Source organism: Pantoea sp. X-Soil-YNGN-775 (genome assembly GCF_059730575.1).
The window spans coordinates 977,752-1,033,728 of the sequence record NZ_AP035945.1 but is presented as its reverse complement, the minus strand read 5'-3'; the positions used below and the strand labels follow the sequence as shown (position 1 = coordinate 1,033,728).

Genomic DNA, 55,977 nt, shown 5'->3' with positions numbered 1-55,977 from the left:
GGGCCGCCGAACTCGGCGTGCTGGTTCGCGACGCCGATGCGTTGCAGCGTGCCAGCCAGATCGACACGCTGGTGTTCGATAAAACCGGCACCCTGACGGCCGGTACACCGCAGGTCAGCGAGGTGCGGGTCTGGGGCGATGCCAGCCGTGAGTCGGTACTGCAGACCGCTGCCGCGCTGGAATATTCCTCCGGCCATCCGCTGGCTAAAGCGATTGTTGCCGCGGCTGACCTCGCCGGTGCGCCGTCACTGGCACAATTTCGTACAATACGCGGCAAAGGGGTCAGCGGCATACTGGATGGCAGAGCGTTACTGCTGGGTAATGCCGCCCTGCTCGAGGAGAACGGGGTCGATTATCAGCCCGCGATGGCGGATATCGACCGCCTGACGCAACAGGGTGCGACACCGGTGTTACTGGCTGAACAGGGCCAGCTGATCGGCCTGATCGCCCTGCGCGATGCGCTGCGGCCGGAAAGCGCCACTGCTCTGAAACGGCTGCATCAGTCGGGTTACCGTCTGATTATGCTCACCGGTGACCACCAGAATACCGCGCAGGCGATTGCGGCTGAGGTGGGAATTGATGAGGTGATCGCTGGCGTGCTGCCGGAAGGCAAGGCAGCGGCGATTGCGCAGTTACAGCAGCAGGGCCGGCGCGTCGCCATGGTCGGTGACGGTATTAACGACGCGCCCGCACTGGCCCAGGCTGAGGTCGGGATTGCGATGGGCGGCGGCAGCGACGTGGCGGTTGAAACCGCCGGTATTACGCTGATGCGCGCCGACCTCAACAGCGTCGCCGATGCATTAGCTATCTCGTCAGCCACGCTGCGTAATATCCGCCAGAACCTGTTCGGGGCCTTTATTTATAACAGTATTGGTATTCCGGTGGCGGCTGGCGTGCTCTACCCGCTGACCGGCACCCTGCTCAGCCCGATTGTGGCGGGCGCTGCGATGGCGCTCTCCTCAATTACGGTGGTTGCCAACGCCAATCGCCTGCTGCGCTATCAGCCGCCGCGCCAGCAATAGCCGTTTCGGCGCTGTTTTTCGCCGCCTGAAGCCGCTAGCATGGGGTTTTAAATAGCGAAGGACCGGGAATGACAGGCAACGTTTGGCGCTCACTGCGCGGCTTCATCAGCCAACTTTTTCCCGCCAGCTACCGCTGGCCCGCGATGGATGTCCGGCTTGGCGCATGTCATCTGCACCTGGTAGGCAGTATTCACATGGGAACGCGGGATATGCAGCCGCTGCCGTCGCGGCTGCTGCGTCAGCTGCAAAAGGCCGACGCGCTGATTGTCGAAGCGGATATTACCCAGGGCGGTTCGCCGTTTGATGGCAGCGCGGAGCGTCCCCCGCTGGCAACCCGGCTTGAAGATGATGCCCTGCAAACGCTCACCGGGCTGTGTCACGAGCTGAACCTGTCGATCGGTTCATTTGATACCCTGCCCGCCTGGCAGATTGCGCTGATGTTGCAGGCGCAGCAGGCGCAACGGCTGGGATTGCGGCCCGACTACGGCATTGATTATCAGCTTTTGCAGGCGGCAAAGCGCTGGAACAAGCCGGTGATTGAGCTGGAGGGGGCGGAAGCGCAGATTGCGCTGCTGAATACGTTGCCGGATGACGGCATGGCGCTGCTGCAGGATACGCTGACCCACTGGCATACCAATGCGCGGCTGCTGCAAATGATGGTGAGCTGGTGGCTGGACACCCCGCCGCGCCAGCCGCAGATTGCTCTGCCGGCCACGTTTAGTCAGGCGCTCAACGATACGTTGATCGGTCAGCGTAATGCGCAGTGGCGGGATAAACTGCAGGCCTTAGCGGCGGGAGACTACGTGGTGGCGGTCGGTGCGCTGCATCTTTACGGTGAGGATAACTTGCCCGGGATGCTGAAGACGCGCTGAAAAAAAAAGAGAGCCGATAATGCTACCGGCCCGTCAAAGAGAAATTTGTTTATGATTTTGGTTATCGCTCAGCAATCAGATTGCTGGCGCGCGGCCAATTCTCGCGCAAAGCACAAAATTTCGCCACCTTTATTCGACGATCGGGTGCAATAAGATTTTTCTTAGGAAGGGACCGATATGACACCTGCAGTAAAACTACTGGAAAAACAAAAAGTCAGCTTCACTCTGCACCCCTATGAACACGACAGCAGCGAAACCCATTTTGGTGATGAGGCGGTGCGTAAACTGAATCTGGATGCGCGTCAGGTCTATAAAACGCTGCTGGTGGCGCTGAATGGCGAGGCAAAACAGCTGGCGGTGGCGGTCACGCCGGTATCAACCCAGCTCGATCTGAAAAAAGTCGCCAAAGCGCTGGGGGCTAAAAAAGTGGATATGGCCGATCCACAGCAGGCGCAGCGGGTGACCGGCTACCTGATCGGCGGCATCAGTCCGCTCGGCCAGAAGAAACGGCTGCCGACGGTGATTGATATTTCTGCTGCCGACTTTGCCACCATCTTTATTTCCGGCGGCAAGCGCGGGCTGGACATTGAACTGGCACCGCAGGAACTTGCCCGCCTGCTGGCTGCCCCGCTGGCGGATATCGCCCGCCACGATTAAACCCGCGGCTGGGCGCACAGCTGATCGATCATCCAGCGTCCCGCCGGACCCGGCGGATTGCGGCGCGACCAGATTACCTCAACCGCGATATGCTGCGGCCAGCCCGGCAGCGGCAGCTCCTGCAACACGCCATGGCCAAACTGCCTGACCAGCCAGCGTGGCAGAATGGTCCAGCCAAAGCCCTGCTCCGCCATTTCCAGCAGCAATAAATAGGTCGGTGCTGACCAGATGCGCCCCATTGAGGTCGGTTCGCGCTGCTCGACCCAGGTATTCAGTCGCAGATGGCGCACCGCTTCAAGCTGACTCTCACTGAGGGTTTTAAGCGTCGCCAGCGGATGCTGATGGTGCAGATAAACCGCCATCTGAGCCTCCACCTGCAGGCGTGCCACCGCGATATCCGCCGGCAGCGCGGGTTGCGCCCGCACCACCCCGAGATGGACCCGCCCGGCCTGCAACAGATCCAGCACATCGCCATCTTCCGCAATCATGCACTCCAGTTCAATTTCCGGAAAGCGTGCGTCAAACTGCTTAAGCAGATGTTCGTGATGATCGGTTTGCCAGAAATCAGAGACGGCAAAGCTTAACCGCGGCTCCACGCCCTGCGATAAGCGGATCGCCAGCGCATCCAGTCGCTCACTGGCGGCGAGAATTTGCTGCACCTGCGGCAGCGCGCGTCGTCCCTGCTCGGTTAATACCGGCTGGCGTCCGCCCCTATCGAACAGCACAAAACCGAGGTCGTCTTCTAAGTTCGCCACCGCTGCACTAATAGTGGACTGGCTTTTCCCCAGCGCCCGCGCGGCAGCAGAAAACGAGCCGCTGGTCACGGTCTGGACAAAGGCCTCAAGGGATTCCGGGGAGTAACGCATCTTATCCATCGCTTTTTTCGATAGGTGTTCATTTCATTTTAGCATTCCGCAGTGAGAGAATGCCTGGCATAACCCGAGGAGAGTTAAGTCATGCGTACCCGCTCACTAAAAGAACGTATTTTACATGCCGTCTGTTTTGAAACGCTGGCGATTCTGACCGTCTCGCCGCTGGCCGCATGGGCGATGAATAAACCGCTGTTCCAGATGGGATCGCTGGCGATTATGTTGTCTACCGTCGCGATGCTGTGGAACATGATCTACAACAGCGGATTTGATCGGCTGCACCCGCCTGGCCAGAAGCGCAGTGCTGGCGTGCGCGTGATGCACGCGCTGGGTTTTGAAGGGGGATTTATCCTGATTGGCCTGCCGATTGCGGCCTGGATGCTGGATATTTCGCTGTGGCAGGCGTTTCTGGTGGAGGTCGCCTTCTTCCTGTTCTTCCTGCCCTACACCATGGCGTATAACTGGGTGTGGGACAAACTGCGCGAGCGCTGGATCAGCCGCAAATCCTGTCAGGCATAACGACAATCGGGAGGCGCAAGCGCCTCCCGAAACGTTCAATGCGCCCGGGCTGTTTCATTCCCCCACGGCCAGATCCACGCCAGAATCATTTTAGGATAGTTGCGTTTACGCGCTTTCTCCGCCGCCTCATCACGCTGCCTGATCTGCTCGTCGGTGAGATGCACTATCTGTCCCTGCGGCTGGTAGTCACTGGCCTTGATCGGCGCATGCGCCTTGATCCAGTCGCGCAGCACCTGGGCATCCACCGCGCCGCTGTTCACGAAACCGGCATGATTATCCAGCCGCGGATAGCCGTCGCCCCCGGCAGCATTAAAGCTGTTGGTCGCCATCCGATAGTGCTGCGTCTCTTCGAGCGGCTTACCGTTGATGCGGATGTCGCTGACCTGTTTGCCGTCGGCCGTCAGGCTGATGCCAGCAAACTGGGCGTAGCCACCTGAGTCAGGCTGAATATTGGCCACCACCGCCAGATATTTTTTAATCTCGGCACCGGTCAGGCTCACCGACACGACCTGATTGCCGAACGGCTGAACCTGCAGCAGATCGCGCCAGCTCAGTTTGCCGCTTTTCAGGGAAGTGCGGATACCGCCGCCGCTCATCACCGCAAAGTCAGCCTGGGTATGCGCCATCTGCGCCCGTAAAATCAGCTGGCCGAGATTGGTCTGCTCAAAGCGCACCTGCTCTTTTTCGCCATTGAAATCCCCCTCCGCGCTGCCGACGTTAACGGTCAGTTTTGCCTCAGCCCGTTTCTGAAACGGCATCAGCAGCTTCATCATCGCGCTGTTTTTCGGGATCTCCTGCTGCCAGGTGAGCCAGGTTTCGCTGCCGTCAGCGTTCTTCACCAGGTGCTTCAGGTTGACCGGCAGCAGCTGGTACGCCTCCAGCGTGACCTGACCATTACGGAAGGTGAAATCGCCGCGTCCGACATATTTGCCCCATTTATCCGCCTGCATGATCCAGATGCCGTTCTGTTTATCGGGCTGACACGGCTGGCCAGGCTGATAATTTTTTACGCTGACGTTCTCTTTTTCCATGCAGACCGCATCGTGCGAGTGACCGCCGACGATCAGGTCGAGGGTGCCGGCGGGCAGACTGCGCGCCAGCGTAACATCACCGATTCCGTTGCTGCCGTGCTTGCCGTCGTCGTAGTGGCCGAGGTGCGTCAGGGCGACAATCACGTCCGGTTTCTCGCTGGCGCGTAACTCTGCTACCGCTTTGATGGTTTCGGCGATCGGATCGCGGAATTCGACGTCGGTTAAACCCGCCGGGTTGGCCAGCCGGGCAGTGTCAGGCGTAATCAGTCCCAGCACCGCAATTTTAAGGCCGAGACGATTGAACACCGCCCACGGTTTAAACATCCGCTCGCCGCTGCTCTTCTGATAGACATTGGCTGCCAGCAGTGGGAATCGCGCCCACTTTTCCTGCTTACGCAGCACCGCAATTGGCTTGTCGAACTCATGGTTGCCGAGCGCCATGGCATCGTAGCCAATCAGGTTCATGGCGCGAAAATCGGGTTCGGCATCCAGTTCATCCGATTCCGGTACCCCGGTGTTGACGTCGCCCGCCGAGAGGATTAATGCGCCGCCGCCTTTCGCCTGCACGTCGTAGCGCAGCGTATCCATCAGCGTTTTCTGTGCTGCCAGACCATATTCACCCTGCGGATTGAACCAGAAGTGGCCATGTTCATCATTGGTGTGCAGCAGGCTAAAGCGGTACGTGCGGTCAGACTCTGCAGCCTGAGAAAACAGCGGCATTAGCGCCAGTACTAGCGCAACGCTCGATCCTGCCCATCGTGATAACAACACCGTTAATCTCCTTATTTCTGTCTGGCCCGTTTATCTCTGCGGGTTCGCTCACCGGGCTGCCCCACTGTTTCGCACATTATTATGATGAACTCAAGGCTAAAGCACGCGGCAGGCATCACTGATGGCAGATTACGCTCCGGCTGACAGGGCATTAAATAGCCGATAAAGCGGATTCCATTCTCCTGAGGGCTGACAGCCTGACAAATCCGGGCCAGACGAGGGTTTCGCCGGCGAAGATGGCGATTAGCCATTGATACGCGTCACGCTTAGGTCATTTAACCGAAGTAATCTTTATTTATCCGGCCCTTAATAAAGCATCACAGCAGCCGATATTAACGATAAGCAATCAAAACAGACTTTCGGCTACGTTTTTCTCTCATTTAACTGATTTATTCTGCTCTTTCCGCAAAATGGTCAGCGAAAGCGCCTGATTTGCATTAAACTTATTTGTTACAAGCGGATACATTTGCATACAAGGAGACAGGCATGCATCACACCACACCGTTGATCACCACCATTGTCGGGGCACTGGTTCTGGCATTTCTCCTTGGGATGCTGGCGAACCGCCTGCGCATTTCACCGCTGGTCGGTTACCTGCTGGCCGGCGTACTGGCGGGTCCCTTTACGCCAGGTTTTGTCGCCGATACTAACCTCGCACCGGAACTGGCGGAGCTGGGGGTGATTCTGCTGATGTTTGGCGTTGGCCTGCACTTCTCGTTAAAGGACCTGATGTCGGTAAAGTCGATCGCCATTCCCGGTGCGGTCGCACAGATAGCGGTTGCGACGTTACTGGGAATGGGTCTGTCATGGACGCTGGGATGGTCGTGGATGACCGGCCTGGTGTTTGGCCTCTGTCTCTCCACCGCCAGTACCGTGGTGTTACTGCGGGCGTTAGAAGAGCGTCAGTTAATTGATAGCCAGCGCGGCCAGATCGCTATTGGCTGGCTGATTGTTGAAGATCTGGTGATGGTGCTGACGCTGGTATTGCTGCCGGCGATTGCTGGCATGATGGAACAGGGTAACGCCAGCGCCGGACTGCTGGCGTGGGACCTGCTGTGGACCATCGGTAAAGTGGCCGCCTTTATGGTGCTGATGATGGTGGTCGGACGGCGTGCCGTTCCGTGGATCCTCGCCCGCAGCGCCGCCACCGGCTCACGCGAACTGTTTACGCTGGCGGTGTTAGCGCTGGCGCTGGGGATTGCGTTTGGCGCGGTTGAATTCTTCGATGTCTCATTCGCGCTCGGCGCCTTCTTTGCCGGGATGGTGCTGAACGAATCTGAACTGAGCCACCGCGCTGCCCGCGATACCCTGCCGCTGCGCGATGCTTTCGCCGTGCTGTTCTTCGTCTCGGTCGGCATGCTGTTTGACCCGGCGATTCTGGTGACGCAGCCGCTGGCGGTGCTGGGTGCGCTGGTGATTATCGTGGTGGGTAAATCCGTTGCTGCCTGGCTGCTGGTGACGCTGCTGGGCCACTCCCGCCGCACCGCCTTAACCATTTCGGTCAGCCTGGCGCAGATTGGCGAGTTCGCCTTTATTCTGGCCGGACTTGGCATTTCGCTCGGCCTGCTGAGCAATGAAGGCCGCAATCTGGTGCTGGCGGCGGCTATCCTGTCGATCATGATCAACCCGATCCTGTTTACCCTGCTGGAGCGTTTTCTGGCGAAAACCGAAACCATGGAAGAGCAGACGCTGGAAGAGGCGATCGAGGAAGAGAAGCAGATCCCGGTGGAGTTCTGCAATCACGCGGTCATCGTCGGCTATGGCCGGGTCGGCAGCCTGATTGGCCAGAAGCTGATTGAGGCTAACGTGCCGCTGGTGGTGGTGGAGAATTCCCGTCCACGCGTCGAAGCGCTACGTGAACAAGGCATTAAAGCGGTGCTGGGCAATGCAGCCCGGACTGAAACCATGGAGCTGGCGCGGCTGGATTGCGCCCGCTGGCTGTTGCTGACCATCCCGAATGGCTATGAAGCGGGTGAAGTCGTGACCGCCGCGCGTGAGAAGCACCAGAATATTGAGATCATCGCCCGGGCGCATTACGACGATGAAGTGGAATATATCATGGAGCGCGGTGCAACCCGGGTGGTGATGGGCGAGCGTGAAATTGCCAGCAGCATGCTGCAGATTTTGCAGGATGAGATGACTCAGGGCGAAGATTTACAGGCCTGCGACGTGGTGCGTTGATTCAGTCAGGCCCGGAGAGCGGTGAGAGCGTGCCAGCACAGGGAACGCGGTCAGATCGGAAAGACGTAAAAGCCAATTCCTGACTCGCCCGGCCTTTTTATCCGGGCGGCGGGCGGCTTTCCTCTTCTGACCCTGTACCCTGCGCGTTGAGCTAATCCATTGCTGCCAGATTCAGCCTTATTTGAGTTTCAGCTGTCTTCACATCCTGTGGCGGGCTGCTTAACGATCCCAGTAAGACTCTTCCAGACTGTCTTCCCGCTCCGGCAACCCGCGGGTTAAACGCGGCGAATGCTGATTCAGAACCTGATAACTGACGCGGTTGGCATATTTACACACCTGTGCCAGCGATGAATAGGTCAGATAAGGGCGGGCGTGCTTGCTGGAATTGGGCACGTTGAGGCGATGGTAATTGTTGGCGGTAATATCATGCAGCAACGCCGCCAGCGCGCCATCCCCGGCACCGTTGGTGTTCATGATCTTCTCCGGTCCGCCCATGTAAGGCGCAATGTGCGAGAAAATCCGCAGCGGCTGCTGGCAATCCTGCTGGCGCATGACCCGGCTGAACTCATACTGGTTAAACTCGGCGATGGCACCCGGCAGCAGCGGATGGTTGGTTTTACGTTTGAACTCTTCTTCGGTATAGCCAGCCATGTAAAGGCCGGTCGGCCCGGCGGTGCACAACACCAGATCCACCCACTCCAGCGCCATATCCGAGGCCAGCAGCGGATCGGCTTCGCCAGTCAGCGCCAGAGCTTCCTCTTCATTCATTGCCACGATAGTGACGTGTTCGCGCAGGAAGTCGCGCCAGAACTGGGGATTATCGCCAATCACGTGTTTGGTGCCGAGCGTCAGCACCACCGGCACATTATGACGTTTGGCGTATTCGATCGCCCGTAAGGTGGCCTGCGGCATCGGTTCACCCTCAGCGCAGCGCACCAGGTAAGAAGTCAGCACCAGCGCTGAAGCACCGGCAATCACCGACTCCGGCACGTTATCGGGCTGCAGCTGATTCATCTGGCCCGGGCTGATGGCAAACGTCCGCTCGCCATTCTCACCAATCAGCGTAAAGCAGCGGCCAATCGCACCATCAACCCCCTGCAGATAGTTGAGATCCATCCGGCTGGAGGTATTGCACAGATAGCGATAGGCATAGCCGCCGATCTGGATATTGTTGCACATCACGCCCAGCAGCACTGAACGATCATCGGCCAGCACCGAGAAGTTATGCAGCGTGTTGCCAATGGTGCCACCGGCAAACTGGTGGGTGATCAGCGCATCGCGCATCAGTTCGTTGTAGAGCGCTTCCGCGACGGCATCGTCGATCACCAGGGAATGACCGGCACTCAGGCCATAACGGGTCAGGAAAGCCTCATCGACTTTCGCTTCGATATCGACCAGCGTCTGATCGATGCCGACTACCCAGCTTCCCGCGTCAACATCGTGTTGAGCAGGCTGTTGTAACAGGGGATCGCGTGCGCTGACCGGGAAGTAGTGTTTGGATTTGCGTTTGCCGGGAAATTTCATCGGGAGTGCCGTCTGGAAAAACAGGCAGAGAATGATATCACACTCTCTGCCTTCGATTTAACGGCGTGCGTTGACCAGCTGCACCATCATGTCGATGTGGGCTTCGTCGGCGTTGAGCGCCGGAATGTACTCAAACTTTTCGCCACCGGCGTGCATGAAGATTTCACAGTTTTCACCGCTGATCTCCTCCAGCGTCTCCAGACAGTCTGAAGAGAAGCCGGGGCTCATGACCTGCACATGCCTGATGCCTTTGGCCGGCAGGCTTTTCATGGTTTCGTCAGTGTAAGGCATCAGCCAGGGTTCACGGCCGAAACGCGACTGGAAGGTCAGCATAAACTGGTCGTCACGCAGACCCAGCGCTTTGGTCAGTGCCGCAGTGGTATCGGCACAGCGCTGAGGATAGTCATCGCCTTCATTAGCGAAACGCTGCGGGATGCCGTGGAACGACATTACCAGCAGATCGGGCTGACCATGCTGCGCGAAAGAGCGCTCTACTGACGCTTTCAGCGCGGCGATATAGGCCGGATGTTCGGCGTAATCGCGGATGAACTGCACCTCAGGCAACGAACGGTAATCTTTGAATACCGCGGTTAAACCATCCCACACCGCCGCCACGGTCGAGCAGGAGAACTGCGGGTAGAGCGGCAGCACGATCAGGCGCGTTACGCCCTGCGCCATCAGCTTATCTACCGCACTTTTCATGCTGGGATTTCCGTAGCTCATGCCAAGCTCAACCGGCATATCGACGCGCGCCGCCAGCGCATCACGCTGACGCTGGCTGTAAACCAGCAGCGGCGAACCACCTTCCATCCAGACCGAGGCGTAGAGCTTAGAGACGCGCGGCGAGCGAAACGGCAGCACCACGCCATTGAGGATCGGCCACCAGAGCCAGCGCGGCGTATCGACCACGCGAGGATCGCTTAAAAACTGTTTCAGGTAGCGTTTAACAGCAGGTGTGGTTGGGGCGTCTGGCGTACCTAAATTAACCAGTAACACGCCGGGCTTATCTTGCCTCATTGTGATTCCTTGATGACGACGGGGATGCGTGAAAACGAGGAAATTGTAGCGGAATTAGTGGGAGGTAAAAGCAATTACTGCAAAAGGGGCCAGTAATACCGGCCCCAGGGTGCTTAGCCGAGGATCTTCGCCAGCTCGGCACTCACTTCGGTCACTTTACGGGTGCCGTCGATTTTGTGATAGGCGGTGTGACCGGCTTCCGCTTCTTTGCTGTAATAGGCAATTAGCGGTGCGGTCATCTGATGGTATTCCACCAGGCGCTTACGCACGGTCTCTTCCTGATCGTCTTTACGGGTGGTCAGCTCTTCACCGGTAACGTCATCTTTACCTTCCACTTTCGGTGGATTGAAGGTGACATGGTAAACCCGGCCAGATGGGGTATGAACGCGACGGCCGACGATACGCTCAACGATCAGTTCGTCCGGTACGGCGAACTCCAGCACGTGATCAACGGTGATCCCGGCTTCTTTCATCGCATCCGCCTGAGGAATGGTGCGTGGGAAACCGTCCAGCAGGAAACCATTTTTGCAGTCTTCCTGAGTGATACGCTCTTTAACCAGCGCAATCACCAGCTCATCGGTTACCAGTTTGCCGGCATCCATAATGGCTTTCGCCTGGTTGCCCAGCTCGCTGCCTGCTTTTACCGCTGCACGCAACATGTCGCCGGTGGAGATTTGCGGAATGCCATATTTCTCCATGATGAATTGGGCCTGAGTCCCCTTACCTGCGCCCGGAGCTCCGAGCAGAATAATACGCATTGCGTAAATCCCCTTGCGAATCGCATTGATCTATCTGAGAAGGCGAAGAACATACCATTATGACCCGCTCATCACAAGGAAGGGCGCGGATCGCACCCGTCTACTCTACTGCCTTTCCGGCCCGATAGCAGCGCCTGTCGAGCGGCCCGCGCCTTTTTCAGATTTACCGCCGCACCCCAATAAGGTCTGCAATCGCTTGCCCAGCTGGTGGGTCATATTGATGCTCTTTTTGCCGCTGCCGCGCACGTTGGCGTTAAGCTGCAGCCGCGCCTGCTGTGGCCATTTCACCACATCATCCGCGTCACACAGGGTGGTGATGATCGCCGGCGGCAGGTTAAAGCTGGCAAAAGGCAAGCCGGGCTGATGGCTGGAGTGCAGTGACAGCGGGCCGGGAAGCGACAGTGCATCCACGGTCGCGGCGTTATACGGCCGCCACTGTGGATCGTCAAAACGGCGCAGCGCCGCGTCGACAGCCGTCAGACTCAGCCCCTGTTCAAACAGGCGCAGTTCGCTCCGCACCAGCGTACTGAAATCACAGGTTCGCAGCGCCACCAGCACCAGATCGCCACAGATCTCGGCGTGACGATCCAGCCGGGTGACAAACAGATGCGCATCATCGATCAGATTATGGTGCAGCACGCTGGCAAAGCTTTCGCTCGCCTCAGTGACGCCCTGATTCTGGCAATCGCGCAGCGGGCGAACCCGCGCGTTGGGCAAATCGACGTGCGGCACCAGCATGATGTTGCCGGCCATCAGCGGGATCGCCGGCAGAACGTTGAGTTCGGTCACCGGATAGTGTGAGGCGTAGCGTGTCTGATTGCGCGCCTGCTCCTGGCGAAGAAACAGCTGTGACAGCAGCACCCGCGCCACATGCAGCGAAGGGGCGAAGAAGAGATCAAACTGCTCCAGCTTGTAAAAACGGGACAGTGCCAGGCGCAAACGGTCGCGCGTTTCTGACGGCGTGGCAGAGGGAGATGGAGCGTATGCCATGAGCGTCTCGTTTTGGTTGTAGTGCGGCATAAGAGAAGGTGACGTGCGGCGGAATATCAGGGGAACACACAGATAGTATGCTGAGTCAACCCGCCAGAATCTGCCCTGTAGAGTAGGTCAATGCGGCTGGACTTTAAAATGATATAAATGAACAATCCTTGTTAGATTTTTAAACAGGGGATGAGGATGACCGGACTGCCACCGCTGAGGGCGCTGCACTATTTTCACCAGGCGGCATTACACAGCAGCTTTAGCGTGGCGGCGGAGCGCCTGCACGTCACGCACAGTGCGATCAGCCATCAGATACGGCAGCTGGAGAGCTGGATGGGCAAACCGCTGTTTGTCCGCAGCAACGGCCGCGTGAAGTTAACCTCACACGGTGAACGTCTGCTGCTGAGCTGTCAGCAGGCGTTCAGTGAACTGCGCAGCAGCTGTGAAACCATCCGCACCGGCCTGCGCCAGTATATCAGCGTCTCCTGCGCCCCGAGCTTTTTGTCACAGTGGCTGATTCCACGCATCGCCAGCTTTTACCAGCGCTATCCCGAGATTGAGATCCGTTTCCAGCCGCTGACGGATCTGGCGCAGCTGCGCAGTGAACATGTCGATGTGCTGATTCTGAGCCACAGCGCGCGCCCCGAGAGCGACATTGACGCCATGCTGATCAGCCAGGATGAGATTGGTCCGCTGTGCGCGCCGCAGTTTGCCCACCAGTTGCAGAGCGGCAACGATTTGCGCGCCCTGCCGCTGCTGCACGCCGATACGCGGCTGCACGCCTGGTCAGAATGGGCGGAAAAAACCGGTATCAGCGGCAACTTTAGCGGCGGTAAGCATTTCGATAGTCTGACTCTGGGTATCCAGGCGGCGCGCAGTGGGCTGGGCGTGTTAATGGCGCCCCATCTGCTGGTGCGGCAGGAGCTGGAGGATGGCACGCTGATCGCGCCGCTGGGGTTTGTTCGCGTCGAACGTGCGACCTGGATGTTGACCCGACACAGCCGCCATCCTGAGCCGGAAATCTGTCTGTTTCGGGACTGGCTGCGTGAGGCCGCGCAGCCATAAAAAAAGCCGGTGATGATCACCGGCTTTTTCGTTATGCCGTCAGCAGCTGATTCATGCGACGGATAAACTGGTTTGGATCGTCGAGCGTGCCGCGTTCTGCCAGCAGCGCCTGATCGAGTAACAGTTCGATCCACTCGCCGAAGCGCGCTTCATCCTGAGTGTCCGCCACGCGTTTCACCAGCGAATGATCCGGGTTGATCTCAAAGATATACTTCACTTCCGGCACTTCCTGACCGGCCGCGGCAAACAGCTTCGCCATCTGGGTGGTCATTTCGTTGGCATCGGTGGTGACGATCGCTGGCGTGTCGGTCAGACGATGCGTCAGACGCACCTCTTTCACCCGCTCGCCCAGCAGGGTTTTCACCCGCTCAACAAACGGCTCCAGCGCTTTTTCCGCCTCTTTCTGCTCTTCGGTCTCTTCATCGGCCAGTTTGCTCAGCGAATCATCCGCTTTGCTCACCGACTGGAAGGTTTTACCGTCGAACTCAGTCAGGTAGCTCATCATCCACTCATCGATGCGATCGGAGAGCAGCAGCACTTCAATGCCTTTCTTACGGAACAGCTCCAGGTGCGGGCTGCTCTTCGCGGCGGCATAGCTGTCTGCGGTGATGTAGTAAATCTTCTCCTGACCTTCCACCATCCGGCTGACGTAATCCTCCAGCGAAACGGTTTGCGCCGCGCCTTCGCTCTGAGTGGTGGCAAAACGCAGCAGTTTCGCAATCGCTTCCTGGTTAGCGTGATCTTCTGCCGGGCCCTCTTTCAGCACCAGACCGAACTCTTTCCAGAATGTCTGGTATTTTTCGCTGTCGTCCTTCGCCAGTTTTTCCAGCATCTGCAGGGTGCGTTTGGTCAGTGCGCCGCGCAGGCTCTGGGTGACCCGGCTATCCTGCAGGATCTCACGGGAGACGTTAAGCGGCAGGTCATTCGAGTCGATCAAACCGCGGACGAAGCGCAGATAGTTCGGCATAAACTGTTCGGCGTCGTCCATAATGAAGACGCGCTGCACGTAAAGTTTCAGGCCGTGCTTGTGATCGCGGTTCCACATGTCGAACGGTGCGCGCGCCGGGATGTAGAGCAGGCTGGTGTATTCCTGCTTGCCTTCCACCCGGTTGTGGCTCCAGGCGACCGGATCGCTGAAGTCATGGGCAATGTGCTTGTAAAACTCGTTGTACTCTTCGTCGCTGATCTCAGACTTGTTGCGGGTCCACAGCGCCTGGGCTTTGTTAATTTTTTCCCAGTGGGTGCTGTCGCTCTCTTCATCTTTGCTTTCGATTTCAACCGGCAGCGCAATGTGATCGGAATATTTGCTGATGATGTTGCGAACGCGCCACGCGTCGAGGAATTCATCTTCGCCTTCGCGCAGATGCAGGGTGATTTCGGTACCGCGGTCGGCTTTCTCAATCTCCGCTAAGGTATATTCACCCTCGCCCGCTGATTCCCAGAATACGCCTTCGTCAGCCGAGGCACCGGCCGCACGGGTCCGCACCGTGACCTTATCCGCCACGATGAAGGCAGAGTAGAAGCCCACCCCGAACTGTCCAATCAGCTGGCTGTCTTTCGCCTGATCGGAGCCCAGCGATTCAAGAAACGCTTTAGTACCCGATTTTGCGATGGTACCGAGGTTCTCAATCACCTCATCACGGCGCATACCGATACCGTTGTCGCTCAGGGTCAGGGTGCGGTTGTCCTTGTCAACAGAGAGACGGACGCGCAGTTCACCGTCGCCTTCATACAGGCTGGCATCCGACAGCGCGCGGAAACGCAGTTTGTCTGCCGCATCCGAGGCGTTGGAAATCAGCTCACGCAGGAAAATCTCTTTGTTTGAATAGAGAGAATGGATCATCAGGTGCAGAAGTTGTTTTACTTCCGACTGAAAGCCACGGGTCTCTTGTCCTTTCATGGTCATTGCTACCTCAACAAAACAGGTTGAACAAACGTTGAGGTTGATGTGGGGATGACGGCGAGGTTTTCAAGCCGGTGTCTGTCACAACACCGGCAAGTGGTTAAAATTTAATCTTGTGGCGGCCCGCCAGCGAATGGGAGAGCGTGGTGCCATCGACCATTTCCAGCTCACCGCCAACCGGCACTCCGTGCGCGATGCGGCTGGCGTCTACGCCATACTGACCGCACAGCTCGGCGATATAGTTCGCAGTCGCTTCCCCTTCCACCGTCGGGTTGGTGGCGAGGATGACTTCCTGGATGGTTTCGCTTTCCAGTCGCTGCTCAAGGCGATCCAGACCGATATCGGCCGGGCCAATGCCGTCAAGCGGCGACAGGTGCCCCATCAGCACGAAGTAACGGCCGGCAAACTGGCCCGTTTGCTCAATGGCGTGGATATCCGCCGGGCTCTCTACTACGCAGATCAGACCATTCTGCTGACGCCGTGGATTGGCGCAGATGGTGCAAATCTCCTGCTCGGTAAAGGTACGGCAATCGGCACAGTGGCCGATTTCCGACATCGCCCGGGTCAGTGCCTGCGCCAGGCGCATCCCGCCGCTGCGATCGCGTTGCAGCAGCTGAAAAGCCATGCGCTGCGCCGATTTCGGCCCAACGCCGGGCAGACAGCGCAGCGACTCCATCAATGATTCAAGCAGTGGGCTGGTTTGCATCAGAACGGCATCTTGAAGCCTGGTGGCAGCTGCATGCCGGAGGAGACAGACGCCATCTTCTCTTTCTGGGTTTCATCGATGCGGCGTGCGGCATCGTTGAACGCCGCAGCGATCAGATCTTCCAGCATATCCTTGTCATCCGCAAGCAGGCTGGGATCGACCTCGATGCGGCGGCAGTTGTGGGCACCGTTAATGGTGACCTTCACCAGACCTGCACCTGATTCACCGGTCACTTCCAGCGCGGCGATCTCTTCCTGAACCTTGGCCATTTTGTCCTGCATCTGCTGGGCCTGTTTCATCAGGTTGCCCAATCCGCCTTTACCAAACATAGTTTTCTCTCTCAGCTGAGGCCACAACGCTATCGTTGAGATAGCGGCAGCGTGTTCAAACAGGTCGGATACTCTCTTCATCCAGATCGGCATCGAAAAACCGCTGTAACGTCTGAATGTGGGTATCGCCAGTGATCGACTGACGCGCCTGCGCCAGTTTCTCTTCGTAAATGGCCTGACGCCACTCAAGTGGGGTCAACACCGATGAATTATCGTCTTCAACCACCGAGAGTTCAACTGCCTGCCCGGCAGCCTCACTCAGGGCGGCGCTTAACACCTGCTGAGCAGATGCCGAATTAAGGTGGCGCTGGCTGGAACGCAGATGCAGACAGACACCGGTTTCGGTGGTCTCTTTCCAGGCGTTCAGTGCCAGCTGCTGCACCAGTTTAGGCAGCGGCAGCGAAGCAATTTCAGCCGCCCACGGATCGCGCTGCTGCGCTTCTTCCGCCAGACGCGCCGCCAGCTCAGGGGTTTTCTCATGCTCCAGCGCAGAACGCAAGGCCTTTGGCGTGGCAACCGGTTCCGCCACCACCACCGGCTGGGTTTGCGCCTTCCAGCGATACGCCTCTTCTTTTACCGGCGCAGCAGGCTCACGCTCGCGGATACGCTGCTGGCTGCGCTCGGTAACCGAGGCCAGCCGCTCCAGCGCGGAGTTGGCCGGCCGCGCACCTGGCGCCGCCGGCTCACTCTTTTTTGGCTTGTTCGCTCCCTGACGCAACAGCTGGGTGCGCGCCTGCAGGAGCTGACTGGTGGAACTGGAAAGGGCATTATCCGCGGCAGGCTGTGGCGTCGCAGCCTGCGGCGCAGCATCGGGCGCGGCCATCTGCGGCTGCGCAGCAACCTGCTGCTGGCTGGGCGACGCGGCGACCGGCGACGGCGCGGAGGCGGCTGGCCGGGCTGGCGGCTGAGCCTGCGCGGAAGACGACGGCGCGGTTACTGGCCGGCCAGCCGGCGGAGCCGAGGGTGCCATTCCCTGCGACGACGCGTGTTCCACCGGCGCGGCCGGGGCCGACTGTTGCGTTAACGTCGGCCGGGCAATCGGTTCCGCCACTGCGGCTTTAGGGTGGAAGGCCAGCGCCCGCAGCAGCGTCATCTCAACGCCCATCCGGCGATCTGGCGCAATCGGCAGATCTTTACGGCCCATCAGCAAGGTCTGATAGTAGAGCTGCAGATCGGCTGGCGGCACCACGCGTGCCAGTTCACGCAGCCTGAGCGCGTTACTTTCGTCGTCGTCATTCAGCGAGGCTGGCAACAGCTGCACCATGGCAATCTGGTGCAGTAAGCGCAGCATTTCAACCAGCAGCGCTTCCCACTCCACACCGCGCGATGCGGCCTGACTCAGCAGCGACATCACCTGCTGACCATCGCCGTCAACCAGCGCTTCCAGCAGGCCGAGCGGCTGTTCGTCATCCAGCGTGCCGAGCATGGCGCTGACCGTGGTGCTGGTCACTGCGCCCTGCCCCATCGCAATCGCCTGGTCGGTCAGACTCAGCGCATCACGCATGCTGCCGTCAGCCGCGCGCGCCAGCAATTGCAGCGCCCGCGTTTCGCTGTCGATCTGCTCCTGCTGCAGAACATGCTCAAGCTGCTGGCGGATCTGATCGACATCCAGCGCTTTGAGATGAAACTGCAGGCAGCGAGACAGGATAGTCACCGGCAGCTTCTGCGGATCGGTGGTCGCCAGCAGGAATTTAACGTGTGATGGTGGTTCTTCCAGCGTCTTCAACAGCGCATTGAAGCTGTGACGCGACAGCATGTGCACTTCATCAATCAGATAGACTTTGAAGCGGCCGCGCGCCGGTGCGTACTGCACGTTATCGAGCAGATCGCGGGTGTCTTCGACTTTTGTACGCGACGCGGCATCGATCTCAATCAGATCGACAAAACGGCCCTGCTCAATCTCCCGGCAATTATCACACTGACCACATGGCGTGGCGGTGATACCGGTTTCGCAGTTAAGGCCTTTGGCCAGCAGACGCGCAATGGTGGTTTTCCCTACGCCGCGTGTGCCGGAGAAGAGATAAGCATGGTGGATACGTCCCAGAGACAATCCATTCGCCAGCGCCGTCAGAACGTGTTCCTGACCGACAACATCAGCAAAAGCCTGGGGACGCCATTTTCGCGCAAGTACCTGATAGCTCATGTGGATTCGACGAAGTTGGATGGAAAAGATGAGCGCAGACGCTCTGCAACCCCTGTACAGGATTGCAGTAGTCTACCAGCTACGCTTTTGCCTGGCACTCGTTATCTTGAACGAGCAGGCGTGACGACCCTGCCGCCTGGCAAGGCCGAAAAAAGGGCTTAATGGCCGGGGAAATTGACCAGGCAGTAGCTCTCAACGCCAAGGGCTTTCAGGCGCGTTTCACCGGTCAGATCGAACAGGTTGATAATGAAAGCGGCATCCCGGACCTCACCGCCTGCGCGACGAATCAGCTTAACGGTCGCTTCAATGGTGCCGCCGGTTGCCAGCAGATCGTCCACCACCAGCACCACGTCACCAGGCTGAATCGCATCTTTATGCAGTTCCAGCCGATCGGTGCCGTACTCCAGCTCGTAAGACTCGCTGTAGGTTTCACGCGGCAGCTTGCCTGGCTTACGCACCGGAACAAAGCCCACGCCCAGACCTAACGCCACCGGCGCGCCGAACAGGAAACCGCGTGCTTCGGTGCCCACCACTTTGGTGATGCCTTTGTCACGGTAGCGCTCCACCAGCAGCGCGATAGAGGCGGCATAGGCTTTAGGATCTTCCAGCAGGCTGGTGACATCACGGAACAGGATGCCCGGCTTGGGATAATCAGGAATGCTTTTGATGCTGTTTTTAATCAATTCAAGCTGCTGCGCAGTGTCGGTCATAATGATACGCCTGGTAAAAAATTCTGTTTCGCGCAGCTTCAATAGCGCCAATACCTGGTAAAAGGCTCAGCGGAAGTCAATTCACAAAGGGAAGCCACGCACGAAGACGCCCAAATCTAAGCAAATGACCGGATAAATGCAACTTTATCGCGGCGGCGGCGGCGCGTCCGCTGTTTCTGCCACCACCGGTATTCGCCACATAAACAGCAGCAGTGCCGCCAGCATCATCAACAGCATAATCCGCACCCACCAGAGTGAGACCAGCGCGATAGAAATCGCAAAGGTCACCACAATCATGCAGATAGCCCGCCCTTTGGCCCCCGGCGGCATGGCGCGATGCTGCTGCCAGTGGCGCAGATAACGGCCAAACGGCGAGCGCCACAGCAGCCAGTGATGAAAGCGCGGCGAGGAGCGGGCAAAGCACCACGCGGCCAATAGCATAAATGGCGTGGTAGGTAATAATGGTAATACAATGCCCAGGGTTCCCAGCACAATCGCCAGCCAGCCGAGGGTTAATAACACAATGCGTTGCATGAATGCCGCCCAACTCTTTCCTGATCCCCTTACGTTAGCACAACTGAGCCTGACGCCATGAGCCCGATCTCCGCCCAGCAGCGTCTGCAGCACCTCCTTATTACGCTGCGTCAGGATATTGCGGCACACCCCGACGGACAGTGCCGGCTGCCCCGCTTCGACAGCCAGCTGTTTCGCAGCAAAGGCACCCGCCTCGCCGATTATCTGGCGGAGGTGGAACAGAACTTCACCCGGCTGTGCGACAGCAACAGCGATCCGGACCGCAGCGCCTGGCTGGCTGAGCGGCTGGTCGATCAAATTGCCGCGCTGCAACGTGAAGCGAGCACGCAACAGCTGCGCACCCGCCGGGAAAAGCCGCTGAGCAACCCACGCGCCGCGAAATATCAGGAGTATCGTGAATATGAGCGACGCCTGCTGGCGATGATCGATCAGCGTGAACAGCGGCTGGCGCTGGCAGAAACCCTGGCGGTGCAGCGCCAGCTGAAACACGATCTGGAGACGTTAGAAGGCCGTCTGGCACGCTGCCGACAGGCGATTCGTTCGGTAGAGTGGGGATTATCGCTGCGCGGCGGCCAGCAAGAGGAATAAAGCGCAGCGGTAAAAAAGCGCTTCTATACTCGATAGGGTTCGGTACGGAGGAGAATAATGGGTTTATTCATCTGGCTACTCAGTGGATTGCTGTTAGGGTTGCTTAAGCGCATCGTGATGCCGGGCCGACCCGGCGGTCTGTTCGCGACCCTGACGCTGTCGATGATTGGCGCACTGATTGGCGGCTATATTGCCAGCTATTTTGAACTGGGTAGCCTGGCGACGCTGCATATCGGCGCGTTAGGCATGGCGATTGCCGGTTCTCTGTTAATGCTGCTGGTGGCAGCAAAACTGCGTATATAGGAGGCGAGATGTCGCTGGAGAATGCCCCGGATGACGTTAAACTGGCGGTCGATTTAATTCAGTTGCTGGAAGAGCATCAGCTGCCGGTGGAGACAGTATTATCTGCGCTGGCGATGGTGCAGCGCGATTTCGAAAATAAACGCGATCGCCTGCCGCCAGCTTAGCTGCGGGCAGTCAGGGTCGGGCTGAGACGCAGCATATCGATAAAAGCGTCGACCAGCGCCGGCGCATCGCTGGCTAAATCAAAGCTTTCCGGCGTAAATAACCAGCTTTCCATCATGCCGTTAACGTAACCGCGCATAATCAGCGCGGCCTGACGGGTGTTAAGGCTGCCTGGAAGCTGTTCCGCTTCGATACACTGACGGAGAACATCTTCTATTTTGTCGTAGCATTCGAGCAGTAAACTTTGCTGGATATTCTTTAGCGCCGCCATTTCGCCAACAAATTCGCATTTATGGAAAATGATCTCCATTAAAGCGCGGCGTTGTGGATCGTTTGCTGTTGCGTCAAAGATATAGACCAACATGGCGCGTAAAACAGATAGTGGATCGCCCGGGTATTTTGTCTGATACTCAAGTTCCACGTCATCCAGCCCGGCATCACAACGAAGCCAGATTTCATGCAGAACATCGGCTTTATTTTTGAAATGCCAGTAGATGGCCCCCCGCGTGACGCTGGCCGCCGCAGCAATATCCGCCAGTGAAGTGGCAGAAACGCCCTGTTGCGAGAACAGGACGATGGCGGCATCAAGAATTTGGTGCCGCGTTTCAAGTGCTTGTGCTTTGGTTTTTCGTGCCATAAGGGACTTTTTTTACAGACGGGTAAGTTTACATACATTTATGAATGTATGTACCATAGCATGACCCGCGATTTGACGCAGCAATGGGTTCTTCGGATTGTGATCCATTGATCAATTGATATCGGACACTAGAGGTTTATTTATGAATAAAATCAGAGGATTATCGCCTCTGGCGGCCGTCCTGATGCTATCAGGCAGCTTTTTGTTAACAGGATGTGATAACAATAAATCCGAACAAGCCGCCCAACAACAGGCGCCAGAAGTGGGCGTAGTCACGTTAAAAACCGAGCCATTGAAAATTTCCACCGAATTACCTGGCCGTACCTCTGCATTTCGTGTGGCCGAAGTGCGCCCTCAGGTTTCCGGTATCATTCTGAAGCGTAATTTTATTGAAGGCAGTGATGTCAAAGCGGGTCAGTCGCTTTATCAGATCGATCCAGCCACCTATCAGGCCGCCTATGACAGTGCAAAAGGCGATCTGGTGCAGGCAGAAGCTAATGCCCGCATTGCGCAGCTGACCGTAAAACGTTACAAGCCGCTGCTTGGCACCAAATATATCAGTCAGCAGGACTATGACACCGCCGTCGCTACGGCCGCGCAGAACGCAGCCGCAGTTCAGGTAGCTAAGGCTAATGTCGAAACCGCACGTATCAATCTGGCTTATACCAAAGTCACCTCGCCGATCAGCGGCCGCATCGGCAAATCATCGGTCACCGAAGGTGCGCTGGTGCAGAGCGCGCAAACCACCGCGCTGGCCACCGTGCAGCAACTTGACCCGATGTACGTTGACGTTACCCAGTCGAGCGAAGATTTCATGCGCTTACGTTCCGAACTGGAATCCGGTCAGCTGAAGCAGAACGACGGTAAAGCCAACGTGACGCTGCTGATGCAGAACGGCAGCACTTACTCTCAGCCAGGTACGCTGGAATTCTCTGACGTCACCGTCGATGAAACCACCGGCTCTATCACCCTGCGCGCGATCTTCCCGAACCCGAACCATGCGCTGTTACCGGGCATGTTCGTGCGTGCGCGTCTGGATGAAGGCACCAACCCTAATGCGCTGCTGGTTCCGCAACAGGCGGTAACCCGTACCCCAACCGGTCAGGCAACCGTGATGGTGGTCGGTGCAGACAATAAAGTGGAAGCGCGTACCGTTACGGCCGCACAAGCGATTGGCGATAAGTGGTTAGTGACCGACGGCGTGAAAGCGGGTGAACGTGTGATCAGTACTGGTCTGCAACGTGCTAAACCTGGCGCGCAGGTCACCCCACAAGAAGTCTCAGACGATGCTAAAGCTGCACCCGATTCAAAGTCGCCATCTGATAAGTCATCGTCATAACAGGAGCCGTTGATTCATGGCTAAGTTCTTTATCGATCGCCCCATCTTTGCGTGGGTGCTCGCCATCATCATCATGTTGGCTGGTGCGCTATCGATTCTCAAACTTCCGATCGAGCAATATCCTAATGTTGCGCCGCCGGCGATTGAGATTCAGGCCACCTACCCAGGTGCGGATGCGAAAACACTGCAGGATTCGGTGACCCAGGTCATCGAACAAAACATGAACGGTATCGATGGACTGATGTATATGTCCTCGAGCAGTGACTCATCCGGTACGCTGACGCTGACCATTTCGTTTGAGTCAGGTACCGATGCGGATATCGCGCAGGTTCAGGTGCAGAACAAACTGCAACTGGCGATGCCGCTGCTGCCGCAGGAAGTGCAACAGCAGGGGATTCAGGTTAAAAAATCCTCCAGCAGCTTCCTGATGGTCGCTGGCTTCATCAGTGACGATGACAACATGACTCAGAATGATATTTCTGACTTTGTTTCATCTAACATCAAAGACCCGCTGAGCCGTACGCCTGGCGTCGGTGACACTCAGGTGTTTGGTGCGCAGTATGCGATGCGTATCTGGATGGATCCGCACAAGCTGAATAACTACAACCTGACGCCGGTTGACGTCATCAGCGCGCTGAATACTCAGAACGCCCAGGTTGCTGCCGGTCAGTTAGGCGGTACGCCGCCGGTGCCGGGACAGCAGCTGAACGCCTCTATCATTGCGCAGACCCGTCTGACCTCTACCGATGAGTTCGGCAAAATCCTGCTCAAAGTGAATGAGGATGGCTCGCAGGTGCGTCTGCGTGACGTGGCGAAAATTGAACTCGGCGCTGAAAACTACGAGATCATCGCCCGTTATAACGGCAAACCGGCCTCCGGTATCGGTATTAAACTGGCGACCGGCGCCAATGCGCTGGATACCGCAAATGCGGTGAAAGCGGAGCTGGGAAAACTGCAGTCCTCTTTCCCTGCCGGTCTGAAAGTGGTTTATCCGTACGACACCACGCCATTCGTTAAGATCTCTATCTTCGAAGTGGTGAAAACGCTGTTAGAAGCGATCGTGCTGGTGTTCCTGGTGATGTATCTGTTCCTGCAGAACTTCCGCGCCACGCTGATCCCAACGATTGCCGTGCCGGTGGTGCTGTTAGGGACCTTTGCGGTTATCAGCGCCTTTGGTTATTCGATCAACACCCTGACGATGTTCGGGATGGTGCTGGCCATCGGTCTGTTGGTGGATGACGCCATCGTGGTGGTCGAGAACGTTGAGCGTGTGATGGCGGAAGAGGGACTGCCGCCAAAAGAAGCGACCCGACGTTCGATGGAGCAGATTCAGGGTGCGCTGGTCGGTATCGCCCTGGTGCTGTCGGCGGTATTTATCCCGATGGCATTCTTTGGCGGATCGACCGGGGTAATCTACCGTCAGTTCTCCATTACTATCGTTTCGGCGATGGCGCTGTCCGTGCTGGTGGCGTTGATCCTGACGCCAGCCCTCTGTGCCACCTTGCTGAAGCCGGTGAAAAAAGGCGATCACGGTAAAACCACCGGTTTCTTCGGCTGGTTCAACCGTCTGTTCGACAAGAGCACCAACCATTACGTCGACAGCGTTGGCCACATCATTCGCAGCACTGGCCGTTATCTGGTGATCTATCTGGTCATCGTGGTCGGCATGGCGTTTCTGTTCCTGCGTTTACCTTCTTCATTCTTACCTGAAGAGGACCAGGGTCTGCTGCTGGCACAGGCGCAGTTGCCTGCTGGCGCAACCCAGGAACGTACCCAGAAAGTGCTGGACCAGGTGACCGACTACTTCCTGACCAAAGAGAAAGACTCGGTTAAGTCGGTATTTACCGTTAACGGCTTTGGCTTTGCCGGTCGTGGACAGAATACCGGTATCGCCTTCGTCAGCCTCAAGCCGTGGGATGAACGTAGCAGCAGCGATCTGAAGGTGCCGGCGATTGCGGGCCGTGCCATGCAGGCGCTGGGCGCGATCAAAGATGCGATGGTGATTCCATTTAACCTGCCAGCGATTATCGAACTGGGTAATGCCACCGGCTTCGACTTTGAACTGATCGATCAGGCTAACCTGGGTCACGAAAAATTAACCCAGGCGCGTAACCAGCTGTTCGGCATGATCGCTCAGCATCCCGATACGCTGGTGGGCGTCCGTCCGAACGGACTGGAAGATACGCCGCAGTACAAGCTGATCGTCGACCAGGAGAAAGCACAGGCGCTGGGGGTATCGTTAAGCGATATCAATACCACGCTGGCGGCCTCGTGGGGTGGCTCATACGTCAACGACTTCATCGACCGCGGTCGTGTGAAGAAGGTGTACGTTATGGGTCAGGCAGACTCGCGTATGCTGCCGGACGACATTGGTAAGTGGTATGTCCGCAACGGCAGCGGAACCATGGTGCCCTTCTCGGCCTTCTCATCGGCGAAATGGCAGTACGGTTCACCGCGTCTTGAGCGTTACAACGGTCTGCCTGCGATGGAGATCCTCGGACAGGCTGCGCCGGGTAAAAGCTCCGGTGCGGCAATGGACCTGATGGAAGAGCTGGCAGCAAAACTGCCTGCCGGTATCGGTTATGACTGGACCGGGATGTCTTATCAGGAACGTCTGTCAGGCAACCAGGCGCCGGCGCTGTATGCAATCTCGCTGATTGTGGTCTTCCTCTGTCTCGCCGCGTTGTATGAGAGCTGGTCGATTCCGTTCTCCGTGATGCTGGTGGTACCGCTCGGGGTGGTGGGTGCGCTGATCTTCACCACGCTGCGTGGTTTAAGTAACGACGTCTACTTCGTGGTGGGGTTACTGACAACCATTGGCCTCTCGGCGAAGAACGCCATTCTGATCGTCGAATTTGCCAAAGATTTGATGGAGAAAGAGGGCAAAGGGCTGGTTGAAGCGACGCTGGAAGCCTGTCGTATGCGTCTGCGTCCTATCCTGATGACGTCACTGGCGTTTATTCTCGGGGTACTGCCGCTGGCGATCAGTACCGGAGCCGGTTCTGGTGCGCAGAACGCCGTTGGTACCGGCGTAATGGGCGGTATGGTTACCGCAACCGCGCTGGCTATCTTCTTCGTTCCGGTGTTCTTCGTGGTGGTGCGTCGCCGCTTCGGTAAGAACAAAGCGGAGATCGAAAAAGGTCATCCGGTTGAACACAACCAGACGCACTAACATCTGACTGACAATATAAAAGGCCGCGCAAGCGGCCTTTTTTTATGGCGGCTGCTGGTTGGCGGGCGCGATGATGCTGCTGTTCTTTACTGACAGGCCGCGCTGGTCATTCTGCTGCCTGCTGTCGTTCCCTCACTGACGGGCCGCGCTGGTCTTTCTGCTGCCTGCTGTCGTTCCCTCACTGACGGGTCGTGCTGGCGGGTTGCGCTGGCCTTTCTGCTGCCTGTTACCTGCTGCTGCTTACTGTCTGACGGGTCGCGCTGACTCTGCCAGGAGTATGACTGCCGGCTCTGCGCTTCCCTGCCCTCACTTTTAGCTCCGCTCTTCCCGGTGGTTGCAATCTCAACAGAGCCGGCGCATAATATTGTTACATTATAACATTACAAAAGAGGCAGTATTATGAAAACCGCTATTCATCCTGAGTATCGCCACGTGGTGTTTCACGACACTTCGGCTGACGTCTGGTTCAAAATCGGTTCGACTATCCGCACCGACCGTACCGTGGAATTCGAAGGCGAAACCCTGCCTTACGTGACGCTTGATGTCTCTTCAGCCTCGCACGTGTTTTATACCGGTAAACAGAAAGATTTCGCCAAAGAGGGCAGCACCGCACGCTTCAACCAGCGTTTTGGTCGCTTCCTGGGTCATAAGTAAGGGAGAGGACGATGCAGGTATTAAGCTCGCTGCGTTCAGCAAAAAAGCGCCACCGGGATTGCAAAGTGGTGCGTCGCAAAGGCCGTATTTACGTGATTTGCAAAACCAATCCGCGCTTCAAAGCGGTCCAGGGAAGAAAGAAAAAACGCTAGTTTGTGTCGTGATGACTGGCCGGGCATGCCCGGCCTTTTTTATGTTTATTGCATGCTTTTCAGCATCGCGTTGACGTTATGTTTGAATGCCGCTTCATAGGTAGGTGCCGGACCCGCCGCCGTTGACAGCGCTTCAGGATAAAGCTCACCGCCGGGCTGTGCGCCGGTCGCGCTGGCAATCTGCTTCACCAGCCGCGGATCGGTCTGATTCTCAATGAAGTAACGCTGGATATGCTGCTGCTTCAGTTGGGTGATCAGACGCCCGACTTCACTGGCGCTGGCCTCTGCTTCGGTGGAAAAACCGACCGGTGCAAGAAACGTGATGCCGTATCGCTGACCAAAATATCCAAACGCATCGTGGCTGGTCAGCACCTTGCGTCGTTTGGCGGGCACGCTGTCAAAAGCCGTTTTTGCCCAGCGGTCCAGCGCCTGCAATTGCTGAATATAGTTTTCACCGCGCTGGCGGATCTGCGCAGCATCCTCCGGATCAGCCTTTACCAGCGCATTCATCACGTTAGTCGCATAAATCACGCCGTTCTGCATGCTGTTCCAGGCATGGGGATCAGTGATGGTTTTTCCCTCTTCCTCCATGCTCCGGGTGATAATGCCGGTTGAGGCGACCACCGGCTGGCCGCGATAACCCGACGCGCTGACCAGCCGATCCATCCACCCTTCCAGGCCTAAACCACTGACAAACACCAGATCGGCTTTTGCCAGCGCCTGGCTGTCCTGCGGCGTCGGTTCAAAGGTGTGCGGATCGCCATCCGGCCCGACCAGGCTTTTAACCTTCACATGGTCACCGCCGACCTGTTTAACAATGTCCGCCAGCACGGTAAAACTGGCGACCACATCGACCGTTTTTGCCATCGACAACGGCGCGACAAATAGCGCAGCCAGCGCCAGACTAACCGGTAATTTCTTCATCAATACCCCTTAAGATTAATGGCGGCGCAAAATGCCACCGCACGGCCCTGTCAGAATCGAAACAAAAAACAGCATCGCGGCGCTCAGCACCACGGCAGGCCCGGCCGGCAGTGAAAAGTGCCAGGAGAGCATCAGACCAGCCAGAGCTGAGATCACGGCCATCAGGATGGCAATCGCCAGCATGGCGGCGAGATGGCGACTCCAGAAGCGGGCGCTGGCGGCGGGCAGCATCATTAATCCGACCGACATCAGCGTGCCGAGTACCTGGAAACCCGCCACCAGATTGAGCACCACCAGCATCAGAAACAGGCCATGTACCAGCGGCGCACTCCACCTGCCCTGCGCCCGCAGAAAGTCACCGTCAAAAGCATCAATCACCAGCGGCCGGTAGAGTATCGCCAGCAGGATCAGGGTGAAGGCGGCAATGCCGCCGACCAGCAGCAGCGCGCCGTTATCAACCGCCAGCAGCGATCCGAACAATACGTGCAGCAGATCCACGCTTGAACCGCGCAGTGAGACCAGCGTCACGCCAAGCGCCAGCGAGCCCAGATAAAAACCGGCGAAGCTGGCATCTTCTTTCAGCGGGGTATAGCGACTGACCGCGCCGGAGAGCAGCGCCACCGCCAGCCCGGCAATTAACCCGCCAATGCCCATCGCCACCAGCGACAGTCCGGAAATCAGGTAACCAATAGCAGCACCGGGTAATACGGCATGCGAAAGTGCATCACCAATCAGGCTCATGCGACGTAGCGAGAGAAATACCCCCAGCGGGGTAGCGCTGACCGCCAGCGCGATACAGGCCACCAGCGCACGCCGCATGAAACCAAACTCAAAGAAAGGCTGAATCAGCGACACGGCGCAGCCTCCTGTAACGGAAAGCGCCTGACGGGGCGATGCGTGAAGGTGCCATCATCCAGCGACAGCAGATCGCTGAAGTAACGCGCGACCAGAGGACGATCGTGCAGGACCACCAGCAAGGTGGTACCCGCCCGCTGCTGCTGCTCGAGAATCGACATCAGTAAGCTGACGGTCTGGCTGTCAATGCCGTTAAAGGGTTCATCCAGCAACCATAACCGACTGCGCTGTAGCATCAGCCGGGCAAACAACACCCGCTGTAGCTGGCCGCCAGATAAGGTGACCGGTTGCGCATCGGCATAATCTCGCATCTGCACCGCGTCCAGCGCCTGCCAGATCTCCTGACGCAGCGCCCGGTTGATGCCACCAAACCAGCCGCAGCGCGGCCAGCAGCCAATCGACACCAGTTCATACACCGTCAGCGGAAAACGGGTTTCCAGTTCGCTGCGCTGGGGCAGCCAGCCGGTATCACGGCGGCTCACCTGCAACCGGCACTCGCCTTTCACCGGCGGTAATAAGCCGGCGATGGTTTTCAGCAACGTCGATTTGCCGCTGCCGTTTGCGCCCACCAGCGCGGTCATGCTGCCGGGCATTAGCCGGCCGGTTATCGCTGGCGTTACTCCTTGCCCCTGGTACCCCACCTGCAGTGCATTAAACGCAATCATTCACTGACACCCCACCACATTGCCATCGTCAGTAACGCAATCAGGATCATCGCCACCGCCAGTCGTCCTGCCAGTGACATCAAAAGTCCACTCTGCTGCATCGCCATACCCATAATGTTATAACATTACATTTATTCTACCGAATGCTACTGCGGTGAACAGCAGTCAATGTGTATCAAAAAATAACGGTTATTCGGGTAATGGATGAGGCAAATCCTGCCAGCAGGCAGTTTTGCGGCGTCGGGGATCGGTAAATGACAGAAATAGACAATTTCATCCACGGCTGGCTTGCAAAGCGGTTGCAGAAAACCAATGATAGGTTTATCAACTGTTATTAGTGGATCAGGTATGCTGTCACGTATTGAATGTGATATTGAGCAGGACGAAACGGACTGCGAAAAAATAGCAGCGATTATTCAGCGGAATATTCTCAAAATATCAGCCGGACTGGTAGGCGATTTACAGTGGTATTCTCAAAACGCCCGGTTAGTTCCAGGCAGTCTGAAAATTATTTCTGTCGAAAAACAGGGCCCGAATAGTTTTAAGTTACTTTATGATTTTGACTGGAACGTATTTAGTCCCTGCCAGGATCTAAATGAAACCGTGAGCCATTCTGACCGGGTCAGCTTTCATATTGAGCCCGGTGCGCTTGAGTTTGATGTGATCGCCAATCAGCGCCCCTCTCCCAGCGATGAATTGTAATATTTAGTAATGGAGGTGAGCAGAACTAATGGTTTTACACTATATTTTACGCATCCCGTTTAATAACTGCCTGATAAATCGCTTCCTGGCCGCTTAACCCTATATCGCCGCCCTGCGGCAACTGTGCTAGTTATGGAGGGGAAAAAGATGGACGAATACTCACCGAAACGGCATGATATTGCCCAGCTTAAATACCTGTGTGAGAGTCTGTTTGACGAGAGCATGGCAACATTAACCGATAGCCATCACGGCTGGGTTAATGATCCCACTTCTGAAAGCAATTTACAGCTCAATGATTTGATCGAGCATATCGCCTCTTTCACCATGAATTACAAAATTAAGCACGTTGAAGATGAAGCGCTGATTTCGCAAATCGATGAATATCTTGATGATACCTTTATGTTGTTCAGCAACTACGGTGTCAACACTCAGGATCTGCAACGATGGCAACGTTCAGCAAAACGCTTATTTAACCTGTTCACTGAAGAGTGCGCTTTTCTCCAGCAACCGAGCCATTCATTATAAGTACTGACGTGAGAACGGTTTATTTATGAACAAAAACCTGACTAAAACGGATTATTTGATGCGACTGCGCCGCTGTCGCTCAATCGATACCCTTGAAAGGGTCATTGAAAAAAATAAGTATGAATTACCTGAAGATGAGTTAGCGGTATTTTACTCTGCAGCCGATCATCGCCTGGCTGAACTGACGATGAACAAGCTCTACGATAAAGTCCCGGGTTCGGTGTGGAAATTTGTGCGTTAATTCGCGCAGCCCTTTCGTTCGACTGTCTCAACCTTCGCTTTTCATCATCTCGCCTGCCGGCAAAGGATCGGCCTCAGGCGAGTTTCGCCTGTCTGCAATCTGATGGGGGGATTTTTTATGCGGGGGAAATGGGTGGGGGCCCTGCCAGCTACATCCCGGCACACGCGTCACCTGCTGCGGCTGCTTCCTTCCGGACCTGACCGAGTTCACAAGCTAGCATTGCGGGAGAACCAACAGGGCCCCCATTGAAAAGCCCTCATTACGAGAGCGCAGGCATTATCGGGGAAGGCCCTGGCAATTGCAAGCGCAGTCGGGACGACCGTTGGTTTCTTGAACAACCGCTGCTTTGCCCGCTGTCGGCCGACGCCACGCGTGCTAAAGTTGAAGCCTTTTTCCTGACCGGATAAGCAGATGGATCAACCTGACAGCTTTCAGCAACGCATCTGGCAGATCGTTGCTGCCATTCCAGCGGGTCGCGTAGCCACCTATGGCGACGTCGCTCAGCTGGCCGGTTCACCGCGCGCCGCACGTCAGGTTGGCGGCGTGCTGAGTCGGTTACCGCAAGGCAGCACCCTGCCCTGGCATCGGGTGGTTAACCGTCATGGGGCGATCTCATTGCAGGGGGACGGACTGTTTCGTCAGCGTGATGCACTGGAGGCAGAAGGCATAGAGGTGAGTGATGAGGGTCACATTGATCTGGAGGCTTACCGCTGGCGCTTTTAAACGCAGCGAAAAAGGGGCGACAGCGTCGCCCCACAAGGCATTACATGCTGGTAGGCGCTGGAACCGCAGCCGACGGCGTCACCTGAGTCGGTGAGGTCGAGGGTACGCTGGTGGCTGCACCCGGCTGGGTTGGCATCGCCATAGACGGTACCGGTACCAGCAGCAGTTCAGCTTTGGTGCCGCCCTGGTTGATCACCGGCTTCACGCCTTCAGTAATAAAGGCCAGTTTGCCGTCGATAGAGATAGCGGCGCTCAGCAGAATACGCGCATTCGGCTGAATGTCGGCTGGGTTAAACGGCAGCACGAACTGGAACGGTGCCTGTTTACCTTCAGTACGCACTACGCGCTGCGACAGCACTTTCGATGGCGCATCCGCCACGGAGGCGTCAGACAGCGTAACGGTTAATACCGCATCCGGCGGCAGCGCAATACGCTGACGAATATAGACCGAACCGCTGACGTTAGGCTGCGCAATCGCCGCCTGCTGTCCTGCCACTGCCGATCCTAACGTTGGCGTTGGCACCGGTTTACCTTTGTCGGCGCATCCTGCAACAGCAACCGCCATAACTACCCCACTGAACACATGCCAGAGTTTCATTGATGTCGTCTCCTTTTGATCAAAATGATTTCGGCAGCGAATCCTGCGTACAGCGCTTCACTCGCCGTATGTGCTTAATACTGGCACAAAATCGGGATTTTGCCTGGCCGCAGCAAAGAGGAAAGTCTGATTGACGTAAACTGGTCGGATCTTTCACACTGAGCCGGTCACTATATTGAGGAATGCGCCATGAGCCAGGCACTGCAAAATCTGCTGAATTTATTAAATCTGGAAAAACTGGAAGAAGGGTTATACCGCGGCCAGAGTGAAGATCTTGGGCTGCGCCAGGTGTTTGGCGGTCAGGTAGTGGGTCAGGCGCTGTATGCGGCCAAGCAGACGGTGCCGGAAGATCGCATTATCCACTCGTTTCACAGCTACTTCCTGCGCCCCGGCGATAGCCAGAAGGCGATTATTTATGATGTCGAAACCCTGCGTGACGGCAAAAGCTTCAGCGCCCGTCGGGTCAGCGCCATTCAGAACGGTCAGCCAATTTTTTATATGACCGCCTCATTCCAGGCACCGGAAAGCGGCTTTGAACATCAGAATGCCATGCCGGAGGTTGCCGGTCCTGACAATCTGCTGTCTGAGCAGGTGATGGCGCAGAAAATGGCGCATCTGCTGCCGGAAAAACTGCGCGAGAAGTTTATCGCTGAACGGCCGCTGGAGATTCGCCCGGTGCAGCTGCACAATCCGCTCAAGGGCCACGTCGATAAACCTGAGCGTCAGGTATGGATCCGCGCCAACGGCACGCTGCCGGACGATCTGCGCATCCATCAGTATCTGCTGGGCTATGCCTCCGATCTTAACTTCCTGCCGGTGGCGCTGCAGCCGCACGGTAAAGGCTTCCTCGAGGCGGATATGCAAGTCGCCACCATCGATCACTCGATGTGGTTCCACCGCCCGTTCGACTTCAGCGAATGGCTGCTGTACAGCGTGGTCAGCACCTCCGCTTCTGGCGCGCGCGGTTTTGTCCGTGGCGAATTCTATAATCAGCAAGGCGTGCTGGTGGCGTCGACGGTGCAGGAAGGGGTAATGCGGCAGCGCAGCGAATAAAAAAAGGGGCGATCGCTCGCCCCCGATTTCACACTGTCGATGCAAACTTACTGGTTATAGGCGTTCTCGCCGTGGCTGTTAACGTCCAGTCCTTCACGCTCATGCTCTTCCGGCACGCGCAGTCCGACAATCATGTCCGCCAGTTTGAAGCCGATGAAGGCGACTACGCCAGACCAGACGATGGTCAGGCCGACGCTGAACAGCTGCACCCACACCTGATGGCCCATGGTTACGCCCTCTGCGTAGCCGACACCGCCCAGTGAAGAAGAGGCGAAGACGCCGGTCAGGATACAGCCCACGATGCCGCAGACGCCGTGCACGCCAAACACATCGCAGGGATCGTCCACCCGCAGCCATTTCTTCAGAGTGGTGACGCCCCACAGTCCGGCCAGTCCACCCACCAGACCAATAATCAACGCCCCGCCGACGCCGACGTAACCACAGGCTGGGGTGATAGCCACCAGGCCGGCAATAAAGCCAGAACAGGCGCCCAGCAGTGAAGGTTTACCGCGTACCGCCCACTCACCAAAGGTCCATGACAGCACCGCGCCTGCAGTGGCGACAACGGTATTCAGGAACGCCAGCGCCGCAATTTCGTTAGCCGCCGAGGCAGAACCGGCGTTGAAACCGAACCAGCCGACATAGAGGATGGCGGTACCGGTGAAGACCATAGGCAGATTATGCGGTTTGAACGCCTCTTTGCCGAAGCCAGCACGTTTGCCAACCAGATAAGCACCAACCAGTCCGGCAACGGCGGCATTGATGTGCACCACGGTGCCGCCAGCGAAGTCCAGCGCGCCATCCTGAGCCAGGAAGCCGCCCGCCCACACCATGTGTGCGATAGGCAGATAGGCCAGAGTCAGCCAAACGCCGACAAAAATCAGCACGGCAGAGAAGCGGATACGTTCAGCGATGGCACCGACAATCAGGCCGACGGTGATACAGGCAAACGACGCCTGGAAGGCAACGTGGATATACTGGTAGAAGCTGCCCATTACTGCGGTCAGCTGGATGTTTTTCAGCATCGCCCAGCCGAAGCCACCAAAGAAGGCGTTACCTTCACTGAAGGCCAGTGAATAGCCGTAAACCATCCACAATACGCAGACCAGTGAGAAGGTGACCGCCACCTGCGTCAGCATCGAGAGAACGTTCTTGCCGCGAATCAATCCGCCGTAAAACAGCGCAATACCTGGAATTGACATAAACAGCACCAGCGCGGTGCAAATCATCATAAATGCGTTATCAGCCTTGTCCGCAACGGCAGGTGCAGCCATCGCGAGCGATGGTAACAGTGCCAGGCTGGTGAGGCCCAACTTAGCGAAAACTTTATTCATTTTTTCCATCCCATCACAGTACTGAGTCTTAATTACAGAGCGGCTTCGTCGGTCTCGCCGGTACGAATACGAATGACGCGCTGCAGTTCAGCCACGAAAATTTTACCGTCGCCAATTTTGCCGGTGTAAGCCGCTTTGCTGATGACATCCACCACTTCGTCTAACTGATCGTCAGCGATGGCGATGTCAATTTTGACTTTAGGCAGGAAGTTCACGCTGTATTCTGCGCCACGGTACAGCTCCGCATGGCCTTTCTGACGACCAAAACCTTTTACTTCGGAGACGGTCAGCCCCTGAATGCCGATAGAAGATAACGCTTCACGCACATCCTCCAGCTTGAATGGCTTAATTACGACGGTAACCAGCTTCATTGGATCCCCTCCAGCGATTAAATGAGTGAGTCTCACGGACACGCAGGGATCTAAGCAAAGCCTGTGCCATAAATAAAAAAACCGTGGAATCAATCAACGAGGCGAGACGGGGCAAGGCGTGTTTTGTCGGGGATCAGTCAGCAGCGCAGAGAATGGCGCACCGCCAGAAAAGCGAATGCACTCCTTTGGTGCGCCAGGCATCAAAGGCGTGCATTTATACAGATTATTCTGATAAAACCGCGCAAAAAAGGTGCAACTCAGCCTGCGGTTGTTAAGGGGATGCCCGTCGCCAGATCATCGCCTACCTGCTGCAGCTGATACATCTGCCAGTAACGGCCCTGCGGCGCCAGTAATTGCGCGTGATTCCCCTGCTCGACCACCCTGCCACGATGCAGCACCAGGATGTTATCGGCTTCGGTAATGGTTGAGAGTCGGTGCGCAATCACCACCAGCGTACTGTGCTGGCGAAGGGTTCGCAGCGTTTGCTGAATCGCCTGCTCGGTGCCCGAGTCGATATTGGCTGTCGCCTCGTCGAGGATCATCACCTGCGGCAGATCGACCAGAACCCGCGCCAGCGCCAGCAGCTGCTTTTGACCCACTGACAGATTGTTGCCCTGCTCGCCGAGCCGGGTGTGAATGCCGTCAGGCAATGCGCGCGCCAGAGGGGCCAGCTGCACCTGCTCCAGCACCGTCCAGACCGCCTGTTCGCTGATGTCGCGGCCGAGCCGGACGTTAGCCAGTAGCGTATCCGCCAGCACCACCGGATCCTGCTGCACCATGGCGATCCCCCGCCGCAGCACCGCATGGCTGAGTTCACCAATCGGACGGTCATCAATGCGAATCTCACCGCGGGTAATCGGGTAGTAACCCATTAACAGATTCGCCAGGGTGCTTTTACCGCTGCCGGTATGCCCGACCAGCGCCACAAAACTGCGTGACGGCACCTCAAGATTGATCTCGCTGAGCACGTCACGATCTTCGCGATAGGCAAAACTGAGGTTTTTCAGGGTCAGACGACCGGAGGCCAGCGGCCGTGCGTCGGGTCCATACTGCTGTTGCGCCGCATCCATCAGCTCGAAGATCCGCTCGCCCGAGACCACCGCCTGCTGCAACATCGATTGCTGGGTGGTGAGCTCAATCAGCGGCTCATTCAGCCGTCCCAGATAGGTAATAAAGGCGTACAGTACCCCGACTTCAAACACGCCGGGCACCGAGAAACTGAACAGCATCAGCAATCCGCACAGCACCATGGCTGAAAACAGGCTTAACAACGGCCGCAGCAGAAAACCGTCAAGCCGCAGCGTTTCCATCCGCGCCAGATAGTGCGAACGACTCGCCTCCCCCATCCGCTCGCCAAAACGCGCCTGCTGACGAAACTGCTGGATCACGCTCATGCCGCTGATTACTTCGTTGAAGCCGTTATTGATGTCGGCCAGATAGCTGCGAACCCGGCGGGCAATGGGCGTGCTGTAACGCTGGTAAATCAGCATCACCACCAGCACCAGCGGGAAGATCATCATCGCCACCAGCGCCATACGCCAGTCGAGGCTGAACATCGCTACCATCATGGCACCTACCAGCGCCGCGCTGCGCAGTACCGTCGCCACCACCGTAACGTAGAGATCGCGGATCACTTCGGTGTCATTGGTGACGCGCGAAATAATCTGTCCGACCGGCTGGGTGTCGAAGGCGCTGAGCGGCTGGCACAGCGCGGCATTCATCACGTCGCTGCGCAAGCGCTGCACTACGCCAATGGCGGCGCGGTTAAACAGCAGTGCCTGCCAGTAGTGCAGCGCGGCCGCCAGCAGCTGCAGCAGGATAAAACTCACCACCAGCCCGGCAACCAGCCCCCACGGCATCTGATGTTTCGCCACCAGATTATCGATGAAGTAACTGACCAGCACCGGCCCGGTCACTTCGGCGGCGGCGGCAATCCATAACATGCCCACCGCCAGCGACAGGGATTTCCGCCACGGCTTGCCGTAACTTAACAGGCGCTTCAGGGTGGGCCACAAGCGGGCAGACTTAGCCATGCGGCACTCCTTTCTCATTCTCATCGTCATCCAGCGCGGCTTCCAGCTGCTGATAACGGTACATGTCGCGATACCAGCCCGGGCGATCCGCCAGCGTATCATGATCGCCACGCTGCGCGATGGTGCCATGCTGCAGCACCAGAATTTCACTGGCTTCCGTCAGCGCCGATAAACGGTGGGCGCTGATGATCAGGGTCCGGCCCCGTCCCCACTGGCGCAAATTGTGCAGTATTTCATGCTCGGTACGGCCATCTACCGCCGACAGCGCATCATCAAGCACCAGGATTTCCGCGTTCAGCAGCAGCGCGCGCGCAATCGAGATACGCTGCTTCTGCCCGCCCGACAGCATCACGCCACGCTCCCCGACCTCGGTTTCATAGCCCTGCGGCAGCCGCAGAATATCTTCGTGAACGCAGGCCAGCGTGGCGGCCTGCTCAATTTCCTGCTGGGTCGCCCCCGGTTTTCCCAGCGCGATGTTACTGGCGACGCTGTCGGAAAACAGAAACGGGGTCTGACTGACCACCGCCAGCCGGCTGCGCCAGCTGTCCAGCCGCAGCTGTGGCAGCGGAATCTGGTGATAGCGGATATCGCCCTGCTGGATATCAAAATGGCGCTGGATCAGGCTGAGCAGCGTACTTTTGCCGCTGCCGGTCGGGCCGCACAGCCCCAGCATTTCGCCAGGTTTCAGTTCGAAACTGACCTGACTCAGCACCGGACCGGCACTGGCCGGATAGTGAAATTCACGGATCGCTACCTGCAGGTTGCCCGGTTCCGGCGGCAGGGTTTTATCGCCATCTTCGACCGCTGGTGCTTCCGCCAGCAGCGCGCGGATACGGCTCCAGGCGGCGCTGCCGCGCTCGACGATGTTAAACATCCACGCCAGCGCCAGCATCGGCCAGATCATCAGGCCAAGATACATCACAAAACTGGTGAGCTGACCCAGCGTCATCTGATCGTGCCAGACCAGCCAGCTGCCGCCGCCGATTGCCAGCAGATTTGAAAAACCGATGGCGATATAGATAGTGGGATCGAAACGGGCATCCACCCGCGCCACCCGCAGGTTCTTTTCACCGGTATCGCGGGCGATGTCAGAGAACTGCTGCGACTGATGCTGTTCCAGCCCAAAGGATTTGATCATCCGGATGCTGGTCAGGCTCTCCTGCGTCTGATCGTTGAGGCTGGAGAAAGCGGCCTGCGCCACCTTAAAGCGATGGTGCAGCTGATTGCCGTAGCGATGAATGACGATCGCCATGATCGGCATCGGTACCAGTGAAAGCAGCGTCAGCTGCCAGCTGATTTGGGTGCTCATCACCAGCAGCACAACGCAGCCCATCACCAGTGAGTCGACCAGCGTCAGCACCCCTTCACCGGCGGCAAACACCACCCGATCGACATCATTAGTGGCGCGCGCAATCAGGTCACCGGTACGGTGGCGCAGGTAAAATGCGGGTTGCTGACGGCTCAGCTGGCGATAGAAATCTTCACGCAACTCGACCGCCAGCTGGTAAGAGGCACCAAACAGCAACACGCGCCAGACGTAGCGCAGCAGATAAACCACCACCGCGGTCGCCAGCATTACGCCGATCCACAGCATGATGCGGCTCATGCTCATGCTGTTTTGCGTCACGCCATCGACAATGACCCCGACCACATGCGGCGGCAACAGTTGCAGAATGGCAATAATGATCAGAAGGGTGACCGCGCCCAGATAGCGCCGCCACTCACGCAGAAAATACCAACTTAATTGACTGAATAATCGCACAACGCTGTTCTCACTCTCATGCCTTTATGGGGCGACAGGTAAGGCCGTGGTGTATTTAATCTCTTCCATGGCGAAGCTGGAGGTTACATCAATCAGGCCTGGGACGCCGTTGACTAACCGCTTGTAGAAAGCATCATAACTTTTCATGTCGGCCACCTGGATGCGCAGCAGATAATCATACTCACCGGCCATCCGGTAAAAGGCCATCACTTCCGGCATGCTATTGACCACCGAGACAAACGCCTGATACCAGTCGCGACTGTGCTGCTGGGTTTTCACAAACATAAACGCCGTCAGTGACAATCCGATTTTTTCGCCATCCAGCAACGCCACCCGAGCGCGAATAATGCCATCATCTTCAAGCTTTTTCAGACGCTTCCAGCAGGGCGTGGTAGTGAGGTTGACCGCCTCGGCTAATGCCTGCAGCGACAGGGTACAATCGCGTTGCAGCAACGCCAGCAGTTTCAGGTCAGTTTTATCTAACATTCGCCACTCCGAGAGAATGATTTTCTCCATTAGCGCTATTTTAGCGTCAATATTGCAATCTCTTTTTCCTGCTCGTGCCTTAAAATAGCCGCCACTCTCTCTGCCGGACGCCTAAGATGCACAGTTGCTGGATTCGCCACGCTATCAACGAAATTAACGCCGATTTTCAACGATCGGCTGAAACCCACCTGATCCGTTTCGATCTGGCGGATTATCCCGGCATCTGGTTTTACCTGAAAGATGAGAGCACCCATCCGAGCGGCAGCCTCAAGCACCGACTGGCGCGGTCACTGTTTCTGTATGGCCTGGCGAACGGCTGGATTAAGCAGGATACGCCAATCATTGAAGCCTCGTCAGGCAGCACTGCGGTTTCTGAGGCGTACTTCGCACGGCTGCTCGGCCTGCCGTTTATCGCGGTAATGCCCGCCAGCACGGCGAAACGGAAAATTGAGCAGATTACCTTTTATGGCGGACAGTGCCATTTCGTTGACGATCCCTGCCAGCTCTACGTTGAATCTGAACGGCTGGCGCGCGAGCTGAACGGCCACTTTATGGATCAGTTTACCTATGCCGAGCGGGCAACCGACTGGCGCGGTAACAACAACATTGCCGAAAGCATTTTTCGCCAAATGCAGCATGAGCCCTATCCGGTTCCCCATACGCTGATCATGAGCGCCGGTACCGGCGGCACGTCCGCTACGCTGGGACGTTATATCCGCTATCAGGGTTTCTCCACGAAGTTACTGGTGGTCGATCCGCAGCACTCGGTATTTTTTGATTACTGGCATCAGCGCGATGCCAGCCTGACCAGCACGCGCGGCAGCCTGATTGAAGGCATTGGCCGTCCGCGGGTAGAGCCTTCGTTTATGCCAGACGTGATTGACGAAATGATCAAAGTCCCCGATGGCGCGACGCTGGCCGCCATGCTGAAGCTGGAAAAAATTCTTGGACGCAAACCCGGTGCCTCTACCGGCACCAATTTCTGGGGCATGATGCAGGTCGCGAAACGTTTACGGGCGGCTAACCAGCAGGGCGCGCTGGTGACGCTGCTGTGTGACAGCGGCGAGCGTTATCCGGATAGCTATTATCAGCCGGAGTGGGTAGCAAAACACATCGGTGATATCACGCCGTGGCAGCGCGAACTGGAATAAAAAACCGGACGTCCTGTCCGGTACACGGCAATCCTCAGCATTCGGGGGAATACGCGAGGTGGGGTGTCGCCAGCCAGTGATTTAAATAGTGAGACACCGCCTGTGTCTCGCAATGCCCTAGTACCGGCAGATGCGGTAACGCCGCCTTTAACTGCGCCATCGCATTGCCCATGATGAAACCGTGCCCCGCCTGCGCCAGCATCTCCCGATCGTTCATCGCATCACCAAACGCCATGCAGTCTGCCAGGGTCAATGAAAGACCCGCGCAGAGCCGTGCCAGGGCGCTGCCTTTGTTGCAGTTTTTCGGCAACACCTCAAGGCAATCAGCGGCAGAGAAACAGATATTGGCCTGCTCGCCCAGCGCGGCATCCAGCTGCGTTTTTAACTGGCAGAGCGACAGATGATCATCGACAAAACAGATTTTTGTGACCTGATGTGCCGGCATAGTTTTTAAATCGCGCAGCTGATAGTGGAATCCGCTCATCTGATGAGCCGCCAGCAGGTCCGGCTGCGGACGATCGGTGAACCAGCCCCGATCGTTGAAAATATGGATGCTGGCGCGGGTCTGCCAGTGGCTGTGGATCACCTCTTCCGCCACCTGAGGCGGCAGATCCTGGGCAAACAGCAGATTACCCAGTTGATCGTGTATCCGGGTGCCGTTTCCGGTGATCAGCCACGCTGGCAGGATCATCTGTTGCCGCAGGATCTGCATCTCCAGCAGGTGACGACCGGTGGCCAGCGCCAGGTGAATGCCGCGCTGATGCAGGGCATGCAGGCTTGCCAGCGTTTGCTGGCCCAACTGATGATCGGGCAGTAACAGGGTGCCATCCATATCGAAAGCGGCTAAGCGCACCATAATCATTCCTCTGCTGTAAAGATGAGCCCTACTATTGCCTGTTAATTACGGAACTAATAGTGAATACTTTGAAAAAACTGTTCCGGGTTTACTATGCGTCAGCTTAACCGTCTTAATCAGTTTCAGCGCCTGTGGCAGCAAAGTCAGGGGGCTGCCCAGCAAACCTGCGTTGCCGAGATGGCGCGTCACTGCATCTGTAGTGAGCGCCATCTGCGTACCCTGCTGTCGCAATGGCAGCATGCTGGCTGGTTGCAATGGCACGGCGAGCCGGGTCGCGGCAAGCAGGGCCAGCTGCAGTTTCTGTGCTCGCCTGAGCAGCTGCGTCAGCAGTTACTGCAACGCCAGCTGGATGCCGGTGATACCGCCGACGCGCTGCAATTGCTGGATCTCCCGCCGGAACGGCTGATTAATATGCTGCGGCCGCTAATGGGCGGGCAGTGGCAGAACGATTCCCCGGTCCTGCGCATTCCATACTATCGTCCGCTGGAGAGCACCGAGCCGCGACAGATCACCGGCCGGGCCGAACAGCATCTGGTGCGTCAGCTCTATTCCGGGCTGACCCGTTTTGAGCAGGATGAGCCGGTCGGGGATCTGGCCCACCACTGGCAACATGATGCGTCCGCCTGCCGCTGGCTGTTCTGGTTACGCCCGCAACTGGTGTGGCATAACGACGAGCCGATTCGGGCCAATCAGCTGGTCACGCAGTTACAACAGCTGTTACAGGACCCGCGGGTCAGCACGCTGCTGGCTGAGGTGGTCGACATCGATGCGCCGCATCCGCTCGCGGTGCGGTTTACCCTGCGGCGCAGCGATTTCTGGCTGCCCCATCGTCTCGCCCACCTGCTGTGTCTGCTGCCACATCCCGACGAGGCCAGCATCGGCAGTGGTCCATGGAAACTCATGCATTTCACCCCGGAACTGGTGAGAATCGAAAGCCATCCCCGCTGGCATCTGCGTCTGCCGTTGCTGCAGGCGGTGGAGTACTGGATTACCCCACAGCTGTTTGATCCGATGCTCGGCAGCAGTTGCCGTCATCCGGTGCAGATTGCGATTGGCGACGCCAGCGATCTGAAGTCCCTGCAACCGGTTAGCAGCAGTATCAGCCTCGGCTTTTGCTATCTGCTCTGTCGGCCACGCGCCGGTTTTACGCCTGCTCAGGCACGACGGCTGTTCCAGCTGATCCAGCAAAGCGGCATTATTGCGCGCTTGCCGCTTGATGAAGGGCTGATTACCCCCAGTCAGGAGTTACTGCCAGGCTGGCCGGTGCCGCTAATTGATGCCGAATCACTGTCGCTGCCTGCCAGCCTGACGCTGTATTATCAGCTACCGGTGGAACTGCACCAGACCGCTGAGGCGCTGCGCCAGCTATTGCAGCAGCACGGCTGCACGCTGCGGGTGGTGTTTCATGAAGTTAAAAGCTGGCACAGCGTGCCGCAACTTGATGAAGCGGATATCGTGATGGGAGATCGGCTGATCGGGGATGCGCCGGTGTTTACCCTGGCTGGCTGGTTACAGCTCGACAGAGTGTGGCATCCTTTCATGTCTACCGCCCAGGGTGAAGCAGTACAAGCGCAACTGCTGACCCTGCAGCAACTGGCCGACGGTGAAGCGCGTGGCCAGGCCCTGCATCAGCTCTATCATCAGATGATGCGCGCCGGAATCCTGCTGCCGCTGTTCAATTACCGCTATCAGATTTACGCCCCACCCGGCGTTGAAGGCATTCAGCTGAACACCCTGGGCTGGTTCGATTTCAGTCGCGCCTGGATCCCGCCGCCGATTGATCGCCCGCGCAGCTGTTCAGCGGCGGAGTGAGGCATTACCATAAGCCTATAACTCACCATCGGGAAAATAGCATGAAACGCGCCGTTGTCGTTTTTAGCGGTGGACAAGATTCCACCACCTGCCTTGTTCAGGCGTTACAGCAATACGATGAAGTTCACTGTGTCACGTTCGATTATGGTCAGCGTCATCGCGAAGAGATCGAGGTAGCTCGCGAGCTGGCCATCAGGCTGGGCGCACGCGGCCATAAAGTGCTGGATGTGACAATGCTGAACGATCTGGCCGTCAGCAGCCTGACGCGGGATAACATTCCGGTTCCGACCTACGATCCCAACGCCAGCGGCTTGCCGAGCACCTTCGTACCGGGCCGCAATATCCTGTTCCTGACTCTGGCGTCGGTTTATGCCTATCAGGTTGAAGCGGAAGCGGTGATTACCGGGGTATGTGAAACCGACTTTTCCGGCTATCCCGACTGTCGCGATGAGTTTGTCAAAGCACTGAATCATGCGGTCAGCCTGGGTATGGCGCGTGAAGTCCGTTTTGAAACCCCACTGATGTGGCTGAATAAAGCTGAAACCTGGGCGCTGGCGGACTACTGGCAGCAGTTGCCGCTGGTGCGCGAGCAGACCCTGACCTGCTACAACGGCGTGAAAGGCGATGGCTGCGGTGACTGTGCCGCCTGTCATTTACGCGCCAATGGCCTGCAGGGCTACCTTAACGATCGTGCCGGCGTCATGGCCGCCATGAAGGACAAAACCGGCCTGAAGTAATCACATCAGGGCGGCAATCATGCACCGTTGCCGCCTCTGCTTCATCATGCTAAACCACGATCATGATGCGCCACGCTGCACTCAGGCACTCAGGCCATCAGGCACTCAGGCACTCAGGCACTCAGGCCATCAGGCGCATCAGTCGTTCACGCAATTCACCCTCCAGCGCGACCGCCTTCTGGGTTCGCAGATCGATGCACACAAAGGTCAGCGCGGCATCAGCAACCACTGTCTCTTCTCCCGCCAGCAACACCCGCTGGGCAATAATTCCGCTTTTACCGTTTAGCTGAGTAATCTGGCTGTCGATTGCCAGTACGTCGCCCAGCACCGCCGGACGACGATAGTTGATATTGATATTCACCACCACAAACGCCAGTTTCTGTTCCAGCAACCAGTGAAACGCCTCAACTTCTTCCAGCCATTGCCAGCGCGCCTCCTCGAGGAATTCGAGATAGCGCGCGTTGTTAACGTGCTGATAGACATCAAGATGGTAGCCGCGCACTTTGATTGTGGTCTGCATGTTTATGCTCTCCTGCTGCTGCGAGTGAACTGGTTGGACCTGTTCACTGTAGCAGAGTCGTTCTGCTACAGCAGATAAAGCATCAGAGATGCGTGGCGCTTCACAATTTCAGGCGAGCTGCATTGCGCTCCAGTAGCGAATTGCCGATACCCGGTACCTCGTTTAACTGCTGAATAGCGCTGAACGGCCCGTACTGCTCACGGTAGCTGACGATTGATTGCGCCTTCTTTAGCCCGACACCGTTCATGGCCGCAGAGAGTTGCTCGGCTGTTGCCTGATTAATACTGACCTGTTCCTGCCCGGGGACCCCTGCCGATGGCGTGGCTGGCAAAGCATTTTCCGCGACAGCGCTGCTGTCCGAAACGGGCGCAGGTGCGGCTGAAAGTGAGGTCTGGTACAACGCGCCGCCCAGCGCGAGTGAAAAATAGAGGGCACATAAAGTGGATTTAGCCATGCTGTGTTTCTCCTTGTGGTTAACAGCCGCCACAGGATGGCATCCCCGCCGTTCGGCTTCAAAAGCCAGATGACAGATATGGAAAAGGCCGCGAATGCGGCCTTTAATTATTTCAGTTGTTGCGCAGGTTCTGCGAGGCTTACTGCATTTGTGCGGCTGCGCCGTACTTAATTTTGGCCTCTTTACGCAGATTTTGCAGCAGGGCTTCAAACGTCAGCTGGGCATTATTCTGCGTTACGCCTTTGACCATTTCATCGATCTGCGCCTGCGGCATGCTGCCGGTAGTGACTTTATCTACCGCCACCAGCACCACATTGCCCTGCATATCTTCGCTCACGCCCCACGACGGTTTATTCTCCGTCGGCTGTGGCAGATTGAAAGCCGCCTGTGCAACCGGATCCTGGGCATTACGATCGACCGTTTTAGCGGCGCTCAGGGTCAGACCTGCGGCAGTTAACGCATCCTGTTTACCGGCTTTCAGATCGGCCAGCAGCTTATCAGCCTGCGATTTCGCCTGCTGGGTAGCTTTATCGTGTTTCAGGGTGTCAGCAATCTGCGTTTTAACCTGATCCAGCGGCTTCACTGCTTCCGGCTTATGCTCGCTGACGCGCAGCACAAAAGCGCGGTCACCATCGACGCTGATGATGTCAGAGTTGTTGCCCGGCGCACCATTCTGCCCTACCAGCCCACCGTTAAAGATCGCCTGTTTCACCGCGTCGAAGTCGAGTTCCTTCGGCAGCGCATCCTGGCTGAACCAGCCGGTTTCTTTGGCTTTCAGGCCAGAAACCTGCTCGGCACCCGCCAGCGATTCGTTATCGTTGCTGGCCGCTTCGCTGACTTTCTGCTGCAGTTTATAGAAGGCATCGACGCCCTTCTCCTGCTTCACTTTCGCCGCAATGGTATCACGGACTTCATCCAGCGGTTTAACCTGCTCTGGCTGGATATCGTCGAGACGCACAATCAGGAAACCGACAGAGGATTTAATCACCCCGGACATCTGGCCTTTTTCGGTCAGACCGGCATTCTTCAGCTCATCTGGCGTGGTCGCAGGTTCCAGCCAGCCCATATCCCCGCCTTTACGCGCCGAGATCGGGTCGATGGATTTACTTTTCGCCAGTTCAGTGAAGCTGGCGCCGCCTTTCAGCTGGGTCAGCAACGCATTGGCGTCCGCTTCCGTTTTGGTCTGAATCACACTGTAGCGATTACGTTGCGGCTGGGTATAATCAGCTTTGTGCTGGTCGTACCAGGCCTGAATATCGGCCTCGCTGGCATCCTGTTGCATGCTGGCTGCATCCATCAGGATGTAGCTGACACGGAACTGCTCCGGCGCCATGAAGCTGGTTTTATGCTGCTGGTAATACTGATTTATCTCGTCATCAGTCACGGTCTGCTTAGCCGCCAGAGCATTGACGTCGAGGGTCGCCTGACGAATAACACGCTGTTGTGAAACCAGCTCCACCAGTTTGCTGGTTTCGCCCTTAAGCATGAAGTCGGTGTTTGCCACCGCATTGATCAGTTGCTGATTAGAGAGCTGCTTACGCAGCGCTTCAGCATACTGGTCGGCAGAAAAGCCCATGTTGCCGATCAGACCAAGATATTTGGCATTATCAAATTTGCCGTTGGTCTGGAAAGCCTGCTGATTAAAAATCGCCTGCTTCACCTGATCGTCACTGATGCTGAGATGCAAATCTCTGATGTAGCTGTCGAGCAGGGCCTGATCGACTAACTGCGACAGCGCCTGCTGGCGGATCTGCTGCATGTAGCCATCGTTACTGGCCAGCTGAGAAAATTGATCGCCCAGCATCTGCTGCTGACGACTGCGCTCGCTGTTGAACGCCTGTTCCAGCTGTGCCCGGCTGATTTCCTGACCGTTAACTTTGGCCGCATAATCGTTGTTGCCGCCAATCAGATAGTTGCCAACGCCGGTCAGCACAAAGGAGAGGATAATCAACCCCAAAATAATCTTGAGCACGACATGGTTCGACGCCGCGCGTAAATTGTCCATCATGGTATGACAACACTCCGCTGTAGTGTGAATGTAAAGCTCGGGCGCAATACGCCGTATCCTGACGCATCACGCAGCTGCAGACTTCGCTGTCAGCCTCAATCCGGCTCCGGTCCATATTATGGCCTGATTATCGCCGGTTAAAACAAAAAAGGCACATCTGATTGATGTGCCCGTATGTTACATGAGAACGCGTTAACCGTCCTCTGATCCACTGAAGAAAATACGTCAATGAACGTTTTCGTTGTTATTAATTGACTGCGTCTTTCAAGGCTTTACCAGCACGGAAGCCCGGGACTTTACCGGCCGGAATGGTAATCTCTTTGCCGGTTTGTGGGTTGCGGCCAGTGCGTGCAGCACGCTCGCGCACGGAGAAAGTGCCGAAACCGACCAGCGCTACTTCGTCGCCGCCTTTCAGCGCGTCAGAAACAGAACCCATGAATGCATCTAAAACACGTCCCGCTGCTGCTTTAGAAATATCAGCATCCGCAGCAATTTTGTCGATCAACTGTGACTTATTCACTCTCTTCATCCCCTCTTTTATTATTTCACATCGTACCCGCGCTTCCCGCCGGTTACGCACGCGCAGCAAGTTATATCAAGCCTGTGGAGTCGAAACAACGGAATTCCTCTGAGAACACCGCGTCGGCAGCCACCTAAATTAGCGGCACAAAAAAAAGCTGGCAAGCGCCAATTGCCTTGCCAGCTTCGCTTTTTAACGGTTTATGCCGTTAATCACTATTTTGCGGTCGCAACCTGCATACCGTACGGCGCATTTTCCAGTGCCAGATTCAGCACTTCTTCGATGCGTTTTACCGGATGGATGTCGAGATCGGCAATCACATTCTGTGGAATCTCTTCCAGATCGCGTTTGTTGTCGTCCGGGATCAGGACCGTTTTAATGCCACCGCGGTGGGCTGCCAGCAGCTTCTCTTTCAGTCCGCCAATCGGCAGTACCTGTCCGCGCAGGGTGATTTCACCGGTCATGGCGACATCAGCACGCACCGGGTTACCGGTCAGACAGGAGACCAGCGCGGTACACATTGCAATACCAGCGCTTGGACCATCTTTCGGCGTTGCCCCTTCCGGAACGTGAACGTGGATATCACGTTTTTCGTAGAAGTCGCCGTTGATGCCCAGCTTCTCGGCACGCGCACGCACCACGGTCAAGGCAGCCTGGATCGACTCCTGCATTACCTCCCCCAGTGAACCGGTATAGGTCAGCTTACCTTTACCCGGTACGCAGGCGGTTTCAATCGTCAGCAGATCGCCACCCACTTCGGTCCACGCCAGACCGGTTACCTGGCCCACGCGGTTTTCACTGTCGGCACGACCGTAGTCGAAACGCTGCACCCCAAGGAAATCCTTCAGGTTTTCACCATTGATGGTGATGTGCTTTTTCGTCTTGTCCATCAGCAGCGACTTGACCGCTTTACGGCACAGTTTCGACAGCTCACGCTCAAGGCTACGCACCCCGGCTTCGCGGGTGTAGTAACGAATAATACCGACAATCGCACTGTCTTCGACCGTGATCTCATGGGCTTTCAGCGCGTTACGCTCAATCTGTTTCGGCAGCAGATGCTGTTTGGCGATGTTCAGTTTTTCATCTTCGGTATAACCCGACAGACGAATGACTTCCATACGGTCCAGCAGCGGTGCCGGAATGTTCATGGAGTTCGACGTCGCCACGAACATCACATCTGACAGGTCATAATCGACTTCCAGATAGTGATCGTTGAACGCAATGTTCTGTTCTGGATCAAGAACTTCCAGCAATGCTGAAGCCGGATCGCCACGCATGTCGGATGACATTTTGTCAATCTCATCCAGCAGGAACAGCGGGTTTTTAACCCCAACTTTGGCCATTTTCTGGATCAGCTTGCCCGGCATCGAACCGATATAGGTTCGACGGTGACCGCGGATCTCGGCTTCGTCACGCACGCCGCCCAGCGCCATACGCACATATTTACGTCCGGTCGCTTTGGCGATCGACTGACCGAGGGAGGTTTTACCTACCCCTGGCGGTCCGACCAGGCAGAGGATCGGACCTTTAATTTTGCTGACGCGACTCTGCACCGCAAGATACTCAAGGATACGATCCTTCACGCGCTCAAGGCCGTAATGGTCGATATCCAGCGTCTCCTGGGCTTTACGCAGATCTTTTTTGACTTTGCTGCGCGCATTCCACGGAACCTGCACCATCCAGTCGATATAGCCACGCACTACGGTCGCTTCCGCTGACATCGGAGACATCATCTTCAACTTCTGCAGCTCAGCTTCAGCTTTTTCACGCGCCTCTTCCGGCATTTTCGCCGCGTCGATTTTGCGTTTTAACGCTTCGTACTCGTCAGGCGCATCGTCCATCTCGCCCAGCTCTTTCTGAATCGCCTTCATCTGCTCATTCAGATAGTACTCACGCTGGCTCTTTTCCATCTGCTTTTTGACGCGGTTGCGAATGCGCTTCTCAACCTGCAGCAGATCGATTTCAGACTCCATCATCGCCATCAGATATTCCAGACGTTCGTTAACGTCGGACATCTCCAGCACAGACTGTTTGTCTGCCAGTTTTAACGGCATATGTGCAGCGACGGTGTCAGCCAGACGGGCCGCATCGTCAATGTTGTTCAGCGAGGTTAAAACCTCAGGCGGGATCTTTTTATTAAGTTTGATGTAGCCTTCAAACTGATTGATTGCGGTGCGCACCAGCACTTCCTGCTCGCGCTCTTCAATCTCTGGCGACACCAGATATTCAGCCTCGGCCACAAAATGATCACCATTATCCGCCAGCGTGGTGATGTGGGCGCGCTGCAAACCTTCGACCAGCACTTTAACCGTACCGTCCGGCAGTTTCAGCATTTGCAATACAGACGCAACGGTCCCTACCGAGAAGAGATCGTTAATGCCAGGTTCATCCGTTGAAGCCTCTTTCTGTGCGACCAGCATGATTTTTTTATCATGATCCATTGCGGCTTCGAGGCACCGAATTGATTTTTCCCGGCCAACAAACAACGGAATTACCATGTGCGGATAAACCACCACGTCGCGCAGCGGCAACACGGGGATTTCAATGCGTTCAGAACGCTCAGGATTCATAGAGCTCTCTCTTAGTTTAATGTCCGCCAGGTGATGGGAACCGCATCAGGCAGGTATGCAGTTAAACCCACAGGTATCTGAGTATATGGGGATGATCGTCCGACATTCAACGTCACAGAGGCGAGAAAAGCAAAAGGGGAAACATTTTCCCCTTTTTTAAGATGACAACCTGGATGATTTGTTTATTTATTCGCCAGAAGCCTGCGCTTCGTGCTTACCGTAAATCAGCATCGGCTCAGACTGGCCTTCAATAACTGATTCATCAATCACCACTTTTTCGACATCATCCATCGACGGCAGGTCGTACATCGTTTCCAGCAACGCCCCTTCGACGATTGAACGTAAACCACGTGCGCCGGTTTTACGTGACATCGCTTTTTTAGCGATAGCGGTTAACGCCTCGTCACGGAACTCCAGCTCAACGCCTTCCAGGTTAAACAGCGCCTGGTACTGTTTGGTCAGAGCGTTTTTCGGTTCACGCAGAATCTGAATCAGCGCTTCTTCACTCAGTTCGCTCAGGGTAGCAACTACCGGCAGACGACCGATGAATTCGGGGATCAGACCAAACTTGATCAAATCTTCCGGTTCACACTGTGAAAGCAGTTCACCTTCGGTGGCTTTCTGCGATTTGCCTTTTACGGTGGCGCCGAAACCGATACCCGATCCGGTCTCCACACGCTGGGCAATCACTTTATCCAGTCCGGCGAATGCGCCGCCGCAGATAAACAGAATCTTAGAGGTATCAACCTGCAAGAATTCCTGCTGCGGATGCTTACGTCCACCCTGCGGTGGAACGGCAGCCACGGTGCCTTCAATCAGCTTCAGTAATGCCTGCTGCACGCCTTCACCTGAAACGTCACGGGTAATCGACGGGTTATCAGACTTACGTGAGATCTTGTCGATTTCATCGATATAAACGATGCCGCGCTGCGCTTTCTGCACGTCATAATCGCACTTCTGCAGCAGTTTCTGGATGATGTTTTCCACATCTTCACCCACGTAACCGGCTTCGGTCAGCGTGGTGGCGTCAGCCATGGTGAACGGCACATCCAGCAAGCGTGCCAGCGTTTCTGCCAGCAGCGTTTTACCGCTACCGGTCGGGCCAATCAGCAGAATGTTACTTTTGCCCAGTTCGATGCCATTGCTGGTATCGCCGTTGCGCAGGCGTTTGTAGTGGTTATACACCGCCACAGCCAGCACTTTCTTCGCCTTTTCCTGGCCGATTACATAATCATCGAGGTGATGGCGAATTTCATGCGGTGTAGGCAGCGCGCTACGTTCGCGATGCGGGGCAACTTCTTTAATCTCTTCGCGAATGATGTCGTTACACAGATCAACACACTCATCGCAGATATACACTGACGGCCCGGCAATCAGCTTTCGCACTTCATGCTGGCTTTTGCCGCAAAAAGAGCAGTACAGCAACTTTCCTGAACCGTCTTTGCGCTTATCTGTCATCAGTTAACCTCTTCTTGTTCTCAGGCCATACCGGCGTACGGCGCTGGCCGTGCGGAGACGGCCGAAATTCATTCAACCCAAACTGGTACCCTTATCCCGTTAACTATAGCGTAAGGACAAGGGTAAGTCGGGTCTTATTCTCGATGCGTCAGAATTGAATCGACTAATCCATACTCTACCGCTTCACTCGCCGAGAGGAAACGGTCACGCTCGGTATCACGCTCAATTTCTTCCAGCGTTTTACCGGTATGCTCAGCCATCAGTTCGTTCATACGCTGCTTAACTTTCAGGATTTCACGCGCATGGATTTCAATGTCTGACGCCTGACCCTGATAGCCACCCAGTGGCTGGTGGATCATCACGCGGGAATTTGGCAGGCAGAAACGCTTACCTTTGGTGCCCGCAGTCAGCAGGAAGGCGCCCATAGAGCAGGCCTGTCCCATACAGATGGTGCTGACATCTGGTTTGATAAATTTCATGGTGTCGTAGATCGACATCCCGGCGGTAATCACCCCGCCTGGCGAGTTGATGTAGAGATAGATATCTTTTTCCGGGTTCTCTGCTTCCAGAAACAGCATCTGCGCCACGATCAGATTGGCCATGTGATCTTCAACCTGGCCGGTCAGAAAGATGACGCGCTCTTTGAGCAGACGGGAGTAAATGTCGTAAGAACGCTCACCGCGCGAAGTTTGTTCGACCACCATTGGCACCAGCGCATTGTGCGGTGCAGTATATTCACGATCGCCACTGTATGACATTACCGTCTCCTGGATAAATTTCATTGGCAACATTCTGTACCGATTCTACGTAAGACGAGCGGAAAAAACCACGCTCAGCCTGTTTCCGACACCTCAGGACGGCTAATCAGTCAGCATAACTGTTTTCTTGCATACTCCCTGTATCTGGGGATGCTGCCCAGTTGTTTCAAGCATAACAACCTTTTCTTCAATCGCTAACCCGGAAAAAGCGATGCGTGAATAATTTGCCGAATAATTAGGCAAATAGCGACAAAGAGTGTGCGCTCAAACGCGAAACACAAAAAAGCCCGCGACTTTTCAGTCACGGGCTTAGCACAGACGGTTAAATCGGTGATCAGGCCTGAGCGGTCTGATTCATCAGATCCTGGAAGTTGGTCTCTTTCTCGGTTACTTTGGCTTTCGCCAGCACCGCTTCAACCGCTTGCTCTTCCAGTGCGACGTTGCGCATGTTGTTCATCAGCTCGTTATTTTTGCTGTAGAACTCGATCACTTCCTGCGGATCTTCATACGCAGACGCCATCTCTTCGATCAGCGCGTTAACGCGGGCTTCGTCAGCTTTCAGCTCGTGGGTACGAATCACTTCGCCCAGCAGCAGGCCAACAACGACACGGCGTTTCGCCTGCTCTTCAAACAGTTCGCGTGGCAGTTCCAGCGCTTGCTGCTCGTTGCCGCCGAAACGCTGCGCAGCCTGGCGACGCAGTACGTCGATTTCGCTGTCGATCAGGGCTGCGGGCACGTCGATGTCGTTCGCCGCGACCAGACCGTCAATCGCCTGAGTTTTCACGCGGTTGCGGATTGCGCCTTTCAGCTCACGATCCATGTTCTTACGCACTTCAGTACGCAGACCGGCAACAGAACCATCTTCAACGCCGAAACGCTTGATGAACTCTTCGGTCAGTTCTGGCAGTTCACGCGTCTCAACTTTCTTCAGCACGATCTCGAACTTCGCGTCTTTGCCTTTCAGGTTTTCCGCGTGGTAGTCGTCCGGGAATTTCACGTCGATAGTGAAAGTCTCGCCCGCTTTGTGACCCACAACGCCTTCTTCAAAGCCTGGGATCATGCGGCCCTGGCCCATTGCCAGTACGAAATCAGAGGCTTTTCCGCCTTCGAATTCTTCACCGTCAACGGAACCGTTGAAATCGATAGTGGCACGATCTTCCGGACCGGCTGCTGCATCGCTTTCGATCCAGTTAGCCTGCTGCTTGCGCAGGGTGTCCAGCATGGTGTCAACATCAGCATCAGTCACTTCAACCACTGGTTTTTCGACTTCGATGTTTTCCAGGCCTTTCAGCTCAACTTCTGGGTAAACTTCGAATTCAACCGCGTAGGTGAAATCCTGACCTTCTTTGTATTCGCCCGGCACATAGTTTGGTGCGCCAGCCGGATTGATCTTCTCTTTGATGATGGCGTCAACGAAGTTACGCGTCATCAGATCGCCCAGCACGTCCTGGCGGACAGAAGCGCCGTAACGCTGCGCAACGATGTTCATCGGCACTTTGCCTTTACGGAAACCATCGATGCGGACTTTCCTGGCAACGTCAACCAGTTCTTTTTTTACAGCGCTTTCGATGCTGTCAGCAGCGACAGTAATCGTAATGCGACGGCCCAGGCCCTGAGTGGTTTCTACAGAAACTTGCATCTTGTTACCTCAAAAAATCACGTGCTCGGTCAACTTCAGACACCACACATAGTGAAATGCGCCGTATCCAACAACCGGGACGGCTTCCGTGAAGAGAACCTGATCCCTGTTACCAGAAGCGTCCCGAAGACATTCCGGAAAAATAGACGCAGCATTATAGCGACATCGCCGGAATGAGTCGAGGACGCTAACTCACCACTTTTCAGCAGCTTTGCTGCTTTTTTGAGCCGGGGATCGCGTTTCTGGCTAAATAAGCCAAAAAAAACGGCCCGCAGGCCGTTTTTGTGAAGTGTAATCAGGCGAGCGTTCCGGCACCGCGACAGTTAGGCGAGGCCAGTACTGTATCCTGCAGTCCTTCCCACTCCTTCAGGGTATAAGTATGAAGCGCCAGGGCGTGCACGCTGCCGGCTAATTCGGCCGCGAGTTCACCGTAGATGGAGCGATGCCGCGCCAGGAAACGTTGACCCACAAAGCAATCACTGACGATGACCACTTTAAAATGGCTCTCAGACCCGGCAGGAACATTGTGTCGATAACTTTCGTCATGCACTTCCAGATGAGCCGGCTCAAAAGCCAGGCGCAGCTTTTCTTCTATTTGTTCGCGAATCATGGGTATTACTCCTCAATGGCGAGCGCTGTGCCCCATCTCTTTCAATATTAGTCGCTTTTATCGCGCTTTCCCGTAGCCGGACGGTAAATATTCGATTTGCGGCCCGCGCTTCGTCGGCGCGCATGATAACGCAGAGGAAAGCGTCAGCAAACCCGGCGCTTAACGATCCACTCTAAAATCCGCCTGATACGCATTTTCCACTTTGACGGGGCTTTTTTCACTGCCGGGCAATGCTATGATGACGGCAGTTTTTGCAAACCAACCCCCGACACCAACGAGAAAAAGTATGTTGAAAAAACTGTTATTCCCGCTGCTGGCTGCGTTTATTTTGGCCGGCTGTGCAAGCAGCAATAATACCCTTACTATCCAGCCAAAAATTCAGTTGCCGCAGCAGGATCCTGGCCTGATGGGCGTCACCGTCAGCATCAACGGTGCCGATCAGCGTAGCGATCAGGCGCTGGCGAAAGTGAACCGTGATGGTCAGTTAGTGACCCTGACGCCATCGCGCGATCTGCGTTTCCTGCTGCAGGAAGTGCTGGAGAAGCAAATGACCGCACGCGGTTATATGGTCGGTCCGAATGGTGCGGTTGATTTGCAGATTGTGGTCAACAATCTGTATGCCGACGTAACGCAGGGTAATGTGCGCTACAGCATCACCACCAAAGCGGATATTTCGATCATCGCCACCGCCAAAAACGGCAACAAGCAGGTTAAAAACTACCGCCAGACCTACAGCGTAGAAGGTGCGTTCAGCGCCAGTAACCAGAAGATTACTAACGCAGTGAACTCCACCATGAGCGATGTGATCGCTGATATGGCGCAGGACACCAGCGTCAATGACTTCATCAAGCAAAACGCCCGTTAATTCCGCTTCATCCCTGCCCGGCTATGTGCCGGGCACATCGTCACCTTCAGGGTCAGCATGAACCACTATCTTCGTCTTTTCAGTCAAAAAAACGCCGTTGTATTACTGTTACTCGGTTTTGCTTCCGGGCTGCCCCTCGCCCTGACTGCCGGGACGCTGCAGGCGTGGATGACGGTAGAAAATGTTGACCTGAAAACCATCGGCTTCTTTTCGCTGGTGGGTCAGGCTTACGTGTTTAAGTTTCTCTGGTCGCCCATGATGGACCGCTATACCCCGCCGTTTCTCGGGCGGCGTCGCGGCTGGTTACTGCTCAGCCAGCTGGCGCTGATTGGCGGCATTGTGGCGATGGGCTTTCTGCAACCCAGCCGGGATTTGACCCTGATGGCCGCACTGGCGGTGCTGATCGCCTTCTGTTCGGCTTCACAGGATATCGTTTTTGACGCCTGGAAAACCGACATCCTGCCGCCGGAAGAGCGCGGCAGCGGTGCGGCAATTACCGTACTGGGATACCGGCTGGCGATGTTGATTTCGGGCGGACTCGCGCTGTGGCTGGCCGACCGTTATCTGGGCTGGCAGGCGACCTACTGGCTGATGGCGCTGATGCTGGTGCCCGGCATTATCGCCACCCTGCTGGCCCGCGAACCGGATACCCACATCGCTACGCCACATACGCTGCGCCAGGCGGTGGTCGATCCGTTAAAAGATTTTTTCCAGCGCAACAATGCCTGGCTGCTGATCACCCTGATCATCCTTTATAAGCTGGGCGATGCCTTTGCCGCCTCGCTGACGACCACCTTCCTGATTCGTGGCGTGGGCTTCAATGCCGGTGACGTCGGACTGGTCAACAAAACGCTTGGCCTGCTGGCGACGATTATCGGGGCGTTATACGGTGGAGTGCTGATGCAGCGCCTGAGCCTGTTCCGGGCGTTGATGATTTTTGGACTGCTGCAGGCGATATCGAATTTTGGCTACTGGCTGCTGGCGGTAACCGACAAGCAGTTGTGGAGCATGGCGAGCGCGGTATTTGTTGAAAATCTGTGCGGCGGCATGGGGACAGCGGCGTTTGTGGCGCTGCTGATGACGCTGTGTAACAAATCCTTTTCCGCCACCCAGTTTGCGCTGCTGTCGGCGCTCTCCGCCGTTGGCCG

General features: G+C 56.4%; 55 protein-coding genes, 1 other RNA gene and 1 other annotated feature (2 of these 57 cut by a window edge). Of the genes, 23 read left to right on the top strand and 33 right to left on the bottom strand.

Translation table 11 applies throughout. The features are described 5' to 3' along the window. The 3 genes from copA to ybaK all read left to right on the top strand — a co-directional run. Window positions 1-1,022 carry the 3' end of a copper-exporting P-type ATPase CopA gene (gene copA / locus AC6I8I_RS04720; protein WP_312758245.1) on the top strand. The gene continues 1,495 nt to the left of window position 1, outside the view, so only the last 1,022 of its 2,517 coding nucleotides appear in the window; its start codon lies off the left edge, out of view; it ends in the stop codon at window positions 1,020-1,022. A 68-nt stretch (window positions 1,023-1,090) separates the two neighbouring features. Continuing rightward, the gene (locus tag AC6I8I_RS04715) at window positions 1,091-1,894 is read left to right on the top strand and encodes a TraB/GumN family protein (RefSeq protein WP_312758247.1); all 804 of its coding nucleotides are present in this window, start codon (window positions 1,091-1,093) and stop codon (window positions 1,892-1,894) included. A 177-nt stretch (window positions 1,895-2,071) separates the two neighbouring features. Then, window positions 2,072-2,551: a Cys-tRNA(Pro)/Cys-tRNA(Cys) deacylase YbaK gene (ybaK, locus tag AC6I8I_RS04710; RefSeq protein WP_312053463.1), complete on the top strand. Its 480-nt coding sequence runs from the start codon at window positions 2,072-2,074 to the stop codon at window positions 2,549-2,551. Here the strand turns inward: ybaK and AC6I8I_RS04705 are convergent. Beyond that, complete coding sequence (locus tag AC6I8I_RS04705; RefSeq protein WP_312053737.1) at window positions 2,548-3,417, bottom strand: LysR family transcriptional regulator; 870 nt, start codon at window positions 3,415-3,417, stop codon at window positions 2,548-2,550. The two genes, ybaK and AC6I8I_RS04705, sit on opposite strands and share 4 nt — an antisense overlap. Window positions 3,418-3,507: 90 nt before the next feature. Here AC6I8I_RS04705 and AC6I8I_RS04700 point away from each other — a divergent pair, with 90 nt between their 5' ends. Next, entirely contained in the window at window positions 3,508-3,939 is a 432-nt protein-coding gene (locus AC6I8I_RS04700) for a multidrug/biocide efflux PACE transporter (RefSeq protein ID WP_069727958.1), read from the top strand. A 35-nt stretch (window positions 3,940-3,974) separates the two neighbouring features. On the opposite strand, the gene ushA is transcribed toward AC6I8I_RS04700, so the two are convergent. Then, window positions 3,975-5,741, bottom strand: coding sequence for a bifunctional UDP-sugar hydrolase/5'-nucleotidase UshA (gene ushA / locus AC6I8I_RS04695; RefSeq protein WP_312053459.1), 1,767 nt, complete (start codon window positions 5,739-5,741; stop codon window positions 3,975-3,977). A 486-nt stretch (window positions 5,742-6,227) separates the two neighbouring features. On the opposite strand from ushA, the gene ybaL reads away from it, so the two are divergent. Next, window positions 6,228-7,922, top strand: a complete 1,695-nt coding sequence (ybaL, locus tag AC6I8I_RS04690) for a YbaL family putative K(+) efflux transporter (RefSeq protein WP_312758250.1) — start codon at window positions 6,228-6,230, stop codon at window positions 7,920-7,922. Between the two features lie 219 nt (window positions 7,923-8,141). On the opposite strand, the gene AC6I8I_RS04685 is transcribed toward ybaL, so the two are convergent. The 4 genes from AC6I8I_RS04685 to AC6I8I_RS04670 form a co-directional block, all read right to left on the bottom strand. Next, on the bottom strand, window positions 8,142-9,446 hold the full coding sequence (locus AC6I8I_RS04685; RefSeq protein WP_312053455.1) for an inosine/guanosine kinase: 1,305 nt from the start codon (window positions 9,444-9,446) through the stop codon (window positions 8,142-8,144). Window positions 9,447-9,503: 57 nt separating this feature from the next. Next, on the bottom strand, window positions 9,504-10,463 hold the full coding sequence (gene hemH, locus AC6I8I_RS04680; RefSeq protein WP_312053453.1) for a ferrochelatase: 960 nt from the start codon (window positions 10,461-10,463) through the stop codon (window positions 9,504-9,506). A 113-nt stretch (window positions 10,464-10,576) separates the two neighbouring features. Continuing rightward, entirely contained in the window at window positions 10,577-11,221 is a 645-nt protein-coding gene (gene adk, locus AC6I8I_RS04675) for an adenylate kinase (protein WP_031376054.1), read from the bottom strand. A gap of 105 nt (window positions 11,222-11,326) precedes the next feature. Beyond that, the gene (locus tag AC6I8I_RS04670; protein ID WP_497819707.1) at window positions 11,327-12,211 is read right to left on the bottom strand and encodes a DUF6024 family protein; all 885 of its coding nucleotides are present in this window, start codon (window positions 12,209-12,211) and stop codon (window positions 11,327-11,329) included. Window positions 12,212-12,397: 186 nt separating this feature from the next. On the opposite strand from AC6I8I_RS04670, the gene AC6I8I_RS04665 reads away from it, so the two are divergent. Further along, window positions 12,398-13,267: a LysR substrate-binding domain-containing protein gene (locus tag AC6I8I_RS04665; RefSeq protein ID WP_312053449.1), complete on the top strand. Its 870-nt coding sequence runs from the start codon at window positions 12,398-12,400 to the stop codon at window positions 13,265-13,267. Between the two features lie 31 nt (window positions 13,268-13,298). Here the strand turns inward: AC6I8I_RS04665 and htpG are convergent, their stop codons facing one another. The 6 genes from htpG to AC6I8I_RS04635 form a co-directional block, all read right to left on the bottom strand. Beyond that, window positions 13,299-15,173 (bottom strand): molecular chaperone HtpG, encoded by a 1,875-nt coding sequence (gene htpG / locus AC6I8I_RS04660; RefSeq protein WP_312053447.1) that lies wholly within the window; start codon window positions 15,171-15,173, stop codon window positions 13,299-13,301. Window positions 15,174-15,270: 97 nt separating this feature from the next. After that, window positions 15,271-15,876: a recombination mediator RecR gene (gene recR, locus AC6I8I_RS04655; RefSeq protein WP_031377861.1), complete on the bottom strand. Its 606-nt coding sequence runs from the start codon at window positions 15,874-15,876 to the stop codon at window positions 15,271-15,273. Then, the gene (locus AC6I8I_RS04650) at window positions 15,876-16,205 is read right to left on the bottom strand and encodes a YbaB/EbfC family nucleoid-associated protein (RefSeq protein ID WP_159860346.1); all 330 of its coding nucleotides are present in this window, start codon (window positions 16,203-16,205) and stop codon (window positions 15,876-15,878) included. Before AC6I8I_RS04650 ends, recR begins: the two co-directional genes overlap by 1 nt. A gap of 55 nt (window positions 16,206-16,260) precedes the next feature. Continuing rightward, window positions 16,261-18,348, bottom strand: coding sequence for a DNA polymerase III subunit gamma/tau (gene dnaX / locus AC6I8I_RS04645; protein WP_497828366.1), 2,088 nt, complete (start codon window positions 18,346-18,348; stop codon window positions 16,261-16,263). Next, window positions 16,858-16,919: a sequence feature (DnaX frameshifting element), on the bottom strand. It overlaps the preceding gene by 62 nt. 158 nt (window positions 18,349-18,506) lie before the next feature. Beyond that, window positions 18,507-19,058, bottom strand: a complete 552-nt coding sequence (gene apt, locus AC6I8I_RS04640) for an adenine phosphoribosyltransferase (protein ID WP_312758254.1) — start codon at window positions 19,056-19,058, stop codon at window positions 18,507-18,509. A 144-nt stretch (window positions 19,059-19,202) separates the two neighbouring features. Continuing rightward, the gene (locus AC6I8I_RS04635; protein WP_312758255.1) at window positions 19,203-19,592 is read right to left on the bottom strand and encodes a DUF454 family protein; all 390 of its coding nucleotides are present in this window, start codon (window positions 19,590-19,592) and stop codon (window positions 19,203-19,205) included. Between the two features lie 57 nt (window positions 19,593-19,649). Here AC6I8I_RS04635 and priC point away from each other — a divergent pair, with 57 nt between their 5' ends. The 3 genes from priC to rsmS are packed head-to-tail and all read left to right on the top strand — an operon-like array spanning window position 19,650 to window position 20,647. Further along, the gene (gene priC / locus AC6I8I_RS04630; RefSeq protein ID WP_497819705.1) at window positions 19,650-20,180 is read left to right on the top strand and encodes a primosomal replication protein PriC; all 531 of its coding nucleotides are present in this window, start codon (window positions 19,650-19,652) and stop codon (window positions 20,178-20,180) included. Between the two features lie 57 nt (window positions 20,181-20,237). Further along, window positions 20,238-20,483: a GlsB/YeaQ/YmgE family stress response membrane protein gene (locus AC6I8I_RS04625; protein ID WP_312758258.1), complete on the top strand. Its 246-nt coding sequence runs from the start codon at window positions 20,238-20,240 to the stop codon at window positions 20,481-20,483. 8 nt (window positions 20,484-20,491) lie between these two features. After that, entirely contained in the window at window positions 20,492-20,647 is a 156-nt protein-coding gene (gene rsmS / locus AC6I8I_RS04620; RefSeq protein WP_312758259.1) for a pleiotropic regulatory protein RsmS, read from the top strand. On the opposite strand, the gene acrR is transcribed toward rsmS, so the two are convergent. Beyond that, complete coding sequence (gene acrR / locus AC6I8I_RS04615) at window positions 20,644-21,282, bottom strand: multidrug efflux transporter transcriptional repressor AcrR (protein WP_312758260.1); 639 nt, start codon at window positions 21,280-21,282, stop codon at window positions 20,644-20,646. The genes rsmS and acrR overlap by 4 nt on opposite strands. A gap of 142 nt (window positions 21,283-21,424) precedes the next feature. Between acrR and AC6I8I_RS04610 the strand changes: the two genes are divergently transcribed. The 4 genes from AC6I8I_RS04610 to ykgO all read left to right on the top strand — a co-directional run bounded on the left by AC6I8I_RS04610 (window position 21,425) and on the right by ykgO (window position 26,599). Next, window positions 21,425-22,621 (top strand): efflux RND transporter periplasmic adaptor subunit, encoded by a 1,197-nt coding sequence (locus tag AC6I8I_RS04610; RefSeq protein ID WP_497828365.1) that lies wholly within the window; start codon window positions 21,425-21,427, stop codon window positions 22,619-22,621. A 16-nt stretch (window positions 22,622-22,637) separates the two neighbouring features. Next, on the top strand, window positions 22,638-25,793 hold the full coding sequence (locus AC6I8I_RS04605; RefSeq protein ID WP_312053437.1) for an efflux RND transporter permease subunit: 3,156 nt from the start codon (window positions 22,638-22,640) through the stop codon (window positions 25,791-25,793). Between the two features lie 399 nt (window positions 25,794-26,192). Further along, complete coding sequence (locus AC6I8I_RS04600; protein WP_031374652.1) at window positions 26,193-26,447, top strand: type B 50S ribosomal protein L31; 255 nt, start codon at window positions 26,193-26,195, stop codon at window positions 26,445-26,447. A gap of 11 nt (window positions 26,448-26,458) precedes the next feature. Then, window positions 26,459-26,599, top strand: a complete 141-nt coding sequence (ykgO, locus tag AC6I8I_RS04595) for a type B 50S ribosomal protein L36 (RefSeq protein ID WP_031374653.1) — start codon at window positions 26,459-26,461, stop codon at window positions 26,597-26,599. 45 nt (window positions 26,600-26,644) lie between these two features. Here ykgO and AC6I8I_RS04590 read toward each other — a convergent pair whose 3' ends face one another. The 3 genes from AC6I8I_RS04590 to AC6I8I_RS04580 are packed head-to-tail and all read right to left on the bottom strand — an operon-like array spanning window position 26,645 to window position 29,043. Beyond that, on the bottom strand, window positions 26,645-27,523 hold the full coding sequence (locus AC6I8I_RS04590; protein WP_497819702.1) for a metal ABC transporter substrate-binding protein: 879 nt from the start codon (window positions 27,521-27,523) through the stop codon (window positions 26,645-26,647). A 15-nt stretch (window positions 27,524-27,538) separates the two neighbouring features. Further along, a complete protein-coding gene (locus tag AC6I8I_RS04585; RefSeq protein WP_312758264.1) occupies window positions 27,539-28,378 on the bottom strand; it encodes a metal ABC transporter permease in 840 nt (279 codons plus the stop codon). Further along, complete coding sequence (locus tag AC6I8I_RS04580) at window positions 28,369-29,043, bottom strand: metal ABC transporter ATP-binding protein (RefSeq protein WP_312053433.1); 675 nt, start codon at window positions 29,041-29,043, stop codon at window positions 28,369-28,371. Before AC6I8I_RS04580 ends, AC6I8I_RS04585 begins: the two co-directional genes overlap by 10 nt. Before the next feature lie 348 nt (window positions 29,044-29,391). On the opposite strand from AC6I8I_RS04580, the gene AC6I8I_RS04575 reads away from it, so the two are divergent. The 3 genes from AC6I8I_RS04575 to hha all read left to right on the top strand — a co-directional run bounded on the left by AC6I8I_RS04575 (window position 29,392) and on the right by hha (window position 30,511). Next, a complete protein-coding gene (locus AC6I8I_RS04575) occupies window positions 29,392-29,745 on the top strand; it encodes a hypothetical protein (RefSeq protein WP_312053430.1) in 354 nt (117 codons plus the stop codon). 147 nt (window positions 29,746-29,892) lie between these two features. Beyond that, window positions 29,893-30,270 (top strand): Hha toxicity modulator TomB, encoded by a 378-nt coding sequence (gene tomB / locus AC6I8I_RS04570; protein ID WP_031374658.1) that lies wholly within the window; start codon window positions 29,893-29,895, stop codon window positions 30,268-30,270. 25 nt (window positions 30,271-30,295) lie between these two features. After that, complete coding sequence (hha, locus tag AC6I8I_RS04565) at window positions 30,296-30,511, top strand: hemolysin expression-modulating protein Hha (RefSeq protein WP_031374659.1); 216 nt, start codon at window positions 30,296-30,298, stop codon at window positions 30,509-30,511. Between the two features lie 139 nt (window positions 30,512-30,650). On the opposite strand, the gene ffs is transcribed toward hha, so the two are convergent. Continuing rightward, window positions 30,651-30,747, bottom strand: an RNA gene (gene ffs / locus AC6I8I_RS04560) — signal recognition particle sRNA small type. Between the two features lie 175 nt (window positions 30,748-30,922). Between ffs and AC6I8I_RS04555 the strand changes: the two genes are divergently transcribed. Further along, a complete protein-coding gene (locus AC6I8I_RS04555; protein WP_312053427.1) occupies window positions 30,923-31,234 on the top strand; it encodes an MGMT family protein in 312 nt (103 codons plus the stop codon). Between the two features lie 40 nt (window positions 31,235-31,274). On the opposite strand, the gene AC6I8I_RS04550 is transcribed toward AC6I8I_RS04555, so the two are convergent. Then, entirely contained in the window at window positions 31,275-31,832 is a 558-nt protein-coding gene (locus AC6I8I_RS04550; protein ID WP_312053425.1) for a YbaY family lipoprotein, read from the bottom strand. Window positions 31,833-32,021: 189 nt separating this feature from the next. On the opposite strand from AC6I8I_RS04550, the gene tesB reads away from it, so the two are divergent. Further along, the gene (gene tesB / locus AC6I8I_RS04545; protein WP_031374662.1) at window positions 32,022-32,885 is read left to right on the top strand and encodes an acyl-CoA thioesterase II; all 864 of its coding nucleotides are present in this window, start codon (window positions 32,022-32,024) and stop codon (window positions 32,883-32,885) included. A gap of 47 nt (window positions 32,886-32,932) precedes the next feature. Here tesB and amtB read toward each other — a convergent pair whose 3' ends face one another. The 5 genes from amtB to AC6I8I_RS04520 form a co-directional block, all read right to left on the bottom strand. Next, window positions 32,933-34,219: an ammonium transporter AmtB gene (gene amtB, locus AC6I8I_RS04540; protein ID WP_069727946.1), complete on the bottom strand. Its 1,287-nt coding sequence runs from the start codon at window positions 34,217-34,219 to the stop codon at window positions 32,933-32,935. A gap of 32 nt (window positions 34,220-34,251) precedes the next feature. After that, complete coding sequence (gene glnK / locus AC6I8I_RS04535; RefSeq protein WP_003850469.1) at window positions 34,252-34,590, bottom strand: P-II family nitrogen regulator; 339 nt, start codon at window positions 34,588-34,590, stop codon at window positions 34,252-34,254. A 257-nt stretch (window positions 34,591-34,847) separates the two neighbouring features. Beyond that, window positions 34,848-36,623, bottom strand: a complete 1,776-nt coding sequence (locus tag AC6I8I_RS04530) for a SmdB family multidrug efflux ABC transporter permease/ATP-binding protein (RefSeq protein WP_497828364.1) — start codon at window positions 36,621-36,623, stop codon at window positions 34,848-34,850. Beyond that, on the bottom strand, window positions 36,616-38,385 hold the full coding sequence (locus AC6I8I_RS04525) for a SmdA family multidrug ABC transporter permease/ATP-binding protein (protein WP_312053420.1): 1,770 nt from the start codon (window positions 38,383-38,385) through the stop codon (window positions 36,616-36,618). Before AC6I8I_RS04525 ends, AC6I8I_RS04530 begins: the two co-directional genes overlap by 8 nt. 24 nt (window positions 38,386-38,409) lie before the next feature. Then, the gene (locus AC6I8I_RS04520; RefSeq protein WP_031374666.1) at window positions 38,410-38,871 is read right to left on the bottom strand and encodes an Lrp/AsnC family transcriptional regulator; all 462 of its coding nucleotides are present in this window, start codon (window positions 38,869-38,871) and stop codon (window positions 38,410-38,412) included. Between the two features lie 116 nt (window positions 38,872-38,987). Here AC6I8I_RS04520 and AC6I8I_RS04515 point away from each other — a divergent pair, with 116 nt between their 5' ends. Next, a complete protein-coding gene (locus AC6I8I_RS04515; protein ID WP_031374667.1) occupies window positions 38,988-40,022 on the top strand; it encodes a PLP-dependent cysteine synthase family protein in 1,035 nt (344 codons plus the stop codon). A 34-nt stretch (window positions 40,023-40,056) separates the two neighbouring features. On the opposite strand, the gene cof is transcribed toward AC6I8I_RS04515, so the two are convergent. Then, the gene (gene cof / locus AC6I8I_RS04510; RefSeq protein WP_312053416.1) at window positions 40,057-40,878 is read right to left on the bottom strand and encodes an HMP-PP phosphatase; all 822 of its coding nucleotides are present in this window, start codon (window positions 40,876-40,878) and stop codon (window positions 40,057-40,059) included. Between the two features lie 93 nt (window positions 40,879-40,971). Between cof and AC6I8I_RS04505 the strand changes: the two genes are divergently transcribed. Both AC6I8I_RS04505 and queC read left to right on the top strand, forming a co-directional pair. After that, complete coding sequence (locus tag AC6I8I_RS04505) at window positions 40,972-42,690, top strand: SgrR family transcriptional regulator (RefSeq protein ID WP_312758274.1); 1,719 nt, start codon at window positions 40,972-40,974, stop codon at window positions 42,688-42,690. A gap of 41 nt (window positions 42,691-42,731) precedes the next feature. After that, window positions 42,732-43,427, top strand: coding sequence for a 7-cyano-7-deazaguanine synthase QueC (gene queC, locus AC6I8I_RS04500; protein WP_497828363.1), 696 nt, complete (start codon window positions 42,732-42,734; stop codon window positions 43,425-43,427). Between the two features lie 121 nt (window positions 43,428-43,548). Here queC and AC6I8I_RS04495 read toward each other — a convergent pair whose 3' ends face one another. From AC6I8I_RS04495 to bolA, 9 genes are all read right to left on the bottom strand, one after another. After that, complete coding sequence (locus tag AC6I8I_RS04495; RefSeq protein WP_312758276.1) at window positions 43,549-43,947, bottom strand: YbgC/FadM family acyl-CoA thioesterase; 399 nt, start codon at window positions 43,945-43,947, stop codon at window positions 43,549-43,551. A gap of 100 nt (window positions 43,948-44,047) precedes the next feature. Further along, window positions 44,048-44,401 (bottom strand): helix-hairpin-helix domain-containing protein, encoded by a 354-nt coding sequence (locus tag AC6I8I_RS04490; RefSeq protein ID WP_312053410.1) that lies wholly within the window; start codon window positions 44,399-44,401, stop codon window positions 44,048-44,050. Between the two features lie 139 nt (window positions 44,402-44,540). Continuing rightward, the gene (gene ppiD / locus AC6I8I_RS04485; protein ID WP_497828362.1) at window positions 44,541-46,409 is read right to left on the bottom strand and encodes a peptidylprolyl isomerase; all 1,869 of its coding nucleotides are present in this window, start codon (window positions 46,407-46,409) and stop codon (window positions 44,541-44,543) included. A 247-nt stretch (window positions 46,410-46,656) separates the two neighbouring features. Continuing rightward, window positions 46,657-46,929 (bottom strand): nucleoid-associated protein HU-beta, encoded by a 273-nt coding sequence (hupB, locus tag AC6I8I_RS04480; protein WP_014606441.1) that lies wholly within the window; start codon window positions 46,927-46,929, stop codon window positions 46,657-46,659. Between the two features lie 215 nt (window positions 46,930-47,144). Next, window positions 47,145-49,499, bottom strand: coding sequence for an endopeptidase La (gene lon / locus AC6I8I_RS04475; RefSeq protein ID WP_312053406.1), 2,355 nt, complete (start codon window positions 49,497-49,499; stop codon window positions 47,145-47,147). Window positions 49,500-49,685: 186 nt separating this feature from the next. Continuing rightward, complete coding sequence (gene clpX, locus AC6I8I_RS04470; RefSeq protein WP_031374674.1) at window positions 49,686-50,957, bottom strand: ATP-dependent protease ATP-binding subunit ClpX; 1,272 nt, start codon at window positions 50,955-50,957, stop codon at window positions 49,686-49,688. A 134-nt stretch (window positions 50,958-51,091) separates the two neighbouring features. Further along, complete coding sequence (gene clpP / locus AC6I8I_RS04465; protein WP_031374675.1) at window positions 51,092-51,715, bottom strand: ATP-dependent Clp endopeptidase proteolytic subunit ClpP; 624 nt, start codon at window positions 51,713-51,715, stop codon at window positions 51,092-51,094. A gap of 334 nt (window positions 51,716-52,049) precedes the next feature. Next, entirely contained in the window at window positions 52,050-53,354 is a 1,305-nt protein-coding gene (tig, locus tag AC6I8I_RS04460) for a trigger factor (RefSeq protein WP_312758281.1), read from the bottom strand. 295 nt (window positions 53,355-53,649) lie between these two features. Further along, the gene (gene bolA, locus AC6I8I_RS04455; RefSeq protein ID WP_159859905.1) at window positions 53,650-53,964 is read right to left on the bottom strand and encodes a transcriptional regulator BolA; all 315 of its coding nucleotides are present in this window, start codon (window positions 53,962-53,964) and stop codon (window positions 53,650-53,652) included. Between the two features lie 286 nt (window positions 53,965-54,250). Between bolA and AC6I8I_RS04450 the strand changes: the two genes are divergently transcribed. Continuing rightward, window positions 54,251-54,829, top strand: a complete 579-nt coding sequence (locus AC6I8I_RS04450) for a lipoprotein (protein WP_094120188.1) — start codon at window positions 54,251-54,253, stop codon at window positions 54,827-54,829. Window positions 54,830-54,886: 57 nt separating this feature from the next. Then, window positions 54,887-55,977, top strand: partial view of a muropeptide MFS transporter AmpG gene (ampG, locus tag AC6I8I_RS04445; RefSeq protein ID WP_312758283.1) — the 5' portion only. The gene runs 400 nt beyond the window's last position; the window shows 1,091 of its 1,491 coding nt (coding positions 1-1,091); the start codon lies at window positions 54,887-54,889; its stop codon lies off the right edge, out of view.

What these genes read in the sequence shown, in the direction of transcription:
- AC6I8I_RS04715 (WP_312758247.1), top strand. Translation starts at nt 1,091, where the DNA reads ATGACAGGCAACGTTTGGCGCTCACTGCGCGGCTTCATCAGCCAACTT.
- ybaK (WP_312053463.1), top strand. Translation starts at nt 2,072, where the DNA reads ATGACACCTGCAGTAAAACTACTGGAAAAACAAAAAGTCAGCTTCACT.
- AC6I8I_RS04705 (WP_312053737.1), bottom strand. Translation starts at nt 3,417, where the DNA reads ATGCGTTACTCCCCGGAATCCCTTGAGGCCTTTGTCCAGACCGTGACC.
- AC6I8I_RS04700 (WP_069727958.1), top strand. Translation starts at nt 3,508, where the DNA reads ATGCGTACCCGCTCACTAAAAGAACGTATTTTACATGCCGTCTGTTTT.
- ybaL (WP_312758250.1), top strand. Translation starts at nt 6,228, where the DNA reads ATGCATCACACCACACCGTTGATCACCACCATTGTCGGGGCACTGGTT.
- AC6I8I_RS04685 (WP_312053455.1), bottom strand. Translation starts at nt 9,446, where the DNA reads ATGAAATTTCCCGGCAAACGCAAATCCAAACACTACTTCCCGGTCAGC.
- hemH (WP_312053453.1), bottom strand. Translation starts at nt 10,463, where the DNA reads ATGAGGCAAGATAAGCCCGGCGTGTTACTGGTTAATTTAGGTACGCCA.
- adk (WP_031376054.1), bottom strand. Translation starts at nt 11,221, where the DNA reads ATGCGTATTATTCTGCTCGGAGCTCCGGGCGCAGGTAAGGGGACTCAG.
- AC6I8I_RS04670 (WP_497819707.1), bottom strand. Translation starts at nt 12,211, where the DNA reads ATGGCATACGCTCCATCTCCCTCTGCCACGCCGTCAGAAACGCGCGAC.
- AC6I8I_RS04665 (WP_312053449.1), top strand. Translation starts at nt 12,398, where the DNA reads ATGACCGGACTGCCACCGCTGAGGGCGCTGCACTATTTTCACCAGGCG.
- htpG (WP_312053447.1), bottom strand. Translation starts at nt 15,173, where the DNA reads ATGACCATGAAAGGACAAGAGACCCGTGGCTTTCAGTCGGAAGTAAAA.
- recR (WP_031377861.1), bottom strand. Translation starts at nt 15,876, where the DNA reads ATGCAAACCAGCCCACTGCTTGAATCATTGATGGAGTCGCTGCGCTGT.
- AC6I8I_RS04650 (WP_159860346.1), bottom strand. Translation starts at nt 16,205, where the DNA reads ATGTTTGGTAAAGGCGGATTGGGCAACCTGATGAAACAGGCCCAGCAG.
- dnaX (WP_497828366.1), bottom strand. Translation starts at nt 18,348, where the DNA reads ATGAGCTATCAGGTACTTGCGCGAAAATGGCGTCCCCAGGCTTTTGCT.
- apt (WP_312758254.1), bottom strand. Translation starts at nt 19,058, where the DNA reads ATGACCGACACTGCGCAGCAGCTTGAATTGATTAAAAACAGCATCAAA.
- AC6I8I_RS04635 (WP_312758255.1), bottom strand. Translation starts at nt 19,592, where the DNA reads ATGCAACGCATTGTGTTATTAACCCTCGGCTGGCTGGCGATTGTGCTG.
- priC (WP_497819705.1), top strand. Translation starts at nt 19,650, where the DNA reads ATGAGCCCGATCTCCGCCCAGCAGCGTCTGCAGCACCTCCTTATTACG.
- AC6I8I_RS04625 (WP_312758258.1), top strand. Translation starts at nt 20,238, where the DNA reads ATGGGTTTATTCATCTGGCTACTCAGTGGATTGCTGTTAGGGTTGCTT.
- rsmS (WP_312758259.1), top strand. Translation starts at nt 20,492, where the DNA reads ATGTCGCTGGAGAATGCCCCGGATGACGTTAAACTGGCGGTCGATTTA.
- acrR (WP_312758260.1), bottom strand. Translation starts at nt 21,282, where the DNA reads ATGGCACGAAAAACCAAAGCACAAGCACTTGAAACGCGGCACCAAATT.
- AC6I8I_RS04610 (WP_497828365.1), top strand. Translation starts at nt 21,425, where the DNA reads ATGAATAAAATCAGAGGATTATCGCCTCTGGCGGCCGTCCTGATGCTA.
- AC6I8I_RS04605 (WP_312053437.1), top strand. Translation starts at nt 22,638, where the DNA reads ATGGCTAAGTTCTTTATCGATCGCCCCATCTTTGCGTGGGTGCTCGCC.
- AC6I8I_RS04600 (WP_031374652.1), top strand. Translation starts at nt 26,193, where the DNA reads ATGAAAACCGCTATTCATCCTGAGTATCGCCACGTGGTGTTTCACGAC.
- ykgO (WP_031374653.1), top strand. Translation starts at nt 26,459, where the DNA reads ATGCAGGTATTAAGCTCGCTGCGTTCAGCAAAAAAGCGCCACCGGGAT.
- AC6I8I_RS04590 (WP_497819702.1), bottom strand. Translation starts at nt 27,523, where the DNA reads ATGAAGAAATTACCGGTTAGTCTGGCGCTGGCTGCGCTATTTGTCGCG.
- AC6I8I_RS04580 (WP_312053433.1), bottom strand. Translation starts at nt 29,043, where the DNA reads ATGATTGCGTTTAATGCACTGCAGGTGGGGTACCAGGGGCAAGGAGTA.
- AC6I8I_RS04575 (WP_312053430.1), top strand. Translation starts at nt 29,392, where the DNA reads ATGCTGTCACGTATTGAATGTGATATTGAGCAGGACGAAACGGACTGC.
- tomB (WP_031374658.1), top strand. Translation starts at nt 29,893, where the DNA reads ATGGACGAATACTCACCGAAACGGCATGATATTGCCCAGCTTAAATAC.
- hha (WP_031374659.1), top strand. Translation starts at nt 30,296, where the DNA reads ATGAACAAAAACCTGACTAAAACGGATTATTTGATGCGACTGCGCCGC.
- AC6I8I_RS04555 (WP_312053427.1), top strand. Translation starts at nt 30,923, where the DNA reads ATGGATCAACCTGACAGCTTTCAGCAACGCATCTGGCAGATCGTTGCT.
- AC6I8I_RS04550 (WP_312053425.1), bottom strand. Translation starts at nt 31,832, where the DNA reads ATGAAACTCTGGCATGTGTTCAGTGGGGTAGTTATGGCGGTTGCTGTT.
- tesB (WP_031374662.1), top strand. Translation starts at nt 32,022, where the DNA reads ATGAGCCAGGCACTGCAAAATCTGCTGAATTTATTAAATCTGGAAAAA.
- amtB (WP_069727946.1), bottom strand. Translation starts at nt 34,219, where the DNA reads ATGAATAAAGTTTTCGCTAAGTTGGGCCTCACCAGCCTGGCACTGTTA.
- glnK (WP_003850469.1), bottom strand. Translation starts at nt 34,590, where the DNA reads ATGAAGCTGGTTACCGTCGTAATTAAGCCATTCAAGCTGGAGGATGTG.
- AC6I8I_RS04530 (WP_497828364.1), bottom strand. Translation starts at nt 36,623, where the DNA reads ATGGCTAAGTCTGCCCGCTTGTGGCCCACCCTGAAGCGCCTGTTAAGT.
- AC6I8I_RS04520 (WP_031374666.1), bottom strand. Translation starts at nt 38,871, where the DNA reads ATGTTAGATAAAACTGACCTGAAACTGCTGGCGTTGCTGCAACGCGAT.
- AC6I8I_RS04515 (WP_031374667.1), top strand. Translation starts at nt 38,988, where the DNA reads ATGCACAGTTGCTGGATTCGCCACGCTATCAACGAAATTAACGCCGAT.
- cof (WP_312053416.1), bottom strand. Translation starts at nt 40,878, where the DNA reads ATGGTGCGCTTAGCCGCTTTCGATATGGATGGCACCCTGTTACTGCCC.
- AC6I8I_RS04505 (WP_312758274.1), top strand. Translation starts at nt 40,972, where the DNA reads ATGCGTCAGCTTAACCGTCTTAATCAGTTTCAGCGCCTGTGGCAGCAA.
- queC (WP_497828363.1), top strand. Translation starts at nt 42,732, where the DNA reads ATGAAACGCGCCGTTGTCGTTTTTAGCGGTGGACAAGATTCCACCACC.
- AC6I8I_RS04495 (WP_312758276.1), bottom strand. Translation starts at nt 43,947, where the DNA reads ATGCAGACCACAATCAAAGTGCGCGGCTACCATCTTGATGTCTATCAG.
- AC6I8I_RS04490 (WP_312053410.1), bottom strand. Translation starts at nt 44,401, where the DNA reads ATGGCTAAATCCACTTTATGTGCCCTCTATTTTTCACTCGCGCTGGGC.
- ppiD (WP_497828362.1), bottom strand. Translation starts at nt 46,409, where the DNA reads ATGATGGACAATTTACGCGCGGCGTCGAACCATGTCGTGCTCAAGATT.
- lon (WP_312053406.1), bottom strand. Translation starts at nt 49,499, where the DNA reads ATGAATCCTGAGCGTTCTGAACGCATTGAAATCCCCGTGTTGCCGCTG.
- clpX (WP_031374674.1), bottom strand. Translation starts at nt 50,957, where the DNA reads ATGACAGATAAGCGCAAAGACGGTTCAGGAAAGTTGCTGTACTGCTCT.
- clpP (WP_031374675.1), bottom strand. Translation starts at nt 51,715, where the DNA reads ATGTCATACAGTGGCGATCGTGAATATACTGCACCGCACAATGCGCTG.
- tig (WP_312758281.1), bottom strand. Translation starts at nt 53,354, where the DNA reads ATGCAAGTTTCTGTAGAAACCACTCAGGGCCTGGGCCGTCGCATTACG.
- bolA (WP_159859905.1), bottom strand. Translation starts at nt 53,964, where the DNA reads ATGATTCGCGAACAAATAGAAGAAAAGCTGCGCCTGGCTTTTGAGCCG.
- AC6I8I_RS04450 (WP_094120188.1), top strand. Translation starts at nt 54,251, where the DNA reads ATGTTGAAAAAACTGTTATTCCCGCTGCTGGCTGCGTTTATTTTGGCC.